Source organism: Hymenobacter sp. UYAg731 (assembly GCF_054061335.1).
In genome coordinates, this window is sequence record NZ_JBSSEC010000003.1 from 861,108 (window position 1) to 904,887 (window position 43,780).

At 64.4% G+C, this 43,780-nt stretch carries 35 protein-coding genes (1 of these 35 running past the window's edge); 18 read left to right on the top strand and 17 right to left on the bottom strand.

Annotated features, from left to right (window positions below; all coding sequences use genetic code 11):
• The 5 genes from ACVWYF_RS11870 to ACVWYF_RS11890 all read left to right on the top strand — a co-directional run.
• Positions 1 to 344: the end of a GDP-L-fucose synthase family protein gene (locus ACVWYF_RS11870; RefSeq protein ID WP_457068129.1), read on the top strand. 607 nt of this gene lie to the left of the window's left edge; only the last 344 of its 951 coding nucleotides appear in the window; its start codon lies beyond the left edge, outside the window; it ends in the stop codon at positions 342 to 344.
• A 177-nt stretch (positions 345 to 521) separates the two neighbouring features.
• On the top strand, positions 522 to 1,730 hold the full coding sequence (locus ACVWYF_RS11875; protein ID WP_457068131.1) for a glycosyltransferase family 61 protein: 1,209 nt from the start codon (positions 522 to 524) through the stop codon (positions 1,728 to 1,730).
• A 60-nt stretch (positions 1,731 to 1,790) separates the two neighbouring features.
• Positions 1,791 to 3,020 carry a glycosyltransferase family 61 protein gene (locus ACVWYF_RS11880; RefSeq protein ID WP_457068133.1) on the top strand — a complete coding sequence of 410 codons (1,230 nt, stop codon included), beginning with the start codon at positions 1,791 to 1,793 and terminating at the stop codon, positions 3,018 to 3,020.
• A gap of 166 nt (positions 3,021 to 3,186) precedes the next feature.
• Positions 3,187 to 4,200 (top strand): glycosyltransferase family 2 protein, encoded by a 1,014-nt coding sequence (locus ACVWYF_RS11885; protein WP_457068135.1) that lies wholly within the window; start codon positions 3,187 to 3,189, stop codon positions 4,198 to 4,200.
• Positions 4,201 to 4,501: 301 nt separating this feature from the next.
• Positions 4,502 to 5,881: a hypothetical protein gene (locus tag ACVWYF_RS11890; protein WP_457068137.1), complete on the top strand. Its 1,380-nt coding sequence runs from the start codon at positions 4,502 to 4,504 to the stop codon at positions 5,879 to 5,881.
• A 149-nt stretch (positions 5,882 to 6,030) separates the two neighbouring features.
• Here the strand turns inward: ACVWYF_RS11890 and ACVWYF_RS11895 are convergent, their stop codons facing one another.
• The 10 genes from ACVWYF_RS11895 to ACVWYF_RS11940 all read right to left on the bottom strand — a co-directional run bounded on the left by ACVWYF_RS11895 (position 6,031) and on the right by ACVWYF_RS11940 (position 24,717).
• Complete coding sequence (locus ACVWYF_RS11895) at positions 6,031 to 7,485, bottom strand: DUF4886 domain-containing protein (RefSeq protein WP_457068139.1); 1,455 nt, start codon at positions 7,483 to 7,485, stop codon at positions 6,031 to 6,033.
• Between the two features lie 93 nt (positions 7,486 to 7,578).
• Positions 7,579 to 11,586, bottom strand: coding sequence for an InlB B-repeat-containing protein (locus tag ACVWYF_RS11900; RefSeq protein WP_457068141.1), 4,008 nt, complete (start codon positions 11,584 to 11,586; stop codon positions 7,579 to 7,581).
• Between the two features lie 65 nt (positions 11,587 to 11,651).
• A complete protein-coding gene (locus ACVWYF_RS11905; RefSeq protein ID WP_457068143.1) occupies positions 11,652 to 16,550 on the bottom strand; it encodes an InlB B-repeat-containing protein in 4,899 nt (1,632 codons plus the stop codon).
• A 115-nt stretch (positions 16,551 to 16,665) separates the two neighbouring features.
• On the bottom strand, positions 16,666 to 17,880 hold the full coding sequence (locus tag ACVWYF_RS11910; protein ID WP_457068145.1) for an ATP-grasp domain-containing protein: 1,215 nt from the start codon (positions 17,878 to 17,880) through the stop codon (positions 16,666 to 16,668).
• Between the two features lie 53 nt (positions 17,881 to 17,933).
• The gene (locus ACVWYF_RS11915; protein ID WP_457068147.1) at positions 17,934 to 19,292 is read right to left on the bottom strand and encodes an NAD(P)H-dependent oxidoreductase; all 1,359 of its coding nucleotides are present in this window, start codon (positions 19,290 to 19,292) and stop codon (positions 17,934 to 17,936) included.
• Positions 19,293 to 19,488: 196 nt separating this feature from the next.
• The gene (gene rfbC, locus ACVWYF_RS11920) at positions 19,489 to 20,046 is read right to left on the bottom strand and encodes a dTDP-4-dehydrorhamnose 3,5-epimerase (protein WP_457068149.1); all 558 of its coding nucleotides are present in this window, start codon (positions 20,044 to 20,046) and stop codon (positions 19,489 to 19,491) included.
• Positions 20,047 to 20,233: 187 nt separating this feature from the next.
• A complete protein-coding gene (locus ACVWYF_RS11925; protein WP_457068151.1) occupies positions 20,234 to 21,340 on the bottom strand; it encodes an NAD-dependent epimerase/dehydratase family protein in 1,107 nt (368 codons plus the stop codon).
• Positions 21,341 to 21,502: 162 nt separating this feature from the next.
• A complete protein-coding gene (gene rfbF, locus ACVWYF_RS11930) occupies positions 21,503 to 22,396 on the bottom strand; it encodes a glucose-1-phosphate cytidylyltransferase (RefSeq protein WP_457068154.1) in 894 nt (297 codons plus the stop codon).
• Positions 22,397 to 22,442: 46 nt separating this feature from the next.
• Positions 22,443 to 23,213 carry a WecB/TagA/CpsF family glycosyltransferase gene (locus ACVWYF_RS11935; protein ID WP_457068156.1) on the bottom strand — a complete coding sequence of 257 codons (771 nt, stop codon included), beginning with the start codon at positions 23,211 to 23,213 and terminating at the stop codon, positions 22,443 to 22,445.
• A 106-nt stretch (positions 23,214 to 23,319) separates the two neighbouring features.
• Positions 23,320 to 24,717, bottom strand: a complete 1,398-nt coding sequence (locus ACVWYF_RS11940) for an exopolysaccharide biosynthesis polyprenyl glycosylphosphotransferase (protein ID WP_457068158.1) — start codon at positions 24,715 to 24,717, stop codon at positions 23,320 to 23,322.
• A gap of 611 nt (positions 24,718 to 25,328) precedes the next feature.
• Between ACVWYF_RS11940 and ACVWYF_RS11945 the strand changes: the two genes are divergently transcribed.
• On the top strand, positions 25,329 to 25,787 hold the full coding sequence (locus tag ACVWYF_RS11945; protein ID WP_457068161.1) for a BLUF domain-containing protein: 459 nt from the start codon (positions 25,329 to 25,331) through the stop codon (positions 25,785 to 25,787).
• 144 nt (positions 25,788 to 25,931) lie between these two features.
• On the opposite strand, the gene ACVWYF_RS11950 is transcribed toward ACVWYF_RS11945, so the two are convergent.
• Positions 25,932 to 26,429 carry a hypothetical protein gene (locus tag ACVWYF_RS11950; RefSeq protein WP_457068163.1) on the bottom strand — a complete coding sequence of 166 codons (498 nt, stop codon included), beginning with the start codon at positions 26,427 to 26,429 and terminating at the stop codon, positions 25,932 to 25,934.
• Positions 26,430 to 27,003: 574 nt separating this feature from the next.
• Between ACVWYF_RS11950 and ACVWYF_RS11955 the strand changes: the two genes are divergently transcribed.
• The 10 genes from ACVWYF_RS11955 to ACVWYF_RS12000 all read left to right on the top strand — a co-directional run bounded on the left by ACVWYF_RS11955 (position 27,004) and on the right by ACVWYF_RS12000 (position 34,243).
• Positions 27,004 to 28,164, top strand: coding sequence for a DegT/DnrJ/EryC1/StrS family aminotransferase (locus tag ACVWYF_RS11955; RefSeq protein ID WP_457068165.1), 1,161 nt, complete (start codon positions 27,004 to 27,006; stop codon positions 28,162 to 28,164).
• 8 nt (positions 28,165 to 28,172) lie between these two features.
• A complete protein-coding gene (locus ACVWYF_RS11960) occupies positions 28,173 to 29,105 on the top strand; it encodes an NAD-dependent epimerase/dehydratase family protein (RefSeq protein WP_457068168.1) in 933 nt (310 codons plus the stop codon).
• Positions 29,106 to 29,208: 103 nt separating this feature from the next.
• A complete protein-coding gene (locus tag ACVWYF_RS11965; protein ID WP_457068171.1) occupies positions 29,209 to 29,529 on the top strand; it encodes an ArsR/SmtB family transcription factor in 321 nt (106 codons plus the stop codon).
• Between the two features lie 68 nt (positions 29,530 to 29,597).
• Positions 29,598 to 30,416, top strand: coding sequence for a sulfite exporter TauE/SafE family protein (locus ACVWYF_RS11970; protein ID WP_457068173.1), 819 nt, complete (start codon positions 29,598 to 29,600; stop codon positions 30,414 to 30,416).
• A 58-nt stretch (positions 30,417 to 30,474) separates the two neighbouring features.
• Entirely contained in the window at positions 30,475 to 31,353 is an 879-nt protein-coding gene (locus ACVWYF_RS11975) for an MBL fold metallo-hydrolase (RefSeq protein ID WP_457068176.1), read from the top strand.
• Between the two features lie 63 nt (positions 31,354 to 31,416).
• A complete protein-coding gene (locus ACVWYF_RS11980) occupies positions 31,417 to 31,830 on the top strand; it encodes a rhodanese-like domain-containing protein (RefSeq protein WP_457068177.1) in 414 nt (137 codons plus the stop codon).
• A 59-nt stretch (positions 31,831 to 31,889) separates the two neighbouring features.
• A complete protein-coding gene (locus ACVWYF_RS11985) occupies positions 31,890 to 32,225 on the top strand; it encodes a rhodanese-like domain-containing protein (RefSeq protein ID WP_457068179.1) in 336 nt (111 codons plus the stop codon).
• Between the two features lie 38 nt (positions 32,226 to 32,263).
• The gene (locus tag ACVWYF_RS11990) at positions 32,264 to 32,824 is read left to right on the top strand and encodes a YeeE/YedE family protein (protein ID WP_457068181.1); all 561 of its coding nucleotides are present in this window, start codon (positions 32,264 to 32,266) and stop codon (positions 32,822 to 32,824) included.
• A 9-nt stretch (positions 32,825 to 32,833) separates the two neighbouring features.
• Complete coding sequence (locus ACVWYF_RS11995; RefSeq protein ID WP_457068183.1) at positions 32,834 to 33,244, top strand: DUF6691 family protein; 411 nt, start codon at positions 32,834 to 32,836, stop codon at positions 33,242 to 33,244.
• Between the two features lie 123 nt (positions 33,245 to 33,367).
• Positions 33,368 to 34,243: a DNA/RNA non-specific endonuclease gene (locus tag ACVWYF_RS12000; protein ID WP_457068186.1), complete on the top strand. Its 876-nt coding sequence runs from the start codon at positions 33,368 to 33,370 to the stop codon at positions 34,241 to 34,243.
• Between the two features lie 95 nt (positions 34,244 to 34,338).
• Here the strand turns inward: ACVWYF_RS12000 and ACVWYF_RS12005 are convergent, their stop codons facing one another.
• From ACVWYF_RS12005 to ACVWYF_RS12020, 4 genes are all read right to left on the bottom strand, one after another.
• Positions 34,339 to 35,013: a GAF domain-containing protein gene (locus ACVWYF_RS12005; RefSeq protein WP_457068189.1), complete on the bottom strand. Its 675-nt coding sequence runs from the start codon at positions 35,011 to 35,013 to the stop codon at positions 34,339 to 34,341.
• Between the two features lie 261 nt (positions 35,014 to 35,274).
• Positions 35,275 to 37,635: an FtsX-like permease family protein gene (locus ACVWYF_RS12010; RefSeq protein ID WP_457068191.1), complete on the bottom strand. Its 2,361-nt coding sequence runs from the start codon at positions 37,633 to 37,635 to the stop codon at positions 35,275 to 35,277.
• 21 nt (positions 37,636 to 37,656) lie between these two features.
• Entirely contained in the window at positions 37,657 to 38,340 is a 684-nt protein-coding gene (locus tag ACVWYF_RS12015; RefSeq protein WP_457068193.1) for an ABC transporter ATP-binding protein, read from the bottom strand.
• 33 nt (positions 38,341 to 38,373) lie between these two features.
• Complete coding sequence (locus tag ACVWYF_RS12020) at positions 38,374 to 39,633, bottom strand: efflux RND transporter periplasmic adaptor subunit (RefSeq protein ID WP_457068195.1); 1,260 nt, start codon at positions 39,631 to 39,633, stop codon at positions 38,374 to 38,376.
• 304 nt (positions 39,634 to 39,937) lie between these two features.
• Here ACVWYF_RS12020 and ACVWYF_RS12025 point away from each other — a divergent pair, with 304 nt between their 5' ends.
• On the top strand, positions 39,938 to 41,305 hold the full coding sequence (locus tag ACVWYF_RS12025; RefSeq protein WP_457068197.1) for a sigma-54-dependent transcriptional regulator: 1,368 nt from the start codon (positions 39,938 to 39,940) through the stop codon (positions 41,303 to 41,305).
• Entirely contained in the window at positions 41,295 to 42,650 is a 1,356-nt protein-coding gene (locus tag ACVWYF_RS12030; RefSeq protein ID WP_457068200.1) for a sensor histidine kinase, read from the top strand. The genes ACVWYF_RS12025 and ACVWYF_RS12030 overlap by 11 nt, the downstream gene beginning before the upstream one ends.
• Before the next feature lie 111 nt (positions 42,651 to 42,761).
• On the opposite strand, the gene ACVWYF_RS12035 is transcribed toward ACVWYF_RS12030, so the two are convergent.
• Together ACVWYF_RS12035 and ACVWYF_RS12040 are read right to left on the bottom strand one after the other, a co-directional pair.
• Entirely contained in the window at positions 42,762 to 43,037 is a 276-nt protein-coding gene (locus ACVWYF_RS12035; RefSeq protein ID WP_457068203.1) for a hypothetical protein, read from the bottom strand.
• A 53-nt stretch (positions 43,038 to 43,090) separates the two neighbouring features.
• A complete protein-coding gene (locus ACVWYF_RS12040) occupies positions 43,091 to 43,504 on the bottom strand; it encodes a hypothetical protein (RefSeq protein WP_457068205.1) in 414 nt (137 codons plus the stop codon).
• Positions 43,505 to 43,780 lie beyond the last annotated feature (276 nt).

The window sequence follows — 43,780 nt, forward strand, 5'->3', positions numbered from 1 at the left end:
GGGGCACCGGCACCCCGCGCCGCGAGTTCCTGCACGTCGACGACCTGGCCGAGGCCTGCCTCTTCCTGATGGACCACTACGACGAAGCCGGCCCCGTGAACGTGGGCACCGGCCAGGACTTGTCCATCCGCGAGCTGGCCGAGCTGATTGCCGAGCTGGTAGGCTACGCGGGCGAAATCCACTTCGACTTCTCGCGGCCCGATGGCACCATGCGCAAGGTGCTTGATGTGAGCCGAATCCATGCCCTGGGCTGGCGGCACCGCATCTCGCTGCAAGCCGGCCTGCGCCAGGTGCTGGCCTCGGCCGAGTGGCAGGCCGCCACCCAGGGCGTGCCCGTGGAATAGCTGGGTCGACTTGGCGACTAAAAAAACGTCATGCAGAGCGCAGCGAAGCATCTTTACCTCGATAGTAAATGATATGCTTGCGCGGTAAAGATGCTTCGCTGCGCTCTGCATGACACCCTATTCAAAGCACACATCCTAGCTGACCACCATCCGCTTCATCCTTTTTCTGCTGTGAAAATGCCTGACATTCTGAACCGGGGACGGCAGCGGGCGGGCCGCCTGCTGCGCGAGCTGCTGCCCCGCCGCCAGCACCTCCGCCCCGTGGGCGTGCATCCCGCCAGCCCGGCCCTGGCCGCCCGGCCCGGCAGTGGTGCCCGCTACACCGAGGTGTACCCCGCGCAGGTATCATACCTGAACGTGACGCCCGACCTGTATGCCCACACCACCGACTACGGCGGCCTGCACGCCAAGCCCAACCGCGTGGAGCACGCCCCGGCCGCCTTCGTGCTGGCCCTGGCCGAAGGCCGCCTGCTGGCCGACAATGCTTTGAGCGTGGCCGTCATCAGCCCCGACAACCGGCTGGTGGGCGATGCCTCGTTTCAGTACGACCCACTGCGCTCGGACCTAGCCCGGCCCGAGGAAAACAACGTGTTTGCCCAGCGCTGGTTTTCGGAGCCGCGCCGGGTGCGCGGCACGGTGGCCAGCCTGCTGTCGGGCGGCGGGGCGGCCGTGGGCAACTATTACCACTGGCTGATTGACTCGCTGCCGCGCCTGCACCTGCTCAAAAAAGCGGGCTTGTGGGATGAAATCGACTATTTTCTGGTGTATGATGGGCGGCGGCGCTTTGTGGCCGACTCACTCCGCGCCCTGGGCATCCGGCCCGAGCAGGTGCTCGACCTGCGCACCCACCGCCACCTCGTGGCCGACCGTCTGCTGGTGACCTCGCCCGTGCGCGGCGCGGGCACCCACACCCCGCAGTGGGCCTGCGCCTTCCTGCGCGACGAGCTGCGCGCCGCCGCCGCCCCCCAAACCTTCAGCCCCTACGTGTACCTGAGCCGGCGCGACGCACCCGCCCGCCACGTCCTCAACGAGCCCGCCGTGGAGGCCCTGCTGCGGCCCTACGGCTTCGAAACGCATGTACTGGGCGACTACAGCTTTAGCCAGCAGCTGGCGCTGTTTGCCGGGGCGCGGGCGGTGGTGGCCCCCACCGGTGCGGGCCTGGCCAACCTGGTGTTTGCCCCGGCCGGCACGCCGGTGGTCGAGCTGTTTCCCCGGCACTTCACGGTGGTGGAATACCCCGAGCTGTGCTACCGCCTGGGCCTGAGCCACCGCTACCTGGTGGCCGATGCCGCCAATGGCACCCTGAACTCCCGCCGCGCCGGCTGGCGCGAAAACCTCACCGTGGACCTCAACGCCCTCAGCAGCTGCCTGCACCAAGTGCTCTGATGCCCGGCACGGCCACCTGTTTCCGGGCTGCCCCCCTCCCACCAGCAACCTTATCTGATTATGCAAGACCTCCTTACCCGAGCCCAACGGCGTACCGGCCGGCTGCTGCGCGACCTGGTGCCGCACAACGAGCACCTGCGCCCCACCGGCGTGCATCCCACCGCCAGAGCCCTGGCCAACCAGCCCGGCAGCGGTGCCCACTACGTGGAAGTGTACCCCGGCTACACCTCCCACCTCGCCGTGCCCAATGAGTTCGTATCGCTGGCCCCGGCCTACTACGACCGCATTGCCGAGCAGGAAGAAGTGGCCGCTGCCTTCGTGCTGCTGCTGCCCAACGCCCGCATCAACGCCGACCATTTTGGCACCCTGGCCGTGATAGCGGCCGATAACTACCTGGTGGGGGATGTGTCGCTGCAGTTTTCGGCGGGCAATTTCGCGGTGGCCCCGGCGGCGGAAAACCCCATTTTCCGGCAGCGCTATTTCCGGGCACCGGGCCAGGTGTCGGGCACAGTGTGCAGCCTGTTATCGGGCGGCGGCGCGGCCATGGGCAACTACTACCACTGGCTGCTCGACTCGCTGCCGCGCCTGCATTTGGTGGAAGAAGCCGGCCTGTGGGACGAAATCGACTACTTCCTGATTTACAGCCGCGAGCAGCACTTCGTGATGGAAACGCTGCTGGCCCTGGGCATTCGCAACGAGCAGATTATCGACCTGCAAACCACCACCCACCTGCGCGCCCAACGGCTGCTGCTCACCTCGCCGGTGCGGGGCACCGGCCGCCACGCCCCAGCCTGGGCGGGCACGTTTATGAAGGATGCCTTCCGGCCCCTGGCAGCCACGGCGGCCCGCGCCACCCGCTTCAGCCCGCTGGTGTACGTGAGCCGGCGCGATGCCGCCTTCCGGCGCGTGCGCAACGAGGCCGAGGTGGAGGCCCTGCTGGCCGAATACGGCTTTGAGAGCTACGCCCTCACCGAGCTGAGCTTCCGCGAGAAAGCGGCCCTGTTTTCCGGGGCGCGGGCGGTGGTGGGGCCGGTGGGCGCGGGCCTGGTCAACATTCTTTTTTGCGCCGAGGGCACGCCGCTCATCGAGCTGCTGCCCCGCAACCTGGTGGTGCCCGACTACCTCGACCTCACCGCCCGCCTCGGCATGCCCCACTTCCCCATCATCTGCGCCCTGGAATCGGCCTCGGCCCAGCGCGCCACCGCCGACCGCCAGGACGACCTCACCGTGGACCTGGAAGCCCTGCGCCAGGCCGTGGAAGTAGCCCTGCGCCAGCCGGTGAATGCGTAGCGCCAGCAACCGGTCCGACCGCCCTAGGCGGTCCGACCGGTTGAAGAACCACCGATGCTCATTCAGACATCCCTCGCCGTTATTACGCAACCGGTCGGACCGCCTAGGGCGGTCAGACCGGAGCACGAGCTGGAAACCAGCATAAATTCCTACCCCAAATTTCGCCATGCCTTCCGTACTGATTTCCGTCGTCAGCTGGAACAGCGCTGATGTCATCGAAGCCTGCCTGCGCTCGATACTGGCCCAAACCTATGCCGACTTTGAGGTGTGGGTGGTGGACAATGCCTCGGCCGATGACACCTGCGCCCGCGTGGCCGCCCTGGCCGCCACCGATGCCCGCGTACGCCTGCACCCGCTGCCGCGCAACACCGGCTTCTGCGGCGGCCACAACTACGCCCTCGACCGCACTGCCTCCGAAGCCGTGCTGCTGGTGAACCCCGACATTGAAATGGCCGTGAACTACCTGGGCCGGGCCATGGCCACGCTCCGCGCCCACCCCGGCGCGGGCACGGTGTGCGGCCTGCTGCTGCAAAACCCGGGAGCCGCCCCGCGCATCGACAGCACCGGGCTGGAGGCCCTGCCCGACGGGCGCTTCCGGCTGCGCCACCACGGCCAGCCGTTGGCCGAAACGCCCCTTATTGCCGGGCCGGTAGACGGGGCCGATGGCGCGCTGCCGCTCTACCGCCGTGCGTTTATTGATGATTTGCGAGTGGACGGGCAGTTTTTTGACGAGCGGTTTTTTGCCCACAAGGAGGACTGGGACATTGCCTGGCGCGGCCGCCTCTACGGCTGGAGCACCGTGTTTGAGCCCGCCTGCCGGGCCCTGCACCCGCGCGAGTTCCGGCCTGCCGACCTGCGCCGCCGCCTGCGCCTGAACGGCACCATCAAGGCCGACGCCGTGAAAAACCAGTGGCTGCTGCTGCTCAAGAACCCGCCGGCGCGGCAGCTGCCGGGCCTGTGGCTGCGGGCGCTGCCCCGGCAGCTGGGCATTCTGCTCTACTGCCTGCTGCTGGAGCGGCCCTCACTGCGGGCCTACCGCTACGTGTGGCAGCACTGGGGCGGCATCCAAGCCACACGGCGGCTCATTCAGGCACGGGCGGCCCAGCCGGGGCCGATGATTTCTACGCAGCTGGCGGCGGCCTCCCGACGGGCGGCGTATGCACCGGCTGCCACCGCGTAGCAGTTGCGAAATTCTTCCTTATAATGGGTAAAAAAGGGTTTATCACGGCCCATTATCAGCTCCGGCGGGGGCCGGTAATGGGCCGTGTGCTTTGATGTGGCCGGGGCAGGGCGGGGCTTACGCGTCGCTGGCCGGACCATTCACCTCAAAAAGTTACAATAAGCAGAACCGCAAACTATAAAAGTTTATATTTATTATTTAATTATATATATTATATTTGTTATAACTCATCTATGGATACTGACCCCAAAGGCCAGCGTCCGGGCGAGCCGATGAAGTATCCACTTTACGCCTCCCAATTATGAAAGTCAAGGTCTACTTATCGTTGTTAATCAGCCTGTTTACCTGGGCGAACTTACTGCTCCCCACTTGGGTGGTGGGCACCGGAGCCACGGCGGCGGCGGCCTCCATCACCGGCTTCACGCTGGTGAATGCCGACACCGACCTCGACCTTTTTGCCCTGACACCGGGCATGGTGCTGGACCTGGCCACGCTGCCCACCCGCAACCTCAACATCCGGGCCGATACCGACCTGCCCCTGCCGGGCAGCGTGGTGATGAACCTGACCGGGGCCCAAACGCGCAACGAGACGCAGGATTTTGCGCCGTACGCGCTGTTCAGCGATTTTCAGGGCGACTATTTCCCGTGGTCGCCGCCCGTGGGCAGCTACTCGCTGCTGGCCACGCCCTTTGCTGACCCCGGTGGCGCGGGGGCCGGCGGCGCGCCCCTCACGCTCAGCTTCACGGTGGTGAACTCGGTGGGCGGCATCACGAGCTTCACGCTGGTGAACGCTGATACTGACCTCGACATCCAGACCATGACATCCGGCATGACGCTCACGCTGAGCGCACTGTCCACCCGCAACCTGAACATTCGGGCCAATACCACGCCGGCCATAGTGGGCAGCGTGGCCTTCGACCTCACCGGCCCCCAAACCCAGTCGGGCATCGAAAACCAGGCTCCGTATGCGCTGTTCAGCGATTTGAATGGGGATTATACCGCCTGGACGCCGGTAAGCGGCACCTACACCCTCACGGCCACGACTTTTGACGGGGCGCAGGGCGGCGGCACGCAGGGCTCGGGCCTGACCATCAGCTTTGTGGTAGTGGCCCCGCCGCTGCCGGTGCGACTCACGGCGTTTCTGGCCGAGCCGCTGGGGCCGGGCGTGGTGCAGCTGCGCTGGAACACGGCCACCGAGGAGCAGAACAAGGAATTTGTGGTACAACGCAGCGCCGATGGGCTCACTTTCATGGCCCTGGCCCACCTGCCCGGCCACGGCAACACCACGCTGCCGCAAGCCTATCAATACAACGACAAGCAGCTGCCCGCCAACCTGAGCCAGCTGTATTACCGGTTGCAGCAGGTGGACGTGGACGGCACGAGCAGCTACTCGCCGGTGCGGGTGGTGGCTGTGGTGCCCGGCGCGGCTTCGGCCCTGCTCCAGGCCTACGTGCCCACGCCGGCCGATGGCCTGGGCCTGCTGCACTACACCTTTGCCGGCCCGGCCACCGGCACCGAGGAGCTGGTGCTGTATTCCATCATGGGGCAGCAGCTGGGGCGTTATCCGCTGGCGGCCTCGGGCAGCGGCACGGTGCCGGTGGCCGGGCTGGCGGCCGGCACCTACGTGCTACACCTCGTGAACGCGGGCGGCAGCTACGCGGGGCGCTTCGTGCTGCCGTAGTTGCTACCCAAGAAACAAGCAAGGCCGTCATGCTGAGCGCAGCCGAAGCATCTCTACCGCAGTGGTAATCCATTCGATTGGGTTTACTCTTGCGGCAGAGATGCTTCGGCTGCGCTCAGCATGACGTTTTGGGGTGATTCGCACTGCCCTCATTCCCGCACAAACGTGCGCCGCACGCACCCGGCGGCCGTTTCCAGCTCCAGCTGATAAAGGCCGCCGGGCAGGCAGGCCAGCGCCACGGTGGCCTGCCCGCCGGGCATGGCACCCTGCCGCAGCAGCTGGCCGAGGTGGTTGCGCACGCGGTAAGCCGTGGCGGCCGGCCCCGTGATAAAGAGTAGCTCCCGGGCCGGATTGGGGTAGAGCGACACCGCCGCCGCTGCCGGCCCCACTGCCACCACCGGCGAGAAAGTGGCCGAGCCGCTTACATCCACCTGCCGCAGGCGGTAGTAGAGCGCGGCCGGCGGAGCCAGGGCATCGGGCACTGCATAGCGTTGGGGCTGGGAGGAATTGCCGCCTCCCGGCACGGTGATGATGGTGGCAAAGGCCGCGCCATCGGGGCTGCGCTGCACATCGAAGCGGGCATTCTGCTGCTCGCTGGCGGTGGTCCAGCGCAGCTGCACGCCGGCAGCCTGGCGCTGGGCGGCAAACGCGGTGAGCACCACCGGCAGCGGCCCGGCCGCCGCCAACACCTGCTGAAACGCGATTTGCTGCAAGGCCACGGCGGCGGGGCCGGGGATGTCGAGGGCCACGGCGGCCTGCTCGGCGGGGCCGAGCGTGCGCGGGTCGAGGCCGGTGAGCTGGGCAAACAACACGCAGGCGGCCAGGTACGAGCCCCACTTGCTGGCGTGCTGGTGGTCGGGGCTCCACAGGTTGAGCTGGCTGGCAGTGGGGTTGTTGTAGGGGTCGCGCACGGCGATGCCGGCCTGCATGGCCCGCAGCCAGGCATCGCCCACGGGGGCCACGGCGGCGAAGCGCGGATTGTGGGCGGCGAGGTAGGCGTAGGCTCGGCGCAGGTCGCGCATCATGGTATCGAGGGGCAGGCCCGAGTAGGGCTGGCCGGCGGGATAGGTCATATCGGCCCGGGGCCAGGTCTGGAACAGGTAGACCCGGGCGGCGGGGTTGCCGGCATGCACGGCCTGCTCCAGGCGGGTGGCATAGGTCAGAAAATCGGCGGGCTGGCCGGTGCGGGCCACGGGCAGGGGTTGCGTGCTGCTTTCCTGAAGCACCACCTGGTCCCAGGAGGCTTGCTGCACCACGGCCAGGGCGTTGGTGCAATGGTAGGTGAGCGTAGCCGTGTTCACTACTTCGATGTGAACCTCGTAGGCCCGGCCGGCCTGGTCGGCCATCTTCTTGAAAATGCCCGGGATGCCGCCCCAGGGGCCGGGCGTGGCGGGGTCGACCTGGTAGCGGGGGTTGCCGGGCGGCAGGCCATAGTTTTCGTCGATAATGCCGGCGGCGTTGTAGTTCAGCACCGGCGCAGCATTGCCGTGCGTAAAGCTGTTGCCAACGAATAGAACGCGCGTTTGGCCGGAAGCTGGCCCGGCCAGCAGCGCGGCCCAGCAGCAGCAGCTCAGCAGCCAGAAAGGGTGTAAGCGACGCACCATACCAGAGAGTTGAAAACGAGAGATAAAACGGGGCGAAAAAAACCCTCGTGGCCCGTACCGGACCACGAGGGGGAAGCAATTCGGCTGCGGCAGCTACTGCCGCAGCAGCTTGAGCCGGGCGGCGGCGTGGTTGTTTTCGAGCAGCAGGTAGTAGAATCCGGTGGCGTTGATTTCGTGCGAGAAATCGAGGCGCGTCCCCGCGCTATCGCCCCGGAGAGTGCCGGTGGCCACCGTGGCCCCCAGCGCCGTGAGCAGGCGGTAGCGCACCGCGCCCTGCAAGGCTTCGGGCAGGCGCAGGTAGAAGCGGCCGTCGGCGGAAGGATTAGGGTAGGCCGCGGCCGGGACGAGGCTTGGCCAGGCGGGCGCGGCGGGTGGCGCCGCCGCCACGCGGGCCGCCTGGTTGGTCACCGTGAAGCTGACGCTGAGCGGGGTGCCGGCCGTGCCGCCATTATCGGCGGCGGGATAGGCGGTGGCGGTGAGGGTGTAGCTGCCCACGGCGATGGCCGGCGTCCAGGGGTTGTAGTCGCCGTTGGAATCGGCAAACAGCGCGTACGGGGGCAAGTTCTCGTTGTGAGTTACGGACTGCGCGCCGCCCAGCACGAAGAGCACGCTGCCCACCGTGGCCGGGCTGGTGGTGGCCCGGACGGTGAGGTTGGCCGTGGGCAGGGTGGCCAGGTTCAGCACCGCGCCCGTGGTCAGGGGCTGGATATCGAGGTCGGAATCAGCATTTACCAGCGTCAGGGCGGTCACCTGCGGGCCGGTGGCAGCGGTGAAGGTGGCCGTGATGGATTTGTTGGCCGTCATGGCCACGCTCAGCGGATTGGTGCTGCCCGTGGCGCTGCCGCTCCAGCCCGTGAACGTGAAGCCCGCCCCCGGCGTGGCCGTGAGCGTTACGCTCGTGCCGCTGAGGTAGCTGGCCGCGTTCGGGCTTTTGGTCACCGTGCCGCTGCCTACCGTGGCGGTCGTCAGGGTGTAGGTGGGGCCGGCCTGGTCAACCACGCTGAAGGTGACGCTGAGCGGCGTGCCGGCCGTGCCCCCGCCCCCGCCCGCCGTGAAGGGCGTGCCCGTGAGCGAATAGCTGCCCACCGCCGGCGTCCACGGATTGTACGCCCCGCCAGCGTCCGAAAACAGCGCGTAGGGCGCTACCGACTCGGTCTGGTCCCTGGTGGCCGCGCCGGTCAGCGACATTGCCACGCTGCCCACCGTGCCCGGGTTGGTGTTGGCCCGCACGTTCAGGTTGCGGGTGGGCAGCGTGGCCAGGTTCAGCGTCGCCCCCGTGGTCAGCGTCTGGATGTCGCCATTCGTGTCGGCATTCACCAGCGTGTAGCTTATCACGCTTTGCCCGGCCGGAATGGCGGTGAAGGTGGCCGTGATGTTCTTGTTGGCATTCATCGTCACCGACAAGGGGTTGGCCGTGCCCGTGGCCGCGCCGCTCCAGCCGCTGAACTGGAAGCCAGCTGCTGGCGTAGCCGTTAGCGTCACGCTCGTGCCGTTGGCGTAGGTGGTTTGGCTGGGGCTTTTGGTGATGGTGCCGCTGCCAAACACGGCCGTGGTGAGCGTGAACGGCCCCGGCGTGCCGGTATCCGTCACCGAAAAGCTGATGGACAGTGCCGCGCCCGGCGTGCCCGTGCCGCCGCTGCCTGAGTACGGCGTGGCCAGCAGCGTGTAGTTGCCCACGGGCGGCGTCCAAGGGCTGTAGTTGCCGCCCACGTCGCTGAACAGTGCGTAGGGTGCCACCGATTCGGTCTGGTTCTGGGTTTGGGCCCCGCTCAGGGCCATCACCACGCTGCCGGTGGTGGCGGGGTTGGCATTGGCCCGGATGTTCAGGTTGCGGGTGGGCAGGGTGGCCAAGTTCAGAATCGCGCCGTTGGTGAGGGCCAGAATGTCCACGTCGGCATCGGCATCGACGAGGGTGAAGCTGGTGGCGTTGCAGTTGGGGTCGAGGCGCACTTCCTGGGTGGTGGCCAGGCCGCCGGCATCGGTCACGGTGAGCAGGATGCGGTAGTAGTAGGTTTCGGCCCCGCAGCCGTAGGGCACGATGGTGGTGCTGGTCTGGCGGGTGGTGTCCACGGGGTCGGGGTGCTCGTGGCTGGCGTGGTGCAGAATGGTCTGCCACTGGTAGCTAAGCAGATGGCCGCTCTGCTCATTGTCCACCACGGTGGCGCGCAGCTGGTAGGTGGTATTGCCCGTGAGCAGGTACTGCGTGCCCGCCGCCGGGCTGGTGATGGTGACCTGCGGCGGCGTGTTGTTGGCCGAAATCAGCAGCGAAGCCTGGCTGGTCAGGCCCTGGGCATTGGTCACGGTGAGCGTGACGGTGTAGTTGGTGGCGGCCGAGGTGGGCGGCGCAAACGTGTGGCTGGGGTTGGCGGCCGCGCTGGTGGCGGTGCCATCGCCGAAATCCCAGCGGTAGGTCAGCACCCCGCCGTTGGGGTCGGTCGAATTGCTGCCCGTGAACTGCACGGTGAGCGGGCCGGCCCCGTAGGTTTTGTTGGAAGTAGCCACCGCCACCGGCGGGCTGGCCGCGGTGACGTAGCTGATTTTGCGGATTTCCGAGGGGTAAAAGTTGACGTAGAACAAGCCCGTTTCGCCGGGGCTGGTGGCGAAAGCCACCGGTACAGCCCCACTGGGCACGAAGTCGCCCACCACGCTGGGCTGGTTGCTGGCGTTCACGGTCAGGCTGCGAATCCAGCCGCCCACGTAATCGCCGAAAAAGTAGGTATTGCGGTATTGCGCCGGAAAATCAGTGTAGGGATAAAACACCCCGCCCGTGGAGGCGCTGCCCCCAAACTGCGAACCCGCCACCGGCGAGCCCGCCGCGCCCAGGTTGCTGGTAGTGGCCGTGCTGCCGCTGAACGTGCCCGTGCGCGACGGCCCCGGCCCGTGGCCCCAGTCGATGAGCGGCCGGGTGTGTACAAACGTGGGAATGCTGGCGGGCACGGTCTGGGCCGTGTTGCAGGAATTGGGAAAAGTAGCCGTGCCCGTGGGCGTGGCCTGCCTGATGAGGTCCTGGAAATAGAAAAACTGCTTGGTGCAGCCGCCCGTGTTGTAAAGCGGGTTGGGCGCGTCGCGGTTGTACACGTTCGAGGTGGTGAAGGCGTCGTAGGGCGTGAGGCCCTCGAACAGCGGCCAGCCGAAATTCTGGCGCGGGCCACTCACCACGTCCACTTCCTCCCAGCTGGCCGCGCCCACGTCGCCCAGGTAAATGGTGCCGGGGTTACCGGTGGCCGGGTCGGTGCTGCCCGTGCCGGGCTTCCGCGTTATCCGAAACGGGTTGCGGAAGCCCAGGGCCCACACTTTGGAGCGGGGCGCGCCGGGGTTGGCGGCATCGTAATACGGGTTGCTGGCCACGCCATTGCCGTTGCTGGGGTCAATGCGCAGGATTTTACCGTTGTAGCAGTCCACCAGCTGCGCCCGCAGCGAACCCACGTTTTCCTTGGCCGTGATGATGCCATCGGCTAGGGCCTGGGCCGCGTAGGTGGCGTTGTAGTTGCCCAGGTCGGGGTACGGATGGGCCCCGTCGCCGGTGGCCACCAGCAGGGTACCATCGGAGCCAAATTGCAGCGCCGCCGTGACGTGGCCGTTGAAGGTGGACGGGATGCCGGTGGTTTTGGTGGCCCCGAGCAGGATTTTGCGGCTGGCCGGGTTCACGGTGTAGCCCGTGCCGCTGGCCGTGGCCGTGTAGCGCGTGAGCCGCCCGATGGTGGCGCTGTAGTAGTCGTTGGCGGTGGCGCTGTAGCTGGCCGTGCCGAAGTTCAGCAGGTAGTGCCGGTCCACCACGTACAGCAGGTACATATAGCCGTTGGTATTGAAGCTGGGGTCGAGGGCAAAGCCCAGCAGGCCCTGGTCTTCCCAGGCCCCCACTTCCTCGGTGATGTCAATTAACTGCTGGCGCTGGCCGTTCACCACCACCCACACCTTGCCCGGCCGCTCCCACACAAACATCTTGCTGCCGGTGCTATTGAAAGTCAGCCCGACGGCCTCGTTCCAGCCCGCCGAGACGGTGGTGGAGGTGAAGCCCGTGGGCGGCGTCTGGGCCTGCCCCCAGCCGCCCCAACAAATCAGCACAATGGCCAGCAGAAAACCCGTAAGTGACGATTTCATGGCGAGAAGAAAAGTGGATTTGCAGAAAAAGAGAGCGGAAGAAGAGCAGCTGGCAAAAACCGGTGTTACTGGCGCAGGAGCTTGAGTTGAGCGGTATGCTTGCCGTCCTCCAGCAGCAGGTAGCTGAGGCTGGTGCCGGAAAGCGGCTGGGCAAAATCCAGCTCGGCCGTGCGCGCCCCGGCCGGCAGCGTGCCGCTGGCCAGCGTGGCCCCCAGCACCGAAATCAGCCGGTAGCGCACCTCACCGGTGAAGGCGGCCGGCAGCAGCAGGTGGAAGTGCCCGTTAGGCGAGGGGTTCGGGTAGACCTCGGCCGGAGCCAACGCCGCGTTGCTGGCGGTAGCCGCCGCCACCCGCGCCGCCTGGTCGCTCACGCTGAAGGTGACGGTGAGGGCCGTGCCGGCCGTGCCCCCGCCCCCACCGCCCGTGTAGGGCCGGGCCGTGAGCGTGTAGCTGCCCACCGCCGGCGTCCAGGCGTTGTACACGCCCGCGCCGTTATCCCCAAACAGCGCGTATGGGGCCACCGACTCGGTTTGGTTCTGGGTTTGCGTCCCGCTCAGGGCGAAGACCACGCTGCCCACCGTGGCCGGGCTGGTGGTGGCCCGCACGTTGAGACTGCGCGAGGGCAGCGTGGCCAGGTTCAACGTCGTGCCCGTGGTCAGGGCCTGGATGTCGGTGCCGGTGCTCGCGTTCACCAGCACGAAGCCGGCCAACTGCTGCCCCGCGCTGGCCGTGAAGGTGGCCGTGATGGTCTTGTTGGCCGTCATGGCCACGCTTAGCGGATTGGTGCTGCCCGTGGCGCTGCCGCTCCAGCCCGTGAACGTGAAGCCCGCCCCCGGCGTGGCCGTCAGGCTCACCGTCGTGCCGCTGAGGTAGCTGGCGGCGTTCGGGTTTTTGGTGACGGTGCCCGTGCCAGTGGTGTTCACCGTCAGCGTGTAAGTGGTGGTCGTGGTGGCCGTGAAGGTGGCCGTGATGTTCTTATTTCCATTCATGGTCACGCTGAGCGGGTTGGCGCTGCCGCTGGCATCCCCGCTCCAGCCCGTGAAGGCGTAGCCCGCCCCCGGCGTGGCCGTCAGGCTCACCGTCGAGCCGCTGGCGTAGCTGGCCGCGTTCGGGCTTTTGGTCACCGTGCCGCTGCCTACCGTGGCGGTCGTCAGGGTGTAGGTGGGGCCGGCCTGGTCAACCACGCTGAAGGTGACGCTGAGCGGCGTGCCGGCCGTGCCCCCGCCCCCGCCCGCCGTGAAGGGCGTGCCCGTGAGCGAGTAGCTGCCCACCGCCGGCGTCCACGGATTGTACGCCCCGCCAGCGTCCGAAAACAGCGCGTAGGGCGCTACCGACTCGGTCTGGTCCCTGGTGGCCGCGCCGGTCAGCGACATTGCCACGCTGCCCACCGTGCCCGGGTTGGTGTTGGCCCGCACGTTCAGGTTGCGGGTGGGCAGCGTGGCCAGGTTCAGCGTCGCCCCCGTGGTCAGCGTCTGGATGTCGCCATTCGTGTCGGCATTCACCAGCGTGTAGCTTGTCACGCTTTGCCCGGCCGGAATGGCGGTGAAGGTGGCCGTGATGTTCTTGTTGGCATTCATCGTCACCGACAAGGGATTGGCCGTGCCCGTGGCCGCGCCGCTCCAGCCGCTGAAGGCATAGCCCGCTGCTGGCGTAGCCGTCAGGCTCACCGTGCTGCCGCTGAGGTAAGTGGCCTGGTTCGGATTCGGTGTCACCGAACCGCTGCCCACGGTGGCCGTGGTGAGCGTGTAGCTGGTGGGCGTGCCGCCGGTTTGCTGCCAGAGTTCCATGCCCGAAAAGTTGGGCCAGCCGCCAGTGCTGGTGAACTGCACCGAGCCCGGGGCAGCCAGCGTCACATTATAGGGCCCCAGCCGGGCCCAGGTGCCGCCGGGGCCGGTGCTGTAGTTGTTTAGTACGGCTTGCCCGTTAAGGGACAGGTTGATTACCTCAGGGCTGCTGTCTTCCCACACGTACAGGTAGGCCTGGTAGGTGCCGGCGGGCACGGCCGAGAGCGTTACGCTCAGCCCAGGACCGAAAACGGCCTGCCGAATCATGCCCGCGCGCACGGCATCGGTGGCCGGAATCAGGGCCACGGCCTGGTTCTCGAAGGCAGAGCCGTTGGTGGAATAGTTGGCCGCCGTGGAGCCGCCCCAGGCGTTGCCATCCAGCGTGAGGGCCGGCCCGCCCAGGTTGATGGCCCGGTAAAACGTGTACCCGCCGCCCGAGGTGGCCGTGAACGTGGCCGTGATGGATTTATTGGCCGTCATGGTCACGGTGAGCGGGTTGGTGCTGCCGCTGGCATCGCCGCTCCAGCCGGTGAAGGTGAAGCCCGCCGCCGGAGCGGCCGTCAGCGTCACGCTGCTGCCGCTGGCATAAGTGGCCGAATTCGGGTTTTTCGTCACGGTGCCGCTGCCCACGGTGGCCGTGGTGAGCGTGAACGAACCGGGGGTACTGGAATCCGTGACCGTGAAGCTGATGGAGAGCGGCGGGCGGGCGGTACCGGTGCCATTGGCCCCGCTGTAGCCGGTGGCCGTGAGCTGGTAGTTGCCCACCGGCGGCGTCCAGGAGTTGTAGTCGCCATTCACGTCCAGAAACAGCGCGTAGGGGGCCGTGTTATCGGTCACGGCCTGGGTTTGGGGGCCGGTGAGGGAAAACACCATGCTGCCAGTGGTGGCCGGGTCGGCATTGGCCCGGATGTTCAGGTGGCGGGTGGGCAAGGTGGCCAGGTCGAGAATCGCGCCATTGGTCAGGGGCTGAATGTCGGCATCGGAAGCGGCGTCAGCGTCCACCAGCGTGAAGCTGGGCGTGGTGCAGTCGGGGTCGAGGCGCACTTGCTGCGTGGTCGAGAGGCCGCCGGCATCGGTCACGGTCAGCGATACGGTGTAATAGTACGCTTCGGCCCCGCAGCCGTAGGGACCCACCATGGTGCTGGTTTGCCGCGTAGTATCCACGGGGTCGGGGTGCTGGTGCGTGAGGTGGTGCAGCACGGTTTGCCACTTATAAAAGAGCAGGTGGCCGCTCTGCTCATTGTCCACCACGCTGGCCGCCAGCTGGTAAGTGGTGTTGCCCGTGAGTGGGTACACCGTGCCGGCCGTCGGACTGGTAATAGTGACCTGCGGCGGCGTGTTATTGGCCGAAATCAGCAGCGAAGCCTGATTGGTCAGGCCCTGCGGATTGGTCACCGTCAGCGTGACGGTATAGTTGGTGGGGGCCGACGTGGCCGGCGAAAACGTGTGGCCGGGGTTAGCCGAGGAGCTGGTGGCCGTGCCATCGCCAAAATCCCAGCGGTAGGTCAGCACCCCGCCGTTGGGGTCGGTCGAATTGCTGCCCGTGAACTGCACCGTGAGCGGGCCGGCTCCGTAGGTTTTATTAGAAGTAGCCACCGCCACCGGCGGGCTGGCCGCGGTGACGTAGCTGATTTTGCGGATTTCCGAAGGGTAAAAGTTGACGTAAAACAGCCCCGTTTCGCCCGGACTGGTGCCAAAAAACACCGGCACGGCCCCGGTGTCCACAAAGTTGCGCACCGCGCTGGGCTGGTTGCTGCTGTTCACGGTCATGCTCCGAATCCAGCCGCCCACGTAGTCCCCAAAGAAATACGAGTTGGCATACGGGGCCGGAAAGTCAGTGTAGGGGTAAAAAACCCCGCCCGTCACCGAATTGCCCCCAAACTGCGGCCCGCTCACCGGCGAGCCCGCCGCCCCGATGTTGCTGGTAGTAGGCGTGCTCCCGCTGAAGGTGCCCGTGCGCGACGGCCCCGGCCCGTGGCCCCAGTCGATGAGCGGCCGGGTGTGTACAAAGGTGGGAATGCTGGCCGGAATCGATTGCGCCGTATTACACGGGTTGGGGAAGGTGGCCGTGCCGCTGGGCGTGGCCGGTTTGATGAGGTCCTGGAAATAGAAAAACTGCTTGGTGCAGCCGCCCGTGTTGTAGAGCGGGTTGGGCGCGTCGCGGTTGTACACGTTCGAGTTGGTAAACGCCGGATAGGGCGTCAGTCCTTCAAACAGCGGCCAGCCCAGGTTCTTCCGGGGGCCGTCTATCACCGTTATTTCTTCCCAGGTAGAGGCCCCCACCATGCCCAGGTAGAGCGTGCCGGGGTTGCCCTGGGTGGGGTCGGGGTTGCCGGTGCCGGGCCGCAGGCTCATGCGGAAGGGCGTGCGCAGGCCCAGCGTCCAGACTTTGGAGCGGGGCGCGCCGGGGCTGGCGGCGTCATAAAAAGGGTTGCTGGGCACGCCGTTGCCGGTGGCAGGGTCCAGGCGCAGGATTTTACCACTTAGGCAGTCTACCAACTGGGCGCGCAGGGCCCCCACGTTTTCCTTGGCGGAGATGATGCCATCGGCGAGCGCCTCCGCGTAGTAGGTTTCGTTGTAGCTGCCTAAATCCGGCGCCCAGTGGGCCCCGTCACCGGTTGATACCAGTAGCGTGCCGTCAGTGCCAAACACCAGCGAGCCGGTGCAGTGGCCGTCGTGGGTTGAAGGAATGCCCGTGCTTTTGGTGGCCCCAATCAGGATTTTGCGGCTGGCCGGGTTCACGGTGTAGCCCGTGCCGCTGGCCGTGGCCGTGTAGCGCGTGATGCGGCCAATGGTGGCGCTGTAGTAGTCGTTGGCGGTGGCGCTGTAATTACCCGTGCCAAAGTTCAGCAGGTAGTGCCGGTCCACCACGTACATCAAATACATGTAGCCGTTGGTGTTGAAGCTGGGGTCGAGGGCAAAGCCCAGCAGGCCGTGGTCGGCCCAGGCCCCTACTTCCTCGGTGATGTCAATCAACTGCTGGCGCTGGCCGTTCACCACCACCCACACCTTGCCCGGCCGCTCCCAGACAAACATCTTACTACCCGTGCTATTGAAAGCAAAGCCCACCGCCTCGTTCCAGCCCGAGGAAACAACAGTGGAAGTGAAGCCCGTGGGCGGCGTCTGCGCACGCAGCGGCTGGCCGCCCACCAGTAGCAAGGCGCAAAAAATGACAGTCAAAACACTTTTCATGGCGAAACTGGTGCGAATGCATCGGATATAAGCGTGAAGTGGATGAAGAAATGAATAGGTTTCGATGGCCGCCCCAGCCCCCGGCCGCAGCCGGGCAGCGGGCCTAGTCCTCGTCGGTGAGGAAGCGGTAAATCTTGGTCAGCGGGTCGCCCAGAAAAGCGCCCACGCTGGTGTCGCGCAGCGAAAACCGCACGTCATCGGGCCGGCGCACGCGGCGGCCGTAGCGGTACTTGAGGTAGTTGGCAAACGGGATGTAGCGCCCCTCCCGGAATGGCGCGGGAGCCGCCGCCCGCCCGGCCGCTACCTGGCAGGCCAGCAGCGGGAAATTCACGCCCGCCGCCAGCGCCGAGCCCACCACCGTGAGCCAGAAGCGGGTGTTGATTTCGATGACCTTGATTTGGCGGGTGCGGGCGTCGTAGCGCAGGTCGAGGTGGGCTACGCCGTTCCAGCGCAGGGCCTTCATCAGGCGGTCTACCACGGCCAGCACGGCATCGTGATGCACAAATTCGATGGCCTCGGTGGGGGCGTATTCGTCGCCCGTGGCCACCAGGCCCTTCTGAATGGAATGGGCAATGAGCTGCCCGTTCTGGTACAGCACGTTGCAGTCGATGTCGTAGCCCGCGATGCAGTTCTGCACGATGTAGCGGCTGCCGGCGGGCAGCGCGGCCACGGCGGCCAGCAGGGCCTCGGGGGTGGCGTAGCGCACAATACCCCGGCCGCCGGCCCCCTCAATGGGCTTCAGCAGCACCGGGAATTCGAACGTTTCCAGCTTGGCCGCCAGGTCGTGCCGAATGTCCACGATGGTGTCGGGCGCGGGAATGTGGTGCTCCTGCATGAACGCGCCCAGCAGGCCCTTGTCGGTGGCAATTTCGTAGTACGCGGCGGCCGGCAGCGGCAGCAGCCGCGTGGCCTCGGCCAGCGCCGTGCGGTGCGCAATCACGAAACGCATGCCGGCCACGTCCACCGGCAGCAGCACTTCGGCCCCGGTGGCCCGGGCGGCGTTCTGCACGAAGGCCACGAATACCTCCGCCGGGCTTTCGGGCGCGAGCAGGTGAAACGAGCGCACGTAGCTCGAAAACCGGTACGGGCTCCGCGCATCGCGCGACAGCAGATGCACCCGCACCCCGGCCTGCCGGCTCAGGCAAAACAGCACGGCCCCCGTGAGGCGATACTCGCCCTCCAGCACCAGCACCGTGAGCGGGGCCGTGGCGGGGCGCGGGGCGGCCGGGGCCGCGGTTTCGGCCGGGGCCGCGGCATCGTTTTGCCGCGTGGGCAACGGGCCGGGGTGTTTCAAAAACTCAACCAGCGTGGGATTCATGGCGACGAAACTTCGGTGTAATAGCAGGAAAAAGGCGGCTTTGGTTGGTTGATTTAAAGGTTGGCCAGGGCAAAATCGGCGGGCACGAGCGGCTCGGCGGTGGCGGCCAGCTGGGGCGGGTTGAAATAGAGTTCCTGCTCGCGGCGCAGCTGGTCGATGAGGCGGCCGGCGGGCAGCGCCACGTCGTCGTAAGTCAGCACCTGGTCTTTGGGAATGTCGCGTAGCAGCCGGCAGCCCTCGGCCACGCCAATGGGCAGCAGGTTTTCGGCGCGGGATACGGTGTAGTTTTCGGCCAGCCCGTAGGTCATGTAGTGGCCAATGCCGTCGAGGGTGTCACCGGCCCGCAGGTCGATTTTGGCGGCCGTAATCACCTCCACTTTAGGAGCGCCGGCGGGGGCCAGGCAGGCATCGCCGAACAGCACCGCCCGCGCCACCGAATTCGGCGTTTCGAAATGGCACAGGTGGTAGGGCGTGTAGAAGCAGTACAGCGGCCCCGGCCCCAGCTTATACAGCTTGAGGTAGTGCTGCTGAATGGGGTCGTCGTGCGTACCCAGGATGAACACGCCGGGGCCAGGCTCGGCCCCCACCACGTAGTCCACGATGCCGGGGCCGCCGTCCAGCAGGCGCTCCGTCGGGTACCACTCGGCGGCTTTGCTTATGGGCGTGCCCGGGGCCACGGTGGGGCCGTACATGCCGCGCCGGGCTACTTCCATGCCCAGCGCATTGGCAATCACAGCCTGCTCGAAGCTGATTTTGCTGCCGTCGGCGAAGCTCGTGACCATGCTCGGGTTCTGGCCCCACTGCTTCGCAAAGCCCTCCTGGGTGGTGGGGTTGCGGTAGGGGTCGTGCAGGCCCTTGATGTTGCCGCAAAGCACCGGCTTCACGCCCAGGCCCAGCACGAAGCGGGCCAGGTTGAGGGTCACGCCGGGCTGGTCGCCGTCGCTCACGGTGTACACCACGCCGGCGCGGTCGGCGTATACTTTCAGGATGGCCCCGGCCGTGCCGTCCAGCTCGGCGTTCAGCAGCACGACGTGCTTGCCGTGCCGGATGGCCTCCAGCACCACGCGCGCGCCGTGCTCCACCGCCCCGGTCACTTCAATGATGGCATCGATGCCCTCGGCGCGGCTCAGCAGCAGCGCGTCGTCGGTGATGGCGCGCTCGCCCCGCGCAATGCAGGCCTCCAGCGCGTGTACTGAGCTGACCTCGATGGGCCCCAGCTCGCCGGCCTCGTGGTAGGCCCGCCGGGCCTGCTCAATGGTGCGGTTAGCAATGGCCACGAGCTCCATGCCGGGCACGTAGCGGCAGATTTGCAGGGCCACGCCCCGGCCCATAAAGCCCGCCCCCACCATGCCCACCCGAATGGGCTGACCGGCCAGCTGGCGCTTCTTCAAAGCGTTGTCAACAAGTATCATAATGCAGAAAGAGAGGTGAGAAAAGCAGTTTTGGGGAGGCGCGCCGGTCCGACCGCCCTAGGCGGTCCGACCGGTTTTTGCAAGCGCCATTAGGGTTCGTCCGGGCTTGCGCAGCTGGATTCGTTCGGCCGGCAACATTCGTTCGGCCGGCAACCGGTCAGACCGCCTAGGGCGGTCGGACCGGGCCTTGCTTCAGTTACACCAGTTCCTTCATCGGCACGGCCAGCCCCTGAAAATCGGGGTGTTTCCGGTCTTTTTCGGAGATAAGCAGGGGCTGAAAGGGCCAGCGGATGCCGATGGCGGGGTCGTCCCAGCGCAGGCCGCGCTCGGCCCCCGGCGTGTACTTGGCCGACACCTGGTAGCACACGTCCGTATTGTCTTCGAGAGTCAGGAAGCCGTGGGCGAAGCATCCGGGCACAAACAGCATCCGGTAATTATTGGCGGCCAGCTCCACCGCTATCCACTTTCCGAAGGTGGGCGACTCCTCGCGCAGGTCCACTATCACGTCCAGAATAGCGCCCCGGGTGCAGCGCACCAGCTTGGTTTCTTCGTAGGGCGCCAGTTGGTAGTGCATGCCGCGCAGCGTGCCCCGGCGCGGGTTATAGGACAGGTTGGCCTGCTGCGGCGGCATGGCAATGCCGTGGGCGGCAAACTCGTCTTCGCACCAGGAGCGGGCAAAAAAGCCGCGTTCATCACTCAGCCGGTCCACATCGATGAGGAAGGCCCCGGCAAGGGCAGTTTCGGTAAATTTCATCGCATTAAAAGCAAGGTGAAGGGGTGATTGGCAAGTTGAATTGATTTCTGGCCGTCATGCTGAGCGCAGCCGAAGCATCGCGCGTGGGGTAGTAATCCAATCGTATTGATTAGTAGCGGCGGGCGCGATGCTTCGGCTGCGCTCAGCATGACGTTCTCTTGATTGACGTTCTCATAGCCCAGATGGCTTACACCACCACCAGCTCAGCCCGATAGAGCGGCACGGCGGCTTTGGCCGGGCCAGGAGTCCAGGTCAGGTCCTCGGTCAGCTCGTCCTGCTCGCGCAGGGCGGCCAGCACGCGCAGCCGCATCAGCCGCGAGGCGCGGAAATTGGGGTCGCGGAAGCCCATTTCCACCAGCTTGCGCTGGAGCTCGCTGATGGTATCGGCGAGGGTATGGATGGGCTGGTGGTCGGGCGCGAGGCGGCGGAACAGGCTGAAATCGACGCGGTACGAGCGCAGGTCGGGGGCGGCGTCGGGGTTGAGGCGCACCTGGGTGCCGGGAATGGCAGCGGCTACGGCCTCGGCCAGCTCGCGCACCCGGTAGTTCCAGCTGTTGGCCCCGGCGTTCACAGCCACGAAGGCCCCGCCGTTGCTGGCCTCGCGCGTCACGGCCCAGCCAATGGCACGGGCCATATCCAGCACATGAATGAGGGGCCGCCAGGGCGTGCCATCGCTCAGAATGCTGATTTCGCCGGTGGCCACCGCGCCGGCCACGAAGTCGTTCAGCACCAGGTCGAGGCGCAGGCGGTCGCTCCAGCCGCAGGCCGTGGCGAAGCGCAGGCAGGTCACCCGGAAGTTTGCATCGGCCAGCGGGGCCAGGTCGCGCTCACTGGCCACCTTGGAGCGGGCGTAGGCCGTGAGCGGGTTCAGGGTGGAAGTTTCGGTTTTGGCGTCCTCGCCGCCCAGCCCGTACATGCTGCACGAGCTGGCAAACACGAAGCTTTTCACGCCGTAGGTTTTGGCGCGCTTGGCCAGCGCGATGCCGGCGCGGTAGTTTACGTCCATCGTCACGTCCTCGTAGGCCGTGCCCATGGGGTCGTTGGAAATGGCGGCCAGGTGTACCACGGCATCCACGCCGGCCAGCAGGCCCGAGGGTAGCGTCCGCACGTCGCCAAACACCTGACGGTCGAGCCGCGACTCGGGCAGGCGCGTGGCCCCCGTCAGGCAGTGGGCAAAAAAGCCCATGTCGTAGCCAATCAGCTCCGCGTCGGGGTAGGTTTGTCGGAGGTGGCGCACCACGCCGGGCCCCACGTAGCCCATATTACCGGTGATGAGAATGCGGGCAGGTTTCATAACACAGTTTATTAATAGTGAGATTTATACAGCCATCAATCAACCAGAATGCCATACCGGGCGCGCCAACCCATCGCGGCCGTGGGAAGGGGCTCCGTCCTATCTCGGCGGAGCTCCGGCAATGCGCCAGCGGTGCCCGGCAAGGCGTTCGTGGTCGTGGTTTCAGTCGCTGGGCATGAGGCGGGTGGCGGCCGGCCGGCCCCGGCCGGCGGGCTCGGCCAACGGCGCGGCCAGAATGGTTTTGAGCTCGGGCGCGGTCACGGGAGCGGTGGAAACCTGGTCCCAGAGCTTCCATTCGGCCTTGCCGGCCTGCCACAGTTCTTCCAGCATGTTGCGGTCGCGCAGCGTGTCCATGGGCTGCCAGAAGCCGGCGTGGCGGTAGGCGGCCAACTGCCCGGCGGCGGCCAGGTGCTCCAGCGGAGCCTTTTCCCACACCGTCTGGTCGTGGTCGAGGTAGTCGAAGATGCCCGGCTCCAGCACGAAAAAGCCGCCGTTAATCCAGGGCGTTTCGCCGCCCTCGGGCTTCTCCATGAAGTTGCTGACGTGGCTGTCGGTATCGCTCAGGTTGAACACCCCGAAACGGCCCGGCTGCCGGACCGCCGTGAGGGTGGCCAGCACGCCCTGCGAACGGTGGTAGGCGATGCTGGCCGCGATGTCGACGTTGCTCACGCCGTCGCCATAGGTCAGGCAAAACGTCTCATCATCCAGGTACTTCTGCACGCGGCGCAGGCGGCCGCCGGTCATGGTTTCCAGGCCGGTGTCTACCAGCGTCACGGTCCAGGGCTCGGCGTTATTGCGGTGAATCTGCATCTCGTTGCGGTCCATCCGGAATGTCACGTCCGAGTTCAGCAGGAAATAATCGGAGAAATACTGCTTAATCATGTGCCCTTTATAGCCGCAGCATATCACAAAATCGGTGATGCCGTGGTGGGCGTAAATCTTCATGATGTGCCACAGAATGGGCTTGCCGCCGATTTCTACCATGGGCTTGGGCCGCACGCCGCTTTCCTCGCTGATTCGGGTGCCGTAGCCGCCCGCTAGTATCACTGCTTTCATATTGGATGGATGAATGGGTGAAGGGTCGAATGAGTGAATGGCCCGCTCAGGCCACGGCCGGCAGCCAGCCGACCATGTTTTCGAGCGTGGCGCGGGCCATCAGGTACATGAAGCGGGTGTTGGTGACGAAATAGCGGCGGGCCAGGCGGCGCGGCTCCTGCCACAGCCGGAAGGCCCATTCCAGCCACAGCTTGCGCGCCCACGACGGCAGGCGTGGCTCCAGCCCGGCATACACCCGGAAGGCCTGCCCCACCCCCAGCATGCACGCCCCGATGCGCCCCTGGTGGTCCGCCATCCAGCGCTCCTGGCGCGGGCAGCCCAGCGCCACAAACAGCAAATCCGGGTCGGCCGCGTTGATGGCGGCCACCTCGTCGGCGTCCTCCTCGTCCGTGAGCGGGCGGAACGGTGGCGCATAGGCGCCTACTATTCGCAGCGTGGGCAATTCCCAGCGCGCCCGCCACACCATGGCCTGCAAAACGTCATCGGTAGTGCCATAGAAATACACCGCCTGCCCGCGCTCGGCGGCAGCACATAGCAGAGCGGGCAGCAGGTCCATGCCCGCCATGCGCTCCTGCGCCGGCCCCCGAAACCAGCGCACCGCCGCTGCCACCGGGCTGCCATCGGGCGCGGCCACCGCCGCGTTGTTCACAATCTGCCGGAACTCGGCGTTGCGTTCGGCTTCCACCAGCATATGCACATTGGCAAAGCACACATAGGCCGAGGCCCGCGCCGCGCCCAGCCCCAGAATGGTATCGACGAAATCAGCGGTGCGCCCCGTCGAGATATTGGCGTGCAGGACAGCGTGTTTGGGCAGCATAGTATTTAGTGGGTTGATGGGTTGATGGGTTGGTGAGTTAATGGGCGGCGAATTGAGAGTTTATGAATTTGGTCCATCCACTAACCCGCCAATCCATTGACCCACATCAATAGGCGTTTTCCTCGCCCTTCACCATGTTGCGCACGGTTTTGCCGATGATTTGCAAATCGAGCCCGAACGACCAGTTCTGCACGTATTTCAGGTCGTATTCCACGCGCTTTTCCATGGCGTTGGGGGCGCGGGTTTCGCCCCGGAAGCCGTTCACCTGCGCGTAGCCCGTGATGCCGGGTGTCACGGCGTGGCGCAGCTGGTAGGTGCGGCCGCGCTTGGAATATTCCTCCAGCTGCGACACCATATTAGGCCGCGGCCCTACCACCGACATATGCCCCAGCAGCACGTTGAAGAACTGCGGCAGCTCGTCCAGATTGTACTTACGCAGATAAGCACCTACCCGCGTCACCCGGGGGTCGGCCTTGGTGGCCTGCAACTCGGTCTGGCGGTGGTCGGCGCGCATCGTGCGCAGCTTGTAGCACGGAAACAGCTTGTTGCGCTTGCCCGGCCGCATCTGCTTGAAAAACACCGGCCCCGGCGAATCCAGCTTGATGAGCAGCGCCAGCACCGGCAGAATAATGGGAAACAACCCCAAAATCACCAGCAGCGAAAACGCCAGGTCAAACACCCGCTTCACCACCTGATTGGTCCGGAAGCCCAACGGCTCCTGCCGCACCATGAGAATGGGCAAATGGTCATGGAAATACACGCCCACGTCCTGGCCCACCGTGCCCTGGTAGTCGGGCACAATGCGGAAGGCCAGGAAATGGTCCTCCGCGAAGCGCGACAGCTCCTCAATCAAATCGTGCCTATCGAGCGGCAGTGCGTAGTAGATTTCGTCTACCGGCGTGCTTAGGCAGTAGCTCATTAGGTCCGTCACCGCGCCGCGCCGGTGCGCCCGCAGGTTGGTGGGCAGCGCCTCGTCTGTAAAAAAACCCTTGAACTGGTAGCTGGCCGAGTCGTCGGCCGTGAGGGCATGGTACAGCTCCTGCCCGCTCTGGCTGGCCCCCACTATCACAAAACGGTTGTGCAGCCGGGCAAAATACCGCAGCCAGGTGCGGTAGCCAAACGTGATGCCGAAGCGACCCACCACTACCCCCGCCACCGCAAACCCATACACCGCGGCCAAGTAGCGCGTCGATAGATAATTGATGCGCAGCGCCACCACCGTGCCCACCACCAGCACGCCGTGCAGCAGAAACGCCTTTAGCAGGTGCCGCAGCTTCTCGCCGTAGGAGATGCGGCGGTCGAGCCGGTACACGTTGGCATATTGCCGCGAGAGCAGCCACCACAGCAGCGCAAACGCGATGATAAAAAAGGGCGTCTCGCCCTGCATCGACCACGAGTGCCACACCACCAGCTGCGCCGCGTGAAAGGCCAGCCAGATGAGGCCGCCGTCCATGGCCAGCAGAATAAAGCGGGAAGTATCCGAGTATCGTACATAACGCTCCATAGCTCAGGAAGTAACAGGTTGTTGACTATCCGCGGCAAGCGCATGGCTCCCCGGATGAATATGGGAGTAAGGTATAGATTTAATATTTAATTATCAATATTTAATATGATTAAATATTAGTGCAATAATTTTATTTGTGGAAATAATGACAAGACTTGTGACTGAATCACAGAGCATTAAAGTTTTTAATATTCATTATTTAATATATTAAATTCTTGCCCAAACGCTGACCTCTGTTCATGGACCCGGCCGATGGCCCTTGAGGCACGGCAATGGCCCGGCCAGCCCGGGGGATTATGCCAGTCGCTGGCAGGGCATGGCCAACGCCGGGTTTGTCGCCCCACCTCTGCCAGATGGCATATCTTATTTTTTGAATCAAATTAATATACAATATGTAATCATTAAAATTATATGTACATTTGAACGCTTGCCAACTATAAGTATCTGTGGCCCTTTCACTCCCGCCACATTATGCACCAATCCGGCTCATTCTGGTCATCACTGGCTGGCGCTGGCTCCCCGCGCCACTGTCGGCAGCCTTGTATAGGTAAGCCTCCATTCTTTTTTCTTATAGCCGCCGTTGCGGCTTCAGCAGCTTCCCGGTTATGGGCTTGTATCACCTTCTATACCAAAGCCTGGCCCTGGCCAGCTTCAGCCTGCCGGAGCTGCTGGAACTGCTGCAACAGTCCCGCATGTACAACGCCGCCCGAGGCATCACCGGTATTCTGCTGCACGCGCCCAACGGCCAGTTCCTGCAACTACTGGAAGGCGAAAAGGGGGCCGTGCAGCACCTCTACTACCACCGCATTGCCGCCGACCCGCGCCACGAGCACCTTGTGGTGCTGAGCGAAGGCCCCAGCACCACGCACCTGTTTCCAGACTGGAGCATGAGTTTTCGCTCCGGGACCAAGGCGCTGGCGCTGCCGGGCTACCTGGCCCCCAGCGCGGCCTACTTCCGGGTAAGCAACCTGGCCCAGGCCCCGCCCGAACTGAAGCACCTGCTGCTGGATTTTACGGCCGGCTACGACGACAGCCCCTTGGCCGAAAGTATGATTGGCAGCCGGCGCTAATGCCGTAGCGCGAACTCTCAGTTCACGTACCCGCGCCATTCGGAGACGCGAACCAACAGTTTGCGCTACGTGCCTGCCGGCCCAAAAAAACACCGCCCGGCCATGGTGGCCGGGCGGTGCAGCGTGCCCAGGAAAACGGTGTGTCTAGCGCGAAAACACCGAAGTATATACCGAGCCTTTACCGGCAGCGCCTTCCGAATGGGTGAGGCGCAGCGTGTTATCCGTTAGCTCGGCCACGGCGAAGCGGCGGGTGCGGTCGGCCTGCGTGAGGATGAGCGAGTCGGCCGAAGCCGTCAGGCGCCAGGTGCCGCTCACGGGCTCGGCGGTTTGCTTGCCGGGGCGCGGGCCACGCAGCAGCGTGTAAGTGCCATCCGACTTATACACGGCGCTTTGCACCAGCATAGAGGGCTTGGCCTGGGCAAACAGGTCGGAGGTGGCGGCGGGGGCCGTGCCTTCGCCGGCCGCGCTCACGGTGAGGCCAGTCTGGCGCCAGGTACCGGTCGTGAGCAGGTCGGGCTTGGCCAGCGTGGAGGCCGCCGAGGATGATTGGGGAGAGCTATTTACTTGCTCGAGCTCTTTTTCGCAGGAGGCTAAGGTCAGCGCGGCGAGGGCCACACCCAGGAACAGGGGCATTTTTTTCATGCAAACAACTTTGGGGTTTTACGCCGCCCCGAAGCGGGAGCGAGCATAGTGAAACATATAGTTATTTAATGGGCAAGCATTCAAATTCAGCATCAGGACTATATCCGATACTTGGGAGCCTAACTTTTGTCGTTTTATTTTGGTTCAGCCTTTCGCGGAAAAAGACTATTATTAGAATTTTGTATTTGGAAAATCACATTGAATAAATTTGCATAAAATGACTCTATTGCAGCATATTACAAATATAAAACCTGGCTAAAAGGCAATATACTCCGCATTACGCCCGGGCCGATATTGGTTTTGTTTTAAATCCATTTCTATTCATGCGCGGTGGCAGGGGCAGTTTTGCCGGTAGCCGGCGGCGCTGGCCGGCCGGGGCCAGGCTTCAGCTCGCGGCACGGCCGGCCAATGGCCTACTGGTTCCGAGGCGAAACCGGGGCGGCCTGATGCTTGGGCAGTCAGCCTGTATTCCCAGCAAGCCACTATTTTTTCATCAAAAAAACTAATTACTAAAAATTGTAAATTAATATCCAAAGATATTATTATATTTAAGCCACATTTTTCCATATCACCAATGGTTAACGCTTCCACATCTGCCCCACTGGTGGGTACCTCGGCTCCCGCAGTGGGCCAGCTGCTGCCCATGTTCAGCACGTTTGTGCATCCCGGCGCGGCCCGGCGGGTGGGCGACGTGCTGGCCAGCACCTATTTGAGCGAAGGAAAGCTGGTGCAGGAGTTTGAAGCCCGCCTGAGCGCCGAGCTGGGCATGCGCCACCCAGCGGCCCTGAACTCGGGCACCAGCGCGCTGCACCTGGCCCTGGAAGTAGCCGGAATCGGGGCGGGCGACGAGGTTATTCTGGCCCCGCAAACCTTCATCGCCTCGGCCCTGACGGTGGTGCAGGTGGGTGCCCGGCCGGTGTTTGCCGATATTCAGTACGAAACTGGCAACATTGACCCCGCCGACATCGAGCACCGCATCACGGAGCGCACCAGGGCCATCATGGCGGTGCATTGGGGCGGCTACCCCTGCGATTTGGCCGAAATCCAGGCCATTGCGGATAAGCACGGGCTGGTGGTGATTGAGGACGCGGCCCACAGCCCCGGGGCCAGCTACCGGGGCCAAGCCATCGGGGCTGTTTCGGACTTCACCTGCTTCTCGTTTCAGGCCATCAAGCACCTCACCACCGGCGACGGCGGGGCGCTGTGCGCCCGCGCCCCAGAAATGGCCCGTGAGGTGTTTCGGCGGCGCTGGTTTGGCATCGACCGGGCCAATTCGCCGGTGAATGAGCTGGGCGAGCGCGAATACGACCTCATCGACGTGGGCTATAAATACCACCTTTCGGACTACGCCGCCGCCCTTGGGCTGGCCAACCTCGACGGCTTTGATGAGCGCATGACGGCGCGCCGCGCCCGCGTGCAGCAGTACCGCGACGGCCTGCGCCAGGTGCCCGGCCTCACCCACTTCGTGCATCAGCCCGACCGTGAAAGCGCCCACTGGCTGTTCGGCTTTCACGTCGAAAACCGCCTCAGCTTCATTCGGGCGCTGCGGGCCAAAGGCGTGGCCTCGTCAGTCGTGCATGACGGCATCGACCACAACGCGCTGTTTGGGGGCAAGCGCCCCGACCTGACCCGCCAGCGCCGCTTCGACGAAACCCAGATTCACGTGCCCCTGCACGATGCCCTGACCGCCGAACAGGTGGCCTACATCGTGGATGTAATCAAGCAAGGATGGTGAGCCCGGCCATGAAAGTTGTGCTGTTTGGCCACACCGGCTTTGCCGGCCGCAACGTGGCAAAGGAGCTGTGCCGCCAAGGCGTGGACTACGTGGGCGCGTCGCTCAGCACCGGCCTCGACCTGCGTGATGCCGCCACTACGGCCGCGTTTCTGCGCGCCCACCGCCCCACGCACATCGTGAACTGCGCGGCCCATGTGGGTAGCCTCAACTACGTGACGGAGAAGGCCGCTACGGTAATAGCCGACAACTCGCGCATGATTCTGGGCATGTACGAGGCCGTGGCCCGGGAATGTCCGGACGCCCTAGTGGTCAACCCGATTGCCAATTGCGCCTACCCGGCCGAGGCCGACGTATTTGAGGAAAGCGGCTGGTGGAACGGCCACCTGCACCGCTCCGTGCTGAGCTACGGGGCCAGCCGCCGCCTGCTGTGGGCCACCGCCGAGTGCTTCGGGATGCAATACGGGGTGCGCAGCATTCACCTGCTCACGCCCAATATGTACGGTCCCTTCGATTCGACCGACCCCAACAAAGCTCATGCGCTCAATGCACTGATTTCGAAGTTTGTGAAGGCCGAAAACCTGGGCCAGCCCGAGCTCTCGATTTGGGGAACCGGCCTGCCCATCCGCGAGTGGCTCTACGCTTCCGATTTTGCCCGCCTTGTCTGGGAAGTGCTGCAAAACCCCGACCGCCCCGGCCTCAACCAGCCCACCAACCTGGCCCAGAACGACGGCCTGAGCGTGCGCGAGCTCGTGGGCATCATCCAAACCAAATTCGGCTACCACGGCCAGCTCCGCTGGGATGCCAGCAAGCCCGACGGTGCGCCCAAAAAGGTAATGGATAACGCTAAGTTTCGCCAGGTATTTCCGGAGTTCCGCTTCACCGATTTCCAAGAAGGCATCGCCGAAACCATCAAATACTACGAGTCGGTGTTTCCGTACTGAGGGGCCGGGTTTCGCCAACAATTCGGAACCGTTTAGAAAGGCGACGACCTAAACGAGGCCCGACACTTGCATAAATGAACAATTGTTCATAAGTTTGCAGTCGATGATGCCCCCCGCCGCCCCTGCCGTCGACATGAATCTCTCCGTCGAGAAGATGGAGAAGGTGGCCTTCATTCTCAAGACCACGGCGCATCCCACGCGCATTGCCGTGGTGCAGCTGCTGGCCAACCACGAGAGCCTGGCCGTTTCCGACATCAGCGAGCGGCTGAACGTGGAGCAGAGCCTCCTTTCCCACCACCTCTCGGGCATGAAGCTGAAAGGCATCCTGAGCAGCACCCGCGACGGCAAAAACATCTACTACGCCCTCAAAATGCGCGAAGTCATCGACGTGATTCAGTGCTTGGCCGCGTGTACGTTCCTGTAAGTACAGCGACTTTTTTTTGGCCTAATACATGAACAAATAATCATAATTTCATACGTTTTTTACCCCTGATGCTGCATTATTTCGGCTATTTCGCGGCCATTTTTATTGGGCTTTCGCTGGGCATTATGGGCGGGGGCGGCTCCATTCTCACGGTGCCCGTGCTGGTGTACCTGATGGGCGTGAGCCCGGTGCTAAGCACGGCGTACTCGCTGTTTGTGGTGGGCAGCACGGCGGTGGTGGGGGCCACGGGCTACTTCCGGAAGGGGCTGGTGTCGCTGCGTACGGCCGTTGTTTTTCTGGCTCCTTCGCTGCTGGCGGTGTTTCTGGTGCGCAAAGTGGTGCTGCCGGCCATTCCGCACGAGCTGTTCGCCATTGGCGGCCTCGTGTTCACCAAGGATTTGCTGGTGCTGGTGGCTTTCGCGGTGCTGATGGTGGCGGCGGCCACGTCCATGATTCGCAGCCGGCCGGCCGAGGTGGTGCCGGCCGGGGAGTTGCACCACCGGCAGGCATTTAATTACCCGCTCATTCTCGGCATTGGGCTGGTGGTGGGCACGCTCACGGGGTTTGTGGGCGCGGGGGGCGGCTTCCTCATTATTCCGGCGCTGGTGCTCGGGGCGCGCCTGCCCATGAAGCTGGCCGTGGGCACCTCGCTGGCCATCATCGCCCTAAACTCGCTCATCGGCTTCACGGGGGATTTGAGCGCGGGCACGGCCGTGGCCTGGCCGTTTCTGCTGGGGTTTCTGGCGTTTGCGCTGGGCGGCATCGTGCTGGGCACCTACTTGGCGCGCTTCATTCCGGGGGCTAGGCTAAAGCCGGCATTTGGCTGGTTTACGCTGGGAATGGGCACGTTTATTCTGACCAAGGAGCTGCTGTTTCACCACGGCTAAATCGTGATTTTCCAGAATATTATATCCGTTTTCTCATTCGTTTTTGCTGTTGCTTCCCATGAAAATCGAACAGTTTGAGGACAAGGGCCTGGCGCACTTCTCCTACGCCATTCTGAGCGAGTGCGCCCGCGAAATCGTCCTCATCGACCCGGCCCGCAACCCGCAGCCCTACTGCGACTACGCGCAGGCCCACAACGCCCGAATTGTGAGCGTGATTGAGACGCACCCGCACGCCGATTTCGTGTCCTCGCACCTGGAAATCGCGCAGTACACCGGGGCCGTTATCCGCGTGAGCCGGCTGCTGGGGGCCGATTATGCCCACGAGGCGTTTGACGACGGCGATTCCTTCACCGTGGGCCAGCTCACCTTCCGCGCCCTCAATACGCCCGGCCACTCGCCCGATTCCATCAGCATCGTGCTCAGCCGTGCGGGGCAGGACGTGGCCGTTTTCACCGGCGACACCCTGTTTATCGGCGATGTGGGCCGGCCCGACCTGCGCGAAAAGGCCGGCAACCTCACCGCCCGGCGCGAGGAGTTGGCCCGCCAGCTGTACCACTCGCTGCGCGAGAAGCTGATGCCACTGGCCGATGCCGTGCTGGTGTACCCGGCACACGGCGCGGGCAGCCTGTGCGGCAAGGCCATGAGCGGAGCCAACAGCAGCACCATCGGGGCCGAAAAAGCCGGCAACTACGCCCTCCGCCCCCTGAGCGCGGCCGATTTCATCAAGGAACTGCTGGCCGACCAGCCATTCATCCCGAAATATTTCGGCTACGATGTGGCACTGAACAAGGCCGGCGCACCCGCCTACGCCCCCGGCGTGGCACAGGTGCCGCGCCTGCCCGCCGGCACCATCCCGGCGGCGGGCGCGTTGGTGGTGGATGCCCGCCCCGAAGCCGAATTCAAAAAAGGCCACATCTTGGGGGCCATCAACCTCTAGCAGGGTGGCAAGTTTGAAACCTGGCTGGGCTCCGTAGTGGGGCCGGCCTAGCCGTTTTACCTGGTGGCGGCCGATGCGGCAACCCTGGAAAACCTGATTCAGAAAACTGCCAAAATCGGCTATGAACCGTTGATTCAGGGTGCGCTAGTGGGCACGCCGGCTACCGCCGCCACGCTGCCGGTACTGGACGTGGCGCAGTTCCGCCGGCACTCCGAGCAGTACACCATCGTGGATATCCGGAGCGCGGCGGAACACCGCGACGAGCCGATTTTCGACGGCGCGCTGAACATTCCGCTGCCGGAGCTGCGCGAGCGGGTGCCCGAAATCCCGACCGACAAGCCCGTGCTGGTGCATTGCGCGGGCGGCTACCGTTCGGCGGCGGGCAGCAGCATTGTGGCGGCGGCCCGGCCCGGCGCGCGGGTGCTCGATTTGGGCGAGGCCGTGCAGTCGTTTCAGCTGGCCGGCGCAGCGCATTAGCCGTATTACCGGCACAACCTTACAATTCATTTATCATTCATTTTTAAATCCTTACCGCCATGTTCGAAGTGTCTAAAACCGATTCTACTTACAAAAACCTCTCGTCCGAACAGTTTGCCGAAGGCCTGACCGATGGCCGCGCCGTGCTGCTGGACGTGCGCCGCCGCGAGGAGTTTGCCCAGGGCCACCTGCGCGGGGCGCGCCACCTCGAAGTCACCAGCCCGGACTTTGCCCAGCGCGTGGCCAACCTCGACCCTACCCGCCCCACCTACGTGTACTGCCGCAGCGGGGCGCGCTCGGCCACGGCCGCCACGCAGTTGAAAGCCGCGGGCTTTGGCCAGGTTTTCAACCTGGCCGGCGGCATCCTCGACTGGCCCTATTCGATAGCGCGGTAGGCCATATCAGTCTCTTTTTGGGTTGATTTTATTGATTCATGCTTGAACTTCTGCAAAAGCCCTGGCCCTGGTACGTAGCCGGGCCGCTCATTGGGCTGACGGTGCCGGCGCTGTTGCTGGCGGGCAATAAAGTGTTGGGCATCAGCTCGTCGCTGCGGCACATCTGTGCCGCCTGCGTGCCGGCGGGCATTCCGTTTCTGCACTACAACTGGCGGGCCGAAAGCTGGAACCTGGTGTTTGTGCTTGGCATTGCGCTGGGCGGCTTCATCGGCTACCGGCTCATGGGCCACCCGGCGGCGGTGGCCATCTCGGCCGAAACGGTGCGGGACCTGAAGGCGCAAATGCACCTCACCGACTTCACCGGCCTGCTCCCGCGCGAGCTGTTTGCCCTCGAAAACCTGGGCAGCTGGAAGGGCTGGGTGTTTATGGTGCTGGGCGGCTTTCTGGTGGGGTTCGGCACGCGCTACGCGGGCGGCTGCACCTCGGGTCACGCCATTTCGGGCCTTTCCAACCTGCAATGGGTGTCGCTGGTGGCGGTGGTGGGCTTCTTTGCCGGCGGCCTGGCGATGACCTGGCTGATTTTCCCGCTGCTGTTTTAATTCATTGTGATGAAGTATTTTAAGTACCTGGTCCTAGGCACATTGTTCGGCATCATTCTCACCAAGAGCGAAGTCATCAGCTGGTTTCGAATTCAGGAAATGTTCCGGTTCCAGGCTTTTCACATGTACGGCGTCATCGGCTCGGCCATTGTGGTGGGGCTGGTTTCGATTCAGCTCATCAAGCGCAACCGCCTCAAAAGCCTCAGCGGCGAGCCCATCGTCATCGCCGACAAGCAGTTCAACCACGGCGTCTGGATTGGCGGCTTCATTTTTGGGCTGGGCTGGGCCATCACTGGGGCCTGCCCCGGCCCGCTGTTTGCGCAGTTGGGCAGCGGCATTGGAGCGGCAGCAGTGATGATTGTGGCCGCCCTGGCCGGCACCTGGACCTACAGCGCCCTGCGCGGGAAACTGCCCCATTAGAGCTGCAACGGCGAGGCAGCTAACGCCTTCAATCAACTCAAAGCAGCCCAGTCGAGTCGAGTGGTCACAAGGACTTTTTTAGCCCCTTTCTGCGTAGTAAGTGCTATTGCTTCCCGTTAACTTATGCAAAATCCCTTTCGGCATTTACGTTTTCCCATATTCGCTCTGGCCCTGCTGCTGGCGGCCTGCCAACGGGAAACCGTGGCCCCCGCACCCGCTGGCCCCGGCCCTACCGCCCAGCCGCTGCCTGAGCACCTCACGCTTGGCAACCCCAGCGGGGCCACTACTGATATCGCGCAGCCCACCAACTACCTGCTGCTCAAGCCGCAGTATGCCCTGAGCTACCACCGCGACCGGGGCATTCCCAACTGGGTGAGCTGGCATCTGAGCCCCGACTGGCGCGGCAGCGCCGCCCGGCAGGACGACTTCCGGCCCGACAACACGCTGCCCACCGGCTGGTACCAGGTGCAGGCCACGGGCTACACCGGCTCGGGCTTCGACCGGGGCCACAACTGCCCCAGTGCCGACCGCACCAGCACCGTAGCCGACAATTCGGCCACGTTCTTCATGACCAACATGATGCCCCAGGCCCCGCGCAACAACCAGCAGACCTGGGCCAACCTGGAGGACTACTGCCGCACGTTCCTCGACGATGGCAACGAGGTATACCTCATCTGCGGCAGCTACGGGCGCGGCGGCACGGGCACCAACGGCTACGCCACCACCCTGGACCAGGGCCGCGTCACGGTGCCGGCCCGCTGCTGGAAAGTGGTGGTGGTGCTGCCCATTGGCACCAACGACGCCAGCCGCGTCAGCGCCAGCACCCGCGTTATTGCCATTGATACGCCCAACGACAACGCTCTCCTCACGACGTGGGGCAGCTACCGCACCAGCGTCGACGCCATCGAAACCGCCACCGGCCTCGACCTTCTTTCGGCCGTGCCCACGGCCATTCAGCAGGCCCTTGAGGCCCGCACCGACACCGGCCCCACCAACTGAGTGAGCTGCTCATTATCAGTTTCCAAAACCAACACGAGCGGGCCAAATGGTCCGCTCGTGTTGGTTTTGGAGGCGTGAAAATCAAGCAAAAGCAGCTAGTGCTGCACCTCTGCCAGCAAGCGTTGCAGGTCGGACAGGCGGCGCTCTACTTGGGCCAGCAGGCCGGTGGGCACGGGGATTTGCACGCCGTGGCGGGTGAAGAGGTAACGCACCAAGGCCGTGAGCTCCCGCAGCTCTTCCTGAAGCTGGGTGCGCAGCTGCTCCCACTGCGCCGCGCCGGTGGGCGGCTGGGCCAGGCAGGCGTGCCGCACGGCAATGGCCTGGCTGACCACGGCCGCCAGGTGGTCAAGCACCTGCTGTTCATCGGCGCTAAAGGTGCGAGGTTGGCGGTCGATGATGCAGAGGGTGCCGATAAGGCGCTGGTCGGGCAGGCGCAACGGGGCCCCGGCATAAAAGCGCAACTCGTTCTCTTCGGCGGCGCGGGCGGCTTCGGGCGTGATGGTCGCACTGCTTTCGAGCACCAGGTCGTGGTACACTACGGCGCGGGCCTGCCGGTCGTTGCCGGGCATGCCGTGGTTGGCGGGGTAGTACACCTCGTTTTCCTCCACCACGGCAATGAGGGAAATGGGCAGGCTGAACAGTTGGGCTGTGAGGGCTACAACCTCATCGAACAGGGGCTCGGTGAGGGCAGGCAGCACCTCGTAGGCACGGAGGCTGTGCAGCCGCTCGGTTTCGTCGGCGGGCAGCAAAGAGGCAGGGGTAGCAGGCATGGGCAAAGCGCGACCGTGGCTGTTGCAGAACCCTAAAGCGGGTTCACAATCAGGTAGCAACGGTTGCAGCGATATGCAGAAACGCGATTTACAGCCGGTTTGCGGCGAGACTCATGCCGTAGCAATAGCACTGGGTGTCCGAAACCGGGTTCTGCAACAGCCACGACCGTTTGAATGAACCCGCTCAGCGCGTTGCCCGCCGTCCCAACTGCTGGCAAATGTGAACGTTTAGCAACTCAGAGCGACCAGCCTGTTTTTCTATCACCCTGCCCGCAGGCTCAGCACGGGGTTGCGGCGGGCGGCGCGCCAGGCCTGCACGCTTACGGTGAGCCAGGCAATGAGCAGGGCCCCCGTTCCGGCCGCCGCGAAGTACCACCATTGCCATGCCACGCGGTAGGCAAAGCCTTCCAACCACCGCTGCAGGAGCAGGTAGCTCAGAGGCAGCGCCAGTACGATGGCCACGACAACCAGCCAGGTCAGGCTGCTGGTCAATAGCCACACAATGCCCAGCTCGCTTGCGCCCAAGGCCTTACGGATGCCGATTTCCTTGCGCCGCCGCTCGGCGGTGAAGGCGGCTAGCCCGAGCAGGCCCAATGCGGAAATGAGAATGGCCAGTCCGGCGAAGTAGCGGGCGAGCACCGCCACCCGCCGTTCGGCCACGTACTGGGCCTGGTAGTCGGCATCCAGAAACGTGTAGTCGAGCGTAAAGCCGGGGTTGTAGGCGGCGTACAGTTGCTGAAGCCGAGCAATCGTGGCCTGCTCCGCGTTGGGCTGGAGCTTCACGAGCACCGTGTTAATCGTGGGGTCGAGTTGGAGGCGAAGGGGTTTTATTTTTTCGTGCAGAGACTCGTAGTGGAAGTCGCGGACCACGCCCACGATGCGGGCCCCGTCGAGCTGTTGGCCCACGGGGTCGGGCATCCCCAGGCCGGCCACCAGGGCCTGGTTGACGAGGATGGCGGCGCTGTCGGCGCGGTACTGCGGCGCAAAGCTGCGGCCGGCTACCAGGTGCAGGCCCATCGTTTCCACCAGGTCGTAGTTGACCAGCATCGTCCCTACTGGCAGGCGCTTCCCCCGCCAGCTCATCTCCGCGACGTAGCGCCCCCCCAGGAAGCCGCCCAGGACGCTGGACGCCCGCACGACGCCGGGCAATTTTTTCACTTCGCTCAGAAAGGCCGCCTGCTGGCGCGCCGCCTTGCCGCCCGTATCAAAGCGGAGCACGTGCGCTTTATCGTAGCCCAGCGGCTGGCGCTGCACAAACGCCAGCTGCGCGTTGACGACCACCACGGCCACGATGAATAGCACCGAGAGCGTGAACTGCAGCACGACCAGTCCCTGCCGCGTCCACACGTCGCCGGCCCGGGTCGGCAGCTTGCCTTTCAGCACGGCCGCCGGCTGAAACCCCGACAGGTAGAACGCGGGGTAGCTGCCCGCCAGCAGCCCCGTCCCCAGCGCCAGGGCCAGGCTGGCCCCCACCAGCTGCGGCTCCCAGCGCAAGGCCAGCGGCTTGCCCGTCAGCGCGCTGAACTGCGGCAGCACGAGCTGCACCAGCCCCACGGCCACGACCAGGGCCAGCAAGGCCATCACCACGGATTCCGTCAGGTACTGCCCCACCAGCGCGGCGCGGCTCGCCCCCAGGGCCTTGCGAATACCCACTTCCTTTACCCGCCGCGAGGCCTTGGCGGTGAACAGGTTCATGAAATTGATGCTGGCAATCACCAGAATGAGCCCGGCAATCAGGGCGAACAGCCGCACGTAGGTAATGCGCCCCCCGGTGGCGACGCCGTTTTCGTAGGTGCCGTGCAGGTACCCCGCCGCGAACGGCCGCACGAACAGCGTGCGCCCCCGGGCCTGGGCCTGCGCACTTTTGGTTTTCAGCAAACCCGCCAGCTTGGCTTGAAACTGCGCGGGGTCGGCCCCCTCCTTTAAGGCCAGGTAGGTGGTGAAGGGGCCATCGTCGTCCCACTTGATGGTTTCGCTCATCTGCATCCGGTCCCTGAACGAGGCAAACGGCAGCACGAAATCAAAATGCTCGGACGAGTTGCGCGGCACCCCGGCAAACACCCCGGCCACCAAGCTGGTCTGCGTGCTATCGGCGGCTAGTTGCCATTTCACGGCTTTGCCCAGGCTGCGCTGCGGCGACCCAAAGAGCTTGGTGGCCAGGGCTTCGGAGAGGACGATGGCGTGTTTATCCCGCAGCGCCGTGGCGGGGGAGCCCACCAGCAGGGGGTAGGAAAACAGCTGGAAGAAGGCCGAGTCCGCGTATTTGGGGACGGCGGTGAGCTGCCGCCCGCCCGCCGCCAGCGTGAACGGGGGAAAAAACGGAACCGGCGTGGTGGTAGCCACGAATTCAATCTCCGGCATTTCCCGCCGCAGGGCCTCGGCCAGCAGCGGCACGGTGCCGATTTGGGTCTCGATGCCGGCGGCCGTGCGGCGGTTTTCCAGCACTTGATACAGCCGGCCGTCCAGGGCGTGGTAGCGGTCGAAGCTGCGCTCGTCGCTTATCCACAGGTAGATGAGCAGCGCGCAGGCCAGGCCGGTCGAGAGTCCAATCAGGTTGATGAAGAACGTGCTTTTGAACCGTTTAAAGTTGCGGTAAATGAGCAGCAAGGGGTAGGGAAGCATGGCCGAAGGGGAAGGAATCGGTTAGAATTGGCTGCGGCTGTTTTCCAACACCACCTGCCCGTCGAGCAGGCGGATGACGCGCCGGGCGTACCGGGCGTCGTGCTCGGAGTGCGTGACCATGAGCACGGTGGTGCCCGCCTCGTTCAATTCGGTCAGCAGGCCCAGCACGTCGTGGCCGCTGACCGAGTCGAGGTTGCCGGTGGGCTCGTCGGCCAGCAGCAGCGGTGGGGCATTCACTACGGCGCGGGCCACGGCCACGCGCTGCTGCTGCCCGCCCGAGAGTTGCAGCGGAAAGTGGTTGCGCCGGTGCAGCAGCTGCATTTTCTCCAACACCTGTTCCACCCGCTGCCGCCGCTCGGCGGCCCCCACGCCGAGGTAGCGCAGGGGCAGTTCCACGTTCTCGAACACCGTCAGCTCGTCAATCAGGTTGAAGCTCTGAAACACGAAGCCCAGGCTGCGCTTGCGCAGCTCGGCCCGCTGCCGCTCCGAGTAGCGGCTGGTTTCGGTTCCCAGCAGTTGCAGGCTGCCGCCGTCGGGCTCATCAAGCAGGCCCAGCAGATTGAGCAACGTCGATTTGCCGCAGCCCGAGGGGCCCATGATGGCCACAAACTCCCCCTGCTCCACGCTCAGCGAAACGTGGTTCAGTGCCTTGGTTTGCACTTCCTCGGTGCGGTACACCTTCTCCAGGTTTTCGGTCTTAATCATGAGTTTCATGCTTTACTGGTCAATTTTAGTTGCCTAGGGACGGCTGTCATCCAGCACCAATTCCTGCTGGTCGGCGTAGCCTTCGTAGCTGGAGGTCACGACCCGGTCGCCGGGTTGCAGGCCCGCCAGCACTTCGTAGTAGTCGGGGTTCTGCCGCCCCAGCCGGATGGCTACCCGTTCGGCCCGGGTGCCGTCGGCAGCCAGCTTGAACGCCCAGTTGCCCACGGTTTGCTGGTAAAAGCCGCCTTTGGGGAGCAGCACCGCCGGGGCCTTCGCGCTTAGCGCCAGCCGGATGGGCAGGGTCTGGCCCCGCCGCAGGCCCGGTGGGGGCGCGCCGGTAAAGGCCAAGTCGATTTGCAGGCCCTTGGCCACCTGAGCGAAGATTTTAGTCACGCGCAAGGCATACGCCTGGCCCTCCACCACCACTTCGCCCACCTGACCGGTTCCGATGCGGGCAATGTAAAACTCGTCCACCGCGGCGTGCAGTTTCACGCCCGCCAGCGCGTCAATCTGCCCCAGGCGCTGGCCCCGCGTTTTGGCCTCGCCCACTTCCGCGGCCAGCGAGCTGAGCCGCCCGCCGACCGGGGCCCGCAGCAGCAGGTCGTCCATCTTGCGCCGCATCAGGGCCAGGTTGCTGGTCATGCGCTGCACTGATTCCTGCATGGTACCCAGCTGCTGCTGCATGGCCACCGAATCCTGGCGCAGGGTCTGTTGCGTCAGCTGCCGCCGGCGCCGTTGGTAGCGGTAGGCGTTCTGGCTTTGCAGGTAATCCTGCCGCGCAATCACCTTCTGCTCGTACAGCACCTGGTTGGTGTCAAACACCCGCCGGGCCTCGGCCAGCTGAAAGTCGATGTCGGCTAGCTGGTTTTGGCGCAGAATGCGGTTTTGCAGCAGTTGGTTGCGGGTGTTGCGCAGGTTGTTCATCAGGTCGTACACGGCCGTTTCGCGGTTCACCATTTCCAGTTGCAAGTCGGGGTTGGCCAGCCGCAGCAGGGGCTGGCCCGCCGTCAAGGTCGTGCCTTCTTCCACCAGTACCTGCTGCACCGTGCCAGCCTCCGCCGCATCCAGGTACACGGTGCGCAGCGGCTGCACCACCCCGTCGATGGCCGTGAATTCCTGAAAATTGCCCCGCGTAACGGGGCTAATGGTCAGCCGGCTGGCCGCGACGTGCAGTCGCTGGCCTGGCTTAGGCCAGTAGAGGCCCGCCGCGCCCGCGCCCACCAGCACCAGGGCCCCCAGCCACCACCAGCGGGCAACAAACGACCACTTCTTCTTCGGTATCAGGACATCCATTCGGTTCGGCGCAGGCAATAACAGTAATAAGCTATTGACTGAAGGTGCCAAGAACGGTGCCCCAAACACAAACTATTGCAAATCAATAGCATGAGTTGAGAACCTGATGGCCAGCTGTTGCCGAGCGTCCGGATTTGATGCAATTAACCGTCCGGTTCTGATACATTCTGAGTGAGCCGACGGGATAATAATGGCTTGGCCGACTGAAAATCAGTATTTTCTGAGGCCTGCATGGTTTATGTAGCCTGATTTGGGGCGGGCACCTGCTAGTCCCGACTTTTACGTTTTACAAAACTGCTTTTTCATGATTCTTAAACACGCCCGCATCCTGGTGGTAGACGACGAGCCTGACGTGCTGTTCGCCCTCCGGCTGCTGCTCAAAAATGAGGTGCGGGAAGTAGTGACAGAGAAAAACCCGGAGCTGCTGCTCTCCCTGCTCCGCCAGCAGCACTTCGACGCCGTTTTACTCGACATGAACTACCGCAGCGGCCAGGCGACCGGCAACGAGGGCTTCTACTGGTTGGGCCGCATCCGGGAGCTCGACCCCACCACGGCCGTTATCCTACTAACGGCCTACGGCGACGTGCGTACGGCGGTGCGCGCCCTTCAAGCCGGTGCTACCGACTTCCTACTCAAGCCATGGCACAACGAACAGCTGCTGCAAACGCTGGCCGCCGCCATCCAACCTAAAACCGGTAGCAAAAGCGGGGGAAGCCCGAAAAAGCCACCTGAGCCGGCCGCCACTACTGCCCTGCTAGGCGAGTCGGCCGCTATGCAGGAAGTGCGCGCCATCATTGAAAAGGTCGCCCCAACCGAAGCCAACGTGCTGCTGCTCGGCGAGAACGGCACGGGCAAGGAACTGGTCGCCAAGTCCCTGCACGAGCAGTCGCGCCGGGCTGCCCGGCCTTTCGTGGCCGCCGACGTGGCCGCGCTCAGCGAGGGGTTGTTTGAAAGCGAGCTGTTCGGGCACATCAGGGGCGCGTTCACGGATGCCCAGGCCAGCCGCGTGGGCCGGTTCGAGGCGGCCACCGGCGGAACCTTGTTTCTGGACGAGATTGGCAACATTGGCCTACCGCAGCAAGCCAAGCTGCTCACGGCCCTGCAAAACCGCCAGGTGGTGCCCGTAGGAAGCAACACCCCCGTGCCAGTGGATATCCGGTTGTTGTCGGCCACCAACGCCCCGCTGCACGCGCTGGTGGCCCGCGGGGCCTTTCGCCAGGACTTGATATACCGCCTCAATACGGTCGAAATCATGCTGCCGCCCCTGCGCGAACGCGACGACGACGTGCAGCTGCTGGCCCAGCACTTCGCGCAGGTGTACGCCGCCCGCAACCGGCAACCCGTGCCGGAATTCAGCGCCGCCGCCCTGCGCAAGCTTCGAGGGCACGCCTGGCCCGGCAACGTGCGGGAACTACAACACGCCGTGGAGCGCGCCGTCATCTTGGGAGCAGGCCCCGTGCTACATCCGGCCGATTTCTCGTTTCGGAACCCCGAATCGGCGGCAGCGCCCGCTGCGACCGTGGCTGAGCATCCGTTGCCGTTGCTGGAAGTAGAAAAAAACACCATCCAGCAGGCCATTGAGCGCCACCAGGGCAACCTCACCAAAGCCGCCAAGGAACTGGGCCTCACCCGCACCGCCCTCTACCGTCGGCTCGACAAGCATGATATTTAATCGCCTGGATGCCCGCCTGCTGGGACGATTAGTGCTGCTGGTAGCAGCACTGGCCGCGAGCGGATACGCCACGCTGCACCACGCCTATGGGCTAGCCCTGGGGGCCCTGTTGCTGCTGCTAGTGCTGGTCCTGGACCTGACCCGCTATTTGACGCGTGGCCAGCAGGCGCTGGCCGACTTCACCCTGGCCCTCAAGTACCGGGATTTTTCGCGGCAGTACCCGGCGCAGTCCGTCCAGGCATCACTGCGGCCCTTATACGAGGCGTTCAACCAAGTCAACGCCACGTTTCGAGAACTGCGGGCCGAGCAGGAAGCACAGTCTCAGTACCTGCAAACCATCCTGGCCCTGCTCGATACGGGCATCGTGTCCTACGACGCGGCGGGCACCGTGGCTTGGGTGAACGAGGCGTTTAAACAGACGCTGCACCTGCCTTACCTGAAAAACATTCGGGCGCTGCAATCCCGGCAGCCGGTCCTGTACGAGGCCATCTGCCGGGCGGTGCCCGGCCAGCCCGTGGTGGTGAAGCTGACGGTGGGTTCCCAAACGGTGCAGCTGCTCGTGTCAGCCACCCAGTTTAAGATACGAGGCGAAGCGTTTACCCTCTTGGCCTTCAAGAACGTGAGCCAAGCCCTGGCGGATACTGAAACGGCCGCCTGGCAGCAACTGCTACGGGTCATGACGCACGAAATCATGAACTCGGTCGCCCCTATTGCCTCGCTGGCCGATTCGTTGGGCCGCCACGTGCGGGCGGCCCAGCAGCAAAATGCGGACGCCCAGTTGCTCGACGATGTAGGCACCGGCATTCGCATCATTCAACAGCGCAGCGAAGGATTGCTGCGCTTTGCCCAGGTGTACCGCAACTTCAGCACTCTGACCCCGCCGCAGCGCACGACCCTATATGTGCAGGAATTGCTTCAGACCACCCGGCAGCTACTGGCGGAACAGCTGGCCGCACAAGGCATTGAGGTTACCCTAAGCGTCTGGCCTGCGCACCTCACCCTGCACGCCGACGGCCACCTGCTGGAGCAAGTGCTCATTAATCTGGTGCTCAATGCGGCGCAGGCAGTCACCCAAACCTCTAACCCTCACATTAGCCTGTTGGCCTGGCCCGATGAACAGGAACGGGTGGTTATCGAGGTGAAAGACAACGGGAGTGGTATCCCCACCGATGTACTGGATAGCATTTTCATTCCTTTTTTCACCACCCGCCCCAACGGTTCTGGGATTGGGCTGAGCCTGGCCAAGCAAATCATGCAGTTGCACCAGGGCAGCATTCAGGTTCATTCCGTAGCGGGAACAGGCAGTGCGTTTCAACTGTGGTTTTCCCCTTCAGCTACCCACTAGGGGTATGGGCATATCCTCTGTGCTGCTACTACAAATGTTCTGAATAGCCAACGGAGTGAGAAGGATGAACCGCACAAACTTGTGGGGCACCCGCTGCCTTTCGAACGGGGCCTAGGGTTGCTCTTTGGCAACCAGCAGGTTTTCGAGCATTCCTACCACGCGGCCCCATGTTTTCAACAAGCGGCGCAGGGGTTCGTTGTCGCCGGCCGCCTTCCATAACTCGTCCTCGGACTGGGTGATGAGGCGGTGCAATACTGTCAGCAGCCGGTCCGACTGCTGTTCGGACCGACTGCGACGGCCCAGCAGGGCCTCTAATTCTGCCAGCCGCTGCGTTCCCGCGAGCCAGGCCGAACCGGTAGGCAGGGGCTTGGCCTGCTCCGTTGGCACCGGTCGGGTTTGGAAGATGACGAGGGGGCCCCCTGCTCGTCCCGTAATTATTCTTAGGCGGCGAGGCCCACCAACGCCTTGTCCAGCAGGTCGCGGGCCGTGGCGACTTTGTGGGCGTCAGACCACGTGCCGTGAAGCAACGCTTCGCGCACGGCCCGCAACCGTTTATCCACCGCCTGCAGCACGCCTTTTCGGACCGGCAACGCGCCGAGTCGGGTCAGTTCGTGCGCGAGGCGTTGCGCCGTTTTACGCTCCCGTAGCAACTCCGTGCTGACCCGTTCCAACTCGTCCAGGGTGCGGTTGCGCTCCTGGCGTAGCAGCTCGGCCCGGTTCACCTGGGGCGTGGCTAAGTAGCACTCCCGGGCCAGGTTCAGGGCGGCCAGGCCTGCTTCGAGGAGAATACCGGCCGCGGCGAGGCCAGCTTTAGCGTGACGGATGTGTAGCGGGTCCAGGGGGAAGTCAACCATGGGGACTGAACGGGCGGCTGGGGGACTGCGTTGGAACGGGTCGGCGAGCGGGAGGTTGCCCGGAGCGACGTCACCACGTTCGGTGGCGCGACAGGAGTACGACCGGCAAGCCCCTGGCAGGCATTGGGCCGAATGGGAACCGGACGGCGGCTTAGACCCGGCGGCCCGGCGAGGCCAAGGAATGAGGTGGTCGGGTAAAAACAGACAGTGCGAAGTCTTACCTTCCACTGCTCATGCCCGACAAAACACTCCCGAGCGGCTCGCCGCTGACCCGCA

Coding starts and splice junctions, on each gene's coding strand:
- ACVWYF_RS11875 (WP_457068131.1), top strand. CDS start 522: ATGCCTGACATTCTGAACCGGGGACGGCAGCGGGCGGGCCGCCTGCTG.
- ACVWYF_RS11880 (WP_457068133.1), top strand. CDS start 1,791: ATGCAAGACCTCCTTACCCGAGCCCAACGGCGTACCGGCCGGCTGCTG.
- ACVWYF_RS11885 (WP_457068135.1), top strand. CDS start 3,187: ATGCCTTCCGTACTGATTTCCGTCGTCAGCTGGAACAGCGCTGATGTC.
- ACVWYF_RS11890 (WP_457068137.1), top strand. CDS start 4,502: ATGAAAGTCAAGGTCTACTTATCGTTGTTAATCAGCCTGTTTACCTGG.
- ACVWYF_RS11895 (WP_457068139.1), bottom strand. CDS start 7,485: ATGGTGCGTCGCTTACACCCTTTCTGGCTGCTGAGCTGCTGCTGCTGG.
- ACVWYF_RS11900 (WP_457068141.1), bottom strand. CDS start 11,586: ATGAAATCGTCACTTACGGGTTTTCTGCTGGCCATTGTGCTGATTTGT.
- ACVWYF_RS11910 (WP_457068145.1), bottom strand. CDS start 17,880: ATGAATCCCACGCTGGTTGAGTTTTTGAAACACCCCGGCCCGTTGCCC.
- ACVWYF_RS11915 (WP_457068147.1), bottom strand. CDS start 19,292: ATGATACTTGTTGACAACGCTTTGAAGAAGCGCCAGCTGGCCGGTCAG.
- rfbC (WP_457068149.1), bottom strand. CDS start 20,046: ATGAAATTTACCGAAACTGCCCTTGCCGGGGCCTTCCTCATCGATGTG.
- ACVWYF_RS11925 (WP_457068151.1), bottom strand. CDS start 21,340: ATGAAACCTGCCCGCATTCTCATCACCGGTAATATGGGCTACGTGGGG.
- rfbF (WP_457068154.1), bottom strand. CDS start 22,396: ATGAAAGCAGTGATACTAGCGGGCGGCTACGGCACCCGAATCAGCGAG.
- ACVWYF_RS11935 (WP_457068156.1), bottom strand. CDS start 23,213: ATGCTGCCCAAACACGCTGTCCTGCACGCCAATATCTCGACGGGGCGC.
- ACVWYF_RS11940 (WP_457068158.1), bottom strand. CDS start 24,717: ATGGAGCGTTATGTACGATACTCGGATACTTCCCGCTTTATTCTGCTG.
- ACVWYF_RS11950 (WP_457068163.1), bottom strand. CDS start 26,429: ATGAAAAAAATGCCCCTGTTCCTGGGTGTGGCCCTCGCCGCGCTGACC.
- ACVWYF_RS11955 (WP_457068165.1), top strand. CDS start 27,004: ATGGTTAACGCTTCCACATCTGCCCCACTGGTGGGTACCTCGGCTCCC.
- ACVWYF_RS11960 (WP_457068168.1), top strand. CDS start 28,173: ATGAAAGTTGTGCTGTTTGGCCACACCGGCTTTGCCGGCCGCAACGTG.
- ACVWYF_RS11965 (WP_457068171.1), top strand. CDS start 29,209: ATGATGCCCCCCGCCGCCCCTGCCGTCGACATGAATCTCTCCGTCGAG.
- ACVWYF_RS11970 (WP_457068173.1), top strand. CDS start 29,598: ATGCTGCATTATTTCGGCTATTTCGCGGCCATTTTTATTGGGCTTTCG.
- ACVWYF_RS11975 (WP_457068176.1), top strand. CDS start 30,475: ATGAAAATCGAACAGTTTGAGGACAAGGGCCTGGCGCACTTCTCCTAC.
- ACVWYF_RS11985 (WP_457068179.1), top strand. CDS start 31,890: ATGTTCGAAGTGTCTAAAACCGATTCTACTTACAAAAACCTCTCGTCC.
- ACVWYF_RS11990 (WP_457068181.1), top strand. CDS start 32,264: ATGCTTGAACTTCTGCAAAAGCCCTGGCCCTGGTACGTAGCCGGGCCG.
- ACVWYF_RS11995 (WP_457068183.1), top strand. CDS start 32,834: ATGAAGTATTTTAAGTACCTGGTCCTAGGCACATTGTTCGGCATCATT.
- ACVWYF_RS12000 (WP_457068186.1), top strand. CDS start 33,368: ATGCAAAATCCCTTTCGGCATTTACGTTTTCCCATATTCGCTCTGGCC.
- ACVWYF_RS12005 (WP_457068189.1), bottom strand. CDS start 35,013: ATGCCTGCTACCCCTGCCTCTTTGCTGCCCGCCGACGAAACCGAGCGG.
- ACVWYF_RS12010 (WP_457068191.1), bottom strand. CDS start 37,635: ATGCTTCCCTACCCCTTGCTGCTCATTTACCGCAACTTTAAACGGTTC.
- ACVWYF_RS12015 (WP_457068193.1), bottom strand. CDS start 38,340: ATGATTAAGACCGAAAACCTGGAGAAGGTGTACCGCACCGAGGAAGTG.
- ACVWYF_RS12020 (WP_457068195.1), bottom strand. CDS start 39,633: ATGGATGTCCTGATACCGAAGAAGAAGTGGTCGTTTGTTGCCCGCTGG.
- ACVWYF_RS12025 (WP_457068197.1), top strand. CDS start 39,938: ATGATTCTTAAACACGCCCGCATCCTGGTGGTAGACGACGAGCCTGAC.
- ACVWYF_RS12030 (WP_457068200.1), top strand. CDS start 41,295: ATGATATTTAATCGCCTGGATGCCCGCCTGCTGGGACGATTAGTGCTG.
- ACVWYF_RS12040 (WP_457068205.1), bottom strand. CDS start 43,504: ATGGTTGACTTCCCCCTGGACCCGCTACACATCCGTCACGCTAAAGCT.